This is a genomic window from Streptomyces achromogenes (genome assembly GCF_030816715.1).
GTDB lineage: Bacteria > Actinomycetota > Actinomycetes > Streptomycetales > Streptomycetaceae > Streptomyces > Streptomyces achromogenes_A.
The window spans coordinates 3,891,408-3,949,078 of the sequence record NZ_JAUSYH010000001.1 but is presented as its reverse complement, the minus strand read 5'-3'; the positions used below and the strand labels follow the sequence as shown (position 1 = coordinate 3,949,078).

The window sequence follows — 57,671 nt, the reverse complement described above, 5'->3', positions numbered from 1 at the left end:
TCGGACAGATCAGGACGCCCACCCCGGGGTCGTCGAGGATCGCGTCGATGATCTTCCGGCCGCGTGCGTCGCCGACCGGATGGCCGCCGTTGTCGACCGGGTTGGCCACGTTCAGGTACTCGGGGATCCACTGGTGCAGCTCGGCCTGCTTCGCGGCCGACAGGGCCGGCAGCTCGAGGCCGGCCGCCGTGGCCAGATCGGCAGCGTGGGCGCCGGTGCCGCCCGAGATGGAGTAGATCACCACGCCGGACGCCCGCGGCGGCCGCGCGCGCGCCAACAGGGCCGCCGTGTCCTGGAGTTCGTCCAGGCCGTCGACGCGGATCACACCGTACTGCCGCATCGCCGCGTCGACGACCTCGTCCGCGCCGGTCAGCTTCCCGGTGTGGGTGGCCGCGGTGCGGGAGCCGGTCTCGGTGCGGCCCACCTTGACCGCGACGACCGGCACCCCGCGCCGGGCGGCGCGGTCGGCGGCGAGGAGGAAGGCGCGGCCGTCCTTCAACCCCTCCACGTAGCAGGCGATCGCGCCGACCTCCGGGCGTTCGGCGAAGTAGGAGAGGAAGTCCGCGGTCTCCAGGTCGGCCTCGTTGCCGGTCGGCGCCCAGTGGGAGAGACGGACGCCGAGCTCCTGAAGCGCGAAGACCGGGCGGCCCTGGTGTCCGGACTGGGTGATGAGCGCGATCGACGGTCCGGTGAGATCGTCGCGGAACCGCTCGAAGGCGTTGAGGTTGGTGTTCGGGCCGAGCAGGCGGACGCCGGAACGTTCCACCGCCGCCGCCAGACGCTCCTGCTCGGCGGCGCCCGCCTCGCCCGTCTCCGCGAAGCCGGAGGCGAAGACGACGGCGAACTTCACCTTCGCCCCGGCGAGTTGCTCGATCACCGGCACCGGGTCGGCGACCAGCAGGACCGCCAGGTCGACCTGTTCGGGCAGCTCGGCGACGGAGGGGAAGCAGGGGATGCCGAAGACGGTCGTACGGGCCGGGTGCACGGGATGCAGCCGCGCCCCCACCCGCTCGGCCCAGTCGACCAGTTGCCGCGTGACGCCGGTGTTCGGGCGGCCTTCGGCGTCCGAGGCGCCGACGACCGCGACCGACTCCGGCCGGAAGAACCGGTCCAGGTCGGGGACGTCCGCGTAGAGCGGACGGCCGCTGACGTCGAGGTCGTCCGCCTGGGCCGGCCGGCCGTGGACGGCGGGCCCGGGGTGCTCGCCGCACGCGAGGACCCGGGCCCGGCGGGAGTCGGTGGTGAGGGTGCCGTGGGTTGATCCAAGCATCGGTCCGCCCGCTCCTGTGTGACTGCCATGGGTGACTGTCAAGTAACTGACGCTCTGTCAGGTTACATACCTGACGGACCGTCAGGAATGGTCGTGCACACAGTCGTCCACACACGTCCACACAGTCCTGCCCACCGGAACGGACGGAGACGGCCGGACCGGACCGTCTCCGCCGGGCCGTCGGCGCGCCGCGCGGGGACCCGCTACAGCACTGCCAGCACCTCCTTGGCCACCCGCTCGCCCGACCGCACCGCTCCGTCCATGAACCCCATCCAGTGGACGGAGGTCTCCGTGCCGGCCCAGTGGATGCCGCCGACGGGCCGGCGCAGGGCCGGACCGTACTGGGTCAGCACGCCCGGCGCGCCGATGGAGACGGGCCCGCCGCGGGTGTACGCCTCGTTGTTCCAGCGTTGCAGGACGAAGGAGGTGGGGGAGGCCGCTTTCGCGCCGAAGTACGTCACGTAGTCCTTCAGGACCGCGGCCTTCACCTCGGCCTCGCTCGCCGCGTCCAGCTTGCGGGCCTCGTCGGCCTCGATGAAGCCCATCAGTGCGCCGTACGAGGCGTCCGGCGGGGAGTTGTCGAAGGTCGAGCTGATCACGCCGGTGTCGCTGACCACCTGGCCGTTGAGGCCGTCGGCCCGCCAGAAGGGGGTGTCGTAGATCGCGATGGCCTTGCCCACCGAGGCCATCGGCAGGCGCTGGGTGAGCTGGTCGCGGTCGGCGGGCAGCAGCGGGTCGTACGTGATGCGCGCGGCGAGGGGCGGCGGCACGGCGACGACGACGCGCTTGGCGGTGACGGTGAGGCCGTCGGCCGTGACGACGTACTTGCCGCCGGACCGGCTGATCGTGCGCACCGGCGCGTTCAGCGCCACCCGGTCGCCGAGCGTCGCCGCGAGCTTGACCGGCACCAGTTGGGAGCCGCCGACGAAGCGCCGCTCCTGGGCGCCGTTCGCGGTCTCGGTGAGGCGCTCGAGGGTGCCGGGGGTCGACTCGTTGCCGGCGGCGGCGATGTAGAAGAGCACGAAGAGCAGCGAGAGTTCGCGGGGCTCGGCCGAGAAGATCGAGGTGCAGGCCACGTCCAGCAGGAACTTCGCGGACGGCACGACGGCGTTGGCGCGCAGCCAGCTCTCGAAGGTCTGCCGGTCCCACTCCTCGGCCTTGGCCGCGGTCCAGGGCGCGTCGACCGGGATGGTCTTGGCCATGTCGTCCAGCGAGGCCTGCACGATCGCCGCGTTGGCGAGGCCGGCGGCGTCCACCGGCGGCACCGAGCCGAGCAGGCCGTCCGTGGCGTACGGGGTCTTCTTGCCGTCCTTGTAGAGGAGGTTCTTGCCGGTGTTGTAGGTGGCGAAGGTGGCCACGCCCAGGGAGTCGGCGAGCGCCTTGATGCGGTCCTGGGTCGGGCCGATGAACTCGCCGCCGCCCTCGGTCACCCCGCCGTTGGCCAGGGGCAGGTTGACCACCCGGCCGCCCACGCGGTCGCGGGCCTCCAGGACGACGACCGTGCGGCCGGCGGCCACCAGGTCACGGGCAGCGGTGAGGCCGGCCAGACCGGCGCCGACGATCGCGACGTCGACGTCCCGGGTGGCCGCAACGGCTGCGGTGGCCGCGGTGGCGGGGCCGCCGGCGGTCGCGGTGAGGGCGGTCGCCCCGGCGGCCACGGCGGCGGTGCGGCCGAGCAGGGAGCGGCGGGACATTCTGGCGGTCGGCTGGCTTTCACTTGCCACGTGCGTCCTCCGACGAACTTGGGGAGCGAGAGGGGCTGGAAGGGGTGAACCTGAAAGATGAACAGGTCTCACATTCTGGCTCCGTGAGAGGGCGCACGACAACGCTCTCGCCACATCTTGCACAGGTGTAACGAGCAGGCGAGTAAAGGGAGTTACCGGCGGTTACGAAGGGGGATGCCGACGGTTGCCATGGTTGCGCGGAGTCACCGGCTTCGGCGGTGCACCGCCTTGGCGATCCGCTCCGCGTCGAGCGCCAGTTCGCGGAGCGTCCCGCTGATGGGGGTGGTGTAGCCGGTGAAGAACAGGCCGGGGGCGTCCTTCGGGGTGCGGGGGCCGTGGGCGACGGGTCTGCCCTCGTCGTCGAGCACGCCGAGGTGTCCGACGAGGCCCTCCAGGGCGCGGACGTACCCGGTGGCCGCGACGACGGCGTCCGGGGAGATCCGGGAGCCGTCGGCGAGCACGACCTCCCCGCCGTCCTCGAAGCCCTCCACGGCGGCCACGATCTCCACCCGGCCCTTGCGTACGGCGTCGATCAGGCCGACGTCCTGCACCGGGATCGCGCCCTGCCGGGCCCGGGTGTAGAGACCGGTGTCGGGGCGCGGCAGCCCGTGCGCGGACAGGTCGGGGATGCTCGCCTTCGCCATGAGCCGCGAGATCCGGTCGACGAGGGCGACGGGGAGCCGGCGGATCATGATGCCGCTGTACTGGGCGGCCCACCCGGCGGTCGAGCGGCGCACGATGTGCGGGACCGTGCGCACCGCCAGCCGCACCCGCCCCGCGCCGTTCTCCACCAGGTCGACGGCGATCTCCGCGCCGGTGTTGCCCACGCCGACGACGAGGACGTCCCGGCCGGCGTACTCCTTGCCGCTGCGGTAGTCGGCGGCGTGCGTCAGGTCGCCCGTGAACGCCTCGCGGCCGGGCCACCGGGGCAGGTGCGGGGTGTGGTTGTAGCCGGTGGCGACGACGACCGCCGAGCCGACGAGCTCACGCCCGCCGGTGGCGCGCAGCAGCCAGCCGGTGCCGTCGGGCGTGCGCTCGACGCGGGAGACCTCGACGCCGGTGACGATCTCCAGCTCATGGACCTCGGCGTACTTCTCGAGGTAGCGCACCAGGTCGTCGCGGGCCACCCACCGCCCGAAACGGCGCGGTATCGCCAGCCCCGGCAGGGCCGAGAGCCGCCTGGTGGTGTGCAGATGCAGCCGGTCGTAGTGGCGCCGCCAGGACGCGCCCACCCCGTCGGCCTTCTCCACGACGACGGCCCGTATGCCCTGGGCACGCAGTGCGTACGCGGTGGCGAGTCCGCCGGGGCCGCCGCCGATGACGTAGACGGGGCGGTCGGCCGGGTTCGCGGCAGTGATCGCCTGGGGGGCCGGGCGCGGTGCGGAGTCTTCCATGAGCGCGAGAGTAATCACGTATGCCGTTGATGGGTCTCGGTCAAGACCGGAATTGGTTGCGGATCGATCACGCGTGGGGGAGGTGTGGGTGGGGCTGGTGACGTAGCCCACTTGCTTGTGCGCAGACGGAAAGGAGGAGTGCGATATCGAGGGTCCGGGCCGACGTGTTCTTCGAGCCGACCGAAGCGGTGCTGTGCGCTGACAGCCAGGCCGAGACGCCGGTCGTCCTTTCCCTCACGCATGAGGTGCGGCGCGGACGCGGCGCCCTGCGCGGAGCGCCGGACAACGTCTGGTGCGCTCGGCTTGAGCGTCAAGGCCGGAAAGGCCGATCACCTGCTCTGAGTCGGCTCCCTGTCCCGCCGGGCGTCGTGACGCGGCACGCGCGCGACGTACGGGCCTGGCGTTTGTGGGCTGAGGCGTTCGCCGACGTGGTGATCCACGGCCGTTCATGGGGGCCCACAGCCTCAGGGCGTGGTCCGGCGGGTTCCCGTGGGGTTCCCGGGCGGCGGTGTCTGACGTACCGTCAGATTTATGGATGCTATCTGGCTCGACGGGGCTGAGTGGCTGGCGGTGCTGCGGATCGGGCTCGGGCTGTGGTGGCTGGAGAGCTGGCGGCACAAGGACAAGAAGGCCTGGTTCGAAGACGGCGCCGGCATCGGCTGGGCCGCGGACGTGGCGGCGAAGCACCGCTGGAGCGCCGTCCGCTCCGGGTTCGCCGTGGTGGTGCGGCCGCGCCCGCGCGTCATGGCGTACGTCGTGGTCTACGCGGAACTGGCGCTCGGCCTCGGCCTCATCCTCGGCTTCCTCACCCCGGTCGCCCTGGCCGCGGGCCTGCTGCTCAACCTCGTCTACCTCGTCCTCATGATCCACGACTGGGCCGAGCAGGGGCAGAACTCGATGATGGCGCTGATCTCGGCGGTCGGGCTGGGCGGGATGGCCTGGCAGACGTGGTCCCTGGACAGCGCTCTGGGGTGGTTCTGATGAGCACGCCGGTGCGGTTCGACCTGCCGGAGGCCGACGCCTTCACCCGTACGTACTGGGACGCCGCCGCCGAGGGCCGGCTGCTGATCCGGCGGTGCGGCGCCTGCGCGCGGGCCCACCACTACCCCCGGGAGTTCTGCCCGCACTGCTGGAGCGAGGACGTCACCTGGGAGTACGCGAGCGGCCGGGCCACCCTATACACCTGGTCCGTCGTCCACCGCAACGACCTGCCGCCCTTCGGCGAGCGCACGCCGTACGTCGCGGCGATGGTCGATCTCGCCGAAGGTCCGCGCATGTCGACGGAGCTGGTGGGGGGAGCCGAGCCGCGCGCGGGCATGGCGCTGACGGTCGCCTTCCGGGACGGGGCGCCGGTGTTCCGGGCGGTGTCCGAAGGGGGGCCGCCCCCGCCTTGAAGAGTCGCTCGCGCCGGGCCGGACGGGTGTTCAATGATCGGATGACCGAGATCCGTGAGCCCTCCGCGGCGCCCGCCACGCCCTTCGTGTCACCCGACCCCTCCCGGTCGTCCGCGCTGCCGGCGACGCCCGTCGTCGACGGGCACGGACTTCGGCTCCGGGTGTGGGACCCGGAGTCCGCCGCCGACGTGGACGCCTGGCTGCGCGGGCTCACCGACCCGGAGTTCCTGCGCTGGAACACGCCGTTGCGGAAGGTCTCGGACGCCGCCACCGCACGGGAGTCCCTGGAGAGCAAGACGGCGGACGCCGCCGCCGGACGCGCGATGACGTTCTGCGTCACGGACGCGGCCGACGGGACGATCCTCGGGCAGGTCGGCGTCAGCGCGATCGAACGCGTGCCGAGCCACGCCGGCGTCGGCTACTGGGTCCTGCCGGAGGCGCGCGGCCGGCACGTCGCCACCCGCTCGCTGCTGCTCGCGGCCCGTTGGGCGTTCGCCGAGATCGGGCTGCACCGGCTGGAGCTGGGCCACGCCCTCGGCCACGACGCCTCCTGCCGGATCGCCGAGCGCGGCGGATTCCGGTACGAGGGAACCCTGCGCGGGGCGATGTGGGAGGCCGGCCGCACGGACGCCTTCCGGGACGTCCACGCGCACGGCCGGCTGGCGACCGACCCCGAGCCGGAGTCCCCCTGACGGCACGGTAATTGGCAGGCGGTGTGTGGCCTCCGCGCGCCACGATGGGCCATGCGACCCGACGACTGGCACCTCACCCACGACCCCGACGCGTTCCTCGAGCAGGCCGGCGAGTTCCTGCGCTCCCGCCCCGCCCTGCACACGGTCCCGCTGACCGTCGTCGACAACCTGCGCCGCAGGGGTCCGCACGTGTACGGCACGGCGGACCCCCTCTTCGGTGCGCTGGACACCACCGACGGCGTCCGCGCGGTCTTCTTCCGCACGCCCCCGCACCGGCTGAACCTCACGTCCCTGACGGAGGAGGAGGCCGAATCCCTCGCCGCGCGGCTGGCCGCAGACGGCCACCGTCTCCCCGGGGTGTCCGCCGACCGCGACACCGCCGCCCTCTTCGCGGCGGCCTGGCGGCGACGGGCCGGCGTCGAGTCGCGGCTGGCGGAGCGGCAACGCCTGTACCGGCTGGGTGAGTTGACGTCGCCGGGACCGGTCCCGGCGGGCCGGGCGCGGGTCGCCGCCGCCGGCGACCGCGACCTGCTGATGCGCTGGCACGACGCCTTCCTGGACGACACGGGCGCACGCACCGGCCAGGACGCCGGCGCCTGGGCCGACTCCCGGATCGCCTACGGCGGGATCACCCTCTGGGAGACGCCCGACGGTGCCCCCGTCGCCATGTCCGGCGCCACCCCGGAGGTGGCCGGTCAGGTGCGGGTCGCGCCCGTCTACACGCCGCCCGCACTGCGCGGCCGCGGCTACGCGGGCGCGGCGACCGTCGAGGTGAGCCGCGCCGCGCAGGCCGCCGGCGCGGCGGAGGTGCTCCTCTTCACCGACCTCGCCAACCCGACGAGCAACGGCCTCTACCAGCGCATCGGCTACCGCCCGGTGGCGGACTTCGCGGTGTACGAGTTCGGGTAGGGGGCGTCGAGGGGGGCGAGAACGCGGTCGCCGTCCGCCTGCGCTGAGTGGCTCCTCCCTCGCCCTGCTCCGTTCGGGTGAGGGAGGAGGCAGTGCAGGGTGACCGGGGCCGGACGCGTTTGGTACCTCATCGACACGTCCCGCGCCACCTGCTGGATCACCTTCGCCGGGACCGGGCACCCGCGTGCCACCGACCGTCCCTGGGGGTGGCCTCAGGGCCACAGTCGGTCCCTGGTCCAGGCGTCGCCCGCGCGGCGGTAGCGCAGCCGGGTGTGGCGGCGGGCGGCGTCGCCCTGGAAGAACTCCGCCTCGTCCGGACGCAGCCGGTACAGCGTCCAGGTCGGGGACTTGGCCGTCGGGTGGTCGCGGGCGTGCTCCCATGCGGCCTCCGACGCCGCCGACAGCTCCTCCGCCGAGGCCAGGACGTCGCTCTGCCGTCCGGTCAGGGCGGCGGCCAGCGCGCCGGTCGAGCGGGCGTGCAGATCGGCCTGGGCCTCCTCGGAGGGGGCGGACGTGACCGGGCCGCGGACCCGGACCTGGCGGCCCAGCACCGGCCAGTAGAAGGTGAGGGCCGCGTACGGGCGGGCGGCGAGCTGGCGGCCCTTGCTGCTGGTGGCGTGGGTGGCGAAGGACCAGCCGGCCGCGTCCGCGCCGTGCAGCATGACGATCCGGGCGTCGGGCCGGCCCTCCTCGTCCGACGTCGACAGCGTCATCGTGTGCGGCTCCCGCTCGCCCGCCGCGACCGCCCGCGCGAACCACTGCGTGAAGAGGGAGAGCGGGTCGTCGGGGGCCGACGACGCGTCGAACGGCGGCAGCTCCGTCACCTCCGGGTCCCACACCCGCAGCGTCCTCAGCAGTTCATGAAGATCCTTGGCCATGCACCGAGTATCCGGTCAGTGCCGGGCGAACTGGACCCGGGTCGGCTGCACCGCCTCCGGCCGGACGGCGATCCCCTCCACGGTCAGGCGCTCCCCGTAGATGTCGGTGAGGCGGATCGCGCCGCCGCAGCCGGTGCCGTTCTCGGAGAGGAAGTAGTTGTAGTCGGTGCGCGCCAGCCGGATCCAGGAGCCGCCGCTGCGGACCTCGAGGCGGGCCACCGGGTTGCGGTGGCCGACCGCCTGGATGCCGCACCAGTACTGACTGGAGCCGGTCTTGTAGCGGATCGCGATGGTGTCCGACGTGGCCGGGCTCAGCAGGCTCCACGTGATCGGGATGCGGCCCGTCGAGAGGGGGGCGAGCTTGGCGAAGGCCTGGTGGCTGAGGTCGAGCTGACCGGGCGCGCAGGGCGCCGGGCACTCGTTGGTGATGCGGACCGTGATGGACGCCCCGCCCGCCACGCGGACGGCCACATACGCGCCGCACGCCTTCGACGTCTCGTAGTCGGCGGTGTTCATCGCCGCGGTCATCACGTCGGAGGTCGGGCCGTAGGAGCAGGCGCCGCTGCCGTCGCCGGCGTCGTAGGAGGTGGCGACGCCGTCGTAGGAGGCGCCGGGCCGGATCCGTCCGGCGAGCGGCCCCGCGCCGGAGGCCGACCGGGCGGCGGGCGCGGCGGCCTCGGCCGAAGGCCGCGCGGACCGGGTGGCCGGGGGAGTCTTCGTCCCGCCGGCGGTCGGGCTCGGGCTCGGACTCGGGGATGTGGATGTGGACGGTTTCGGCGAGGCGGACGTCTCCGCCGTCGTCGGCGTCGCGGACCCGCTCACCCGGGCGCCGGCGGCGGGCGCGCCCGCTTCCCGCACGTCGTCGCTGCCGCCGCCGGGGCGGAAGGCCACGACCAGGGACACGACGAGGGCGACGGCGGCCACGGCCACCACGGTGACCACGGGGACGCGGACCGGGCCCCGGCCGGGGCGGCGGGAGCGTCGGTGCGAGGAAGCTGCCACGGGAGAGATCCTTACGGGTTTCGGCGAGCCACGTCCGGAAGACGACCCTCCCGGACCCGGAAACCTCCGAGAACGAAGGCCTCCGACCCCTCAGTGGCCACCGCCCCGGAAAAGGTTGCCGCCCCGGAAGAGATCGCCGTTCCTGGCATGGCCGCCTTCGGCACGGCCGCCTCCGGCGGGGCTGCCGCCTTCGGCGGGGGCATGCGCCCCAGGCGGGGGCACCCGTCCCGGGCGGGGCTGCCGCCCCGGCAGGGGCACCCACCCCCGGCGCGGCCACCGCCCGTGGCGTGGCCGACAACCACGGCATGGCCGTTCGCCCCGGCATGGCCGCCGACCCCGAAAAGCGGTCGTGTCCGGTGTCATCGCCCGCCTCACCCCCTGCCCAGCACCACCGTGCCCGAGGAGCAGAACCAGCCGCCGGTGCCGGAGGCCACGCCCAGGCGGGGCAGGTCGCCGTCCCGGCTGCGCACTTGGCGGGGGCCGGCCTCGCCGCGCAGCTGCCGTACGGCCTCCACCAGCAGGAACAGGCCGCGCATTCCCGGGTGTTGGGCCGACAGGCCGCCTCCGTCCGTGTTGACGGGCAGCGCGCCGCCCTCGACCCGCAGCCGGCCCTTCTCCACGAACGGCCCGCCCTCGCCCTTCGCGCAGAAGCCCAGGTCCTCGAGGGTCACCAGCGTCATGTAGGTGAACGCGTCGTAGATCTCGGCGAAGTCCATCTCGTCCGGGCGCAGTCCGGCGCGGGCGAAGGCCAGCCGGCCCGCGGTGGCCGCCGGGGACACCGTGAAGTCCTCCCACTCGGACATCGAGGCGTGCGAGACGTGCTCCCCGGTCCCCAGGATCCACACCGGCGCCGTGCGGCAGTCCCGCACGTACTCCTCGGCCGCCAGCAGCACCGCCGCGCCCCCGTCGGAGCGGACGCAGCAGTGCAGCTTGGTGAAGGGATCCGCGATCATCGGCCCGGAGAGCACCTCGTCGACCGTGACCGGCGTGCGGAACATCGCCTCCGGGTTCAGCGCCGCGTTCGCCCTCGCCTGCACGGCGACCTCCGCCAACTGCTCGATCGTCGTGCCGTACTCGTGCATGTGGCGGCGGGCGGCCATCGCGTACTTGGCGATCAGGGTGTGCCCGTAGGGCGCCTCGAACTGGAGCGGGCCGCGGGCGCCGAAGGCGAAGGTGCCGGCCCGGCGGCCCGCCCTGACGTCGGCCCGGGGCGTCGCGCCGTACGCCAGCAGGACGGCGTTCGCGTGGCCGGCGGCGATCGCGTCGGCCGCGTGCGCCGCCATCACCTCCCAGGTCGCGCCGCCGACCGAGGTGGAGTCGACCCAGGTGGGGCGCAGGCCCAGGTAGTCGGCCAGCTCGACCGGGGCGAGCGTGCCCAGGCCGGCGGAGGCGAAGCCGTCCACCGTCTCCCGTCCCAGCCCCGAGTCCGCCAGCGCCCGGCGGGCCGCCTGGGCGTGCAGGGCGTGCGGGGTCGCCTCGTCGACCCGGCCGCAGTCGGAGAGCGCGACGCCGACGACGGCCACGTTCCGGGTCCGCACGGTCATGAAGGGCACCTTCCTCTGGGCAACTCGCTGCAGAGCTCCTAATATGACGGACCGTCAGATCTGTAGGAAGGGGCGGCCATGGACCCCGGCTTCACCGCCGAGCAGGACGAGATCCGCCGCACGCTGCGCGAACTGCTCCACAAACGCTGCGGCCCCGCGGAGCTCCGGGCCGCCCTCGACACCCCGGCCGGGCACGACCCCGCGCTGTGGGCCGCCCTCGCCGAACAGCTCGGACTGCCCGGACTCGCGCTCCCGGAGGCGTACGGCGGTGTCGGCTGCCCGCGCACCGACCTCGCCCTCGCCGCCGAGGAGACCGGCCGGGCCCTCGCCCCGAGCCCGCTGCTCGCGACCTCCGTGCTCGTCGCGCCCGTGATCCTCGCCCTCGGCACCGACGCCCAGCCGGCCGGCCTGCTGCCCCGGATCGCCGACGGCACGCTCACCGCCGCGCTCGCCGTGCCCGCGTCCGCCCTCGCCGCGGCCCTCGCGCTGACCGGGCCGGGCGGCGGCGACTGGTCCGGCGGCGGGCGGGCGGGCGGTGTGCAGGCCCGCCGGTCGGGGGACGGCTGGCGGCTGTACGGGGAGGCCGCGCAGGTGCTCGACGGGCACAGCGCCGGCCTGCTGCTCGTCGCCGCGCACGCCGGGGGCTTCGTACGGTCGCGGACCCTGCTGTTCCTGGTGCCGGGGGACGCCGCCGGCGTCGTACGGACGCGGCAGACCGCCCTCGACGCCACCCGGCCGCAGGCCCGGGTGCAACTGCGGGACGTGCCGGCCGAGTTGCTGGGCTCGGAGGAGGCCGACGTGCCCGAAGCCCTTGCCGCCGCAGGGGACTTCGCCGCCGCGTTCCTCGCCTGCGAGGCCGTGGGGACGGCCGGCCGGGCGCTGGAGCGGACCGTCGAGTACCTCGGGCAGCGGGAGCAGTTCGGACGGCCGATCGGCTCCTTCCAGGCGGTGCAGCACCGGCTCGCCGATGTGTACGTGCAGGTCCAGGCGGCCCGCTCCGCCGCGTACTACGCCGCATGGGCGGCCGGCGGGGACGGGGCCGGCGGGGACGGGGGCGGGGCCGGCGCGCGGGAGCGGGTCGGCGGGCTCGCGCTCGCCCAGGCGCTGGAGGCGCTGCGCCGGGCCGCCGCCGAGGGCGTCCAGCTGCACGGCGGCATCGGTTTCACCTGGGAGCACCAGGCACACCTGTACTTCAAGCGGGCCGCCGGGGACGAGCTGCTGTTCGGGCCCGTGCACCGGCTGCGCGCCCACGCGGCCGAGCGGGCCGGACTGTTCGCACGTACGGAGGTAACGGTGTGATCGGCGTCAGAGCGGTGCAGAAAGTGTCCTCGACACGGGCCTTCGCGAAGGTGGCCCCGCACGTCATCCCCGCCCTCGACCGGGCCGTGCACCGCCTCACCCGGGGAAAGGTGCTGCTCAGCGCCCAGCTGTTGCCGGGCGTGATCCTGACGGCCACCGGCGCGCGGAGTGGACGGCCGCGGCGGACGCCCCTCGCCTGCATGCCCGAGGAGGGCGGCGGCAGCTGGATCCTGGTCGGCTCCAACTTCGGCCGCACCGGGCATCCGGCCTGGACCGCCAACCTCCTCGCCCACCCCGACGCCGAGATCAGCTGGAAGGGCACGGACATCCCGGTCACGGCCGTGCTGCTGGCGGGGGAGGAGCGGGCCGCGGTCTGGAAGACGCTGCTGACGTTCTGGCCGCCGTACGCCGCCTACCAGGAGCGGGTGGAGCGCGAGATCCGACTGTTCCGGATCACGCCCCGGCCGTCCGCCTGATCCACGCCCCGGCGGCCGTCCGCCCGATCCGGGCCCCGGCGGCCGTCCTGGCAGGCGGACCGGCGGCAGTCCTGGTCCGTGTGGCGCCCGCGGGGGCGGCTCACAGGGTGGCCAGGCGCTGTGCCAGCAGGAACGCGCCGATCCCGAGCATCGCCGCGCCCGAGGTGCGGGTCACCGCGCGGGCCGCCGCCGGGCGCGCGCCCAGCAGCCTGCGCGCGAGGACGCCCACCGTGAGGTAGACGACCGCGCAGCACGCCATGTGCAGCAGCCCGAGGACGGTCGTCTGCGCGGCCACCGGCAGGCGTCCGGCGCCGGGGCTGAGGAACTGCGGCAGGACCGAGAGATAGAGCAGCAGGCCCTTCGGGTTCAGGCCGCTGATCGTCGTCCCGCGCAGGAACACCCGCGGTCCGGCCTCCGCGAGTTCCTCTCCGGCGCCCGGTGTCCCCGGCTGGCGCAGCACGCTCCAGCCCAGCCACACCAGATAGGCGGCCCCCGCCGCCGTCAGCCCGGTCAGCACCGCGGGCGAGCCCGCGACCAGGACCGCGAGGCCCGCCGCAGCCAGCGCCGTGTGCAGCGCGTAGCCGCTCACCAGGCCGCCGACCGCCGCGCCCACCGAGCGGCCGCGCAGCCCGGCGGAGATCACGTACGCCCAGTCGGCGCCCGGCACGCACACCAGCAGCAGGTCCACGGCGAGGAAAGAGAGGAGGGTTCCCGAGTCCATGGTGGCGACATTAGGCGCGATGCGGCCGAAAGTGTTCCCGATGTTTTCTCGGTTTCTCCGTACTGTGGGGGAAGATCTGCCCCATGGACGACGTGGACCGGAAGATTCTTGCCGAGCTACAGCAGGACGGGCGGCTGACCGTGACCGAGCTGGCCGCGCGGGTGCGGCTGAGCGTCTCGCCGTGTCACCGGCGGTTGCGGGAGCTGGAGCGGTCCGGGGCGATCAGCGGCTACCGGGCGGTGGTGGAGCCGTCCGCCGTGGGGCTGACCTTCGAGGCGCTGGTCTTCGTCTCCATGCGGCAGGAGGACCGGGACACGGTCGCCGAGTTCGAGCGGGCGGTGGGTGAGGTGGAGCACGTCCTGGACGCGCAGCGGCTGTTCGGGGAGCCGGACTACCTGCTGCGGGTGGCCACCGCCGACCTCGCGGCCTTCCAGCGGCTCTACGACGAGCGGCTCGCCACCCTGCCGGGTGTGCAGCGGCTGACGTCGACGCTGGTGATGAAGCACGTGGTGAAGGGCCGGGCGCTGCCCGCCTAGGGACAGCGGGGAAGGGCGTCGCGGAGGGTGGCAGACGTCGGCCGCGGAGTGCGGCGGGCGGCAGCTCACCTGGGTGAACCGCCGCCCGGCAGACAGGACGTGACGTTGTGCGGTGGGGCCCGGCCGGCTACTTCGTCGGCTTCTTGCCGGTGATGCCCAGGTGTACCAACAGCGCCAGGTTCGGCTTGAGTTCAGCCTGCTTGACGCCCCACGTCTGGAAGCCCTTCTGGTGCGAGGCGACCGCCGCGAGCATCGCGACGAGCGCGCCGGCGACCGCGCCCGGGTTCACGTCCTTGTCGACCCTGCCCTTGGACTGGAGTTCGGCGACCGCGTCCGACAGGGAGTTGTTCACCGAGTTGAGGATCTTCATGCGGAGTTTGTAGAAACGCTTGTCGCCTTCGGCCGCGCCGAGGTCGACGACCCTGAGGATCGCGTCGTTCTTCCGCCAGAACTCCAGGAATCCGTCCACGAGTTCCTGGGCCGTCTGCCAGCCCGCCTTGCCGACCCAGGAGCGGCCCTCGACCAGCGCCGTCAACTCGGCTCCCTCGGCGGCCATTTGCTCGGCAATCTCCAGGACGGCGCCCTCGACGTCGGGGAAGTACTGGTAGAACGTCGCGGGCGAAGTGCCTGCCTTCCGGGCGACATCGATGACCTTGACGTCCCGGTAGGGAGAGGAGCTGAGCATCTCGCTGAGGCAGTCGAGCAGCTTCTGCCGCGTCGCCTGCCCGCGTCGACCGGCCACGCGGCCGTCGACGGTACGCACTTGTCCTGTCATGCCGTCAGCTTACCGAGGGGTGATCGGAGCGCGATTCGGCCGACTGCAAATGGGGTGCACGGGGGTGCGGAGGCGGCTGTGCCTGGTCTGCGGCTTGCGTGAAGCGCCGTTAGTTTGGCTGCATGGCCGAAAACAGGGCATCGGTGTACGCAGAGGGCGTCCCCTGCTGGGTGGACGCGCAGCTCCCCGATGTGGACGCGGGCAAGCGGTTCTACGGTGAACTTTTCGGATGGGACTTCGAGGAGGCCTACGGCTCCGCGGTGTGGGCCCGGCTGGACGGCGCCCGGGTCGCCGGGCTCGCCCACAAGACGGACGGGCGGATGCCCACCGTCTGGACGGTCTACTTCGCGACTCCGGACGCGGAGGCGATGGCCCGTCGCATCCAGCGGGCCGGCGGCCAGGTGGTGACGGCGCCGCTCCCGGTCGACGGGGCGGGCGCAGCCGCGCTGGCCGCCGACCCCGAGGGCGCCGTCTTCGGCCTCTGGCAGGCGGCCGGCCACCCCGGATTCGGCGTGCGGCACCGGCCCGGCGCGTTCGCGTGGGCGCAGCTGTACGCCCGTGACACCGAGGCCGCCAACACGTTCTACGGGCACCTCTTCCACGAGGCGCTGTTCGGCCCGCAGGCCGAGCCCGACTTCGGGCGGGCGCCCGTCGGCGACGTCTTCCCGGAGGTCATGCCGCCGCACTTCCTGGTCCATTTCGGCGTGCGGGACTGCGAGGCCGCTCTGGGCGCGGTGAGCCGGCTCGGCGGGCGGGTGCAGGCGGGTCCGTTCACCGCTTCGTACGGAATCGTGGCCGTCGTCACGGACAATCAAGGGGCGTCGTTCGCGCTGTTGCAGCGGTGAGCCGTCTTTTTTGCTCGTATATGAGATGAGACACCCCGTTTGCCCCCGGGTTCGCAACCGGCCGCCCGGCCAGGAAGAATCAGGGTGCGTGCCGCCATGGCGGTGCGGTGGTGAGACGCTGCACGGGGCCGCGCGCACACGTGGGTGGCGCGGTTCGTACGGGGAGGTGGCAGGCAAGTGGTGGATCAGCTGACGCAGCACGATCCTCGGCGGATCGGGCCGTTCGAGGTGCTGGGACGGCTGGGTGCCGGCGGCATGGGGCTGGTCTATCTGGCACGTTCGGCCTCGGGCCGGCGCGTGGCGATCAAGACGGTCCGCACGGAGCTCGCCGAGGACCAGCTCTTCCGCGTGCGCTTCACGCGCGAGGTGGAGGCGGCCCGGGCGGTCTCCGGGTTCTACACGGCCGCGGTCGTGGACGCCGATCCGCGTGCCGCCGTGCCCTGGCTGGCCACCGCGTACGTGCCCGCGCCCTCCCTCGAGGAAATAGTGAACGACTGCGGCCCGATGCCGGCCCAGGCGGTGCGCTGGCTGGCGGCGGGCGTCGCCGAGGCGCTCCAGTCGATCCACGGCGCCGGGCTGGTCCACCGTGACCTGAAACCGTCCAACGTGCTCGTGGTCGAGGACGGTCCCCGGGTGATCGACTTCGGCATCGCGTCCGGCGTCTCGAACACGCGTTTGACGATGACGAACGTGGCCGTCGGCACCCCCGCGTACATGTCGCCCGAGCAGGCCAAGGACTCGCGGAGCGTGACGGGCGCGAGCGACGTCTTCTCGCTCGGCTCGATGCTCGTCTTCGCCGCCACCGGCCATCCGCCCTACCACGGCGCCAACCCGGTCGAGACGGTCTTCATGCTGCTGCGCGAGGGCCCCGACCTGGAAGGCCTGCCCGACGAGCTGCGCCCGCTCATCGAGTCCTGCATGCAGATGGAGGCGACGGCCCGCCCCAACCCGGCCGACCTCCAGGCCCAGCTCGCCCCCCACCTGTTCGGCTCCGGCTCGGACGACAGCGGTACGGCGTCGGCGTGGCTGCCGGAGAAGGCCGTCACCCTCATCGAGACGCGCCGCGGCGGCCGTCCCCCGGTGAAGGCCGCACCCCCGAACCCCCGCGGCGGCCAGGGCGTGGGAATGGCCCGGCCGGTCCCGCCCGTGCCGCCGCCGCCCTCCCACGACCCCGTGGTCCTCTCCCGGCCGGCGCCCGCGCCCGTCGGGGCCCCCGACACCGGCCCCGTCCGGCTGGCGGGCGCGGCGGTGCCGATCGGGCCCGGTCCCCGGGTCGCCGACGTCCGCGCCACGGCCGCCGTGAAGGCGCCGGTGGCCGAGCCCGGCCTGGTCGCCGGCTGGTCCCGCCCGCGCCCCGGCGTCAACGGCGCCGACACCACCGTGCCGGCCCCGCAGACCGCGCCCGCGGAGACCCCGGCGGGCTGGCGGCCCTGGCGGTTCCGCATGTCGAACGACGTGTGGGGCACGCCGTCCGTCGCCGGAGACCTCGTCTACGTCACCTCCTTCGAGGTGCACGCCCTGGACGTGGCGACCGGCCGCCGCCGCTTCAAGACGCGCGACGTGGCCTGGTCGATGGCGGTCGCCGACGGCCGGGTGCACGCCTCCGACGGCCCCACCCTGTTCGCGCTGGACGCCCGCGAGGGCGGTGACCTGTGGCGGCTGTCCACGGACGCCTGGGTGTACTCGCTCAAGGCCGACCGGGGCACGCTCGTCACCGGCACGCGCGGCGGCGGAGTCCAGGCCTGGGAGGCGTCCAGCGGCCACAAGCTCTGGGAGATCACCGGCTGTCAGACCGACTTCGAGTCCCCGGAGGCCGGCCCGGCGCTGCACGACGGCACGGTCTACGTGTGGCAGGACGCCCGGCTCAGAGCCCTGGACGCCCGCACCGGCGAGGAGCGCTGGTCGTACCCGATCGGCGACACCGCCTCCTGCGGCGGCGTCCCGGTCCGCGTCACCCCCGCCCCCGACGGCTACGTCTACCTCTCCGCCGGCACCCGGGTGCTCGCCGTCGACGTGGCGAGCGGCATGGTGCGCTGGCACTTCGAGGCCCCGGCGGTGTTCCTGTCCGCGCCGACGTTCGTGCCCGGGCCGGCGGTCACCGGCGGCGGCGTCTACCTCGCCGACTACCTGGGCACGGTGTACGCGCTCGACGCCACCGACGGCCGCGACCGCTGGCGCATCGCCACCGAGGCCCGGTCCTCCGTCGACCCCGTGCTGGTGGCCGCCGGCCATGTCCACGTCGGCAGCGGCAAGGGCCTCTACACCCTGGACGCGGTGACGGGCACTCCCAAGTGGCGCTTCCAGGCGGGCGGCGACATCGTGGGCGCCCCGGCGGTCGCGGAGGGCCGGATCCACTTCGGCTCCACCGACCATCTGCTGTACACCCTGAAGGCCGACGACGGACGGCTGCGCTGGAAACTGGCGACCGGCGGCGAGATTACCGGCTCCCCGGTGGTCCGCGACGGCGTCGTGTACGCGTGCAGCAAGGACCGTTGCGTGTACGCGCTGGACGCCGAGAAGGGCACCGGCACGGCCCGCACGACCTGACCGCGGCGGCCGGCCCCGACCGCCGTGACCCGGCCCGACCGGGCTGACCGACCCGAGCGGCCGGCCCCACCGGCCCGAGCGGCCCGGCCCGCGCGTCCGGGACGGCCGTCGTGCCGGGGGTACGGAAGGGGTCCGGACGGCGGCCGTCGCTGCGGGGGAGCGGCCCGCCGGTCGCTCTCACCCCGGACGCTACGCCGGAGACTGGCCGGTCGCCATGCTGTGACATGGCCGTGACAGGGTCCCCCTAGGCTGTCGGTCATGGATCGACGGGGGCGCAAACTCAGGTTCACAGCGGTCGCGGTGCTGGTGGTGCTGGCGCTGACCGGCTTCTCCACCAGCCGGGGCCACGGACACGGGCACAGCAGCGGTCACGGCGGTGGCGGCGGATGCAGCAGCTCCAGCCAGGACCACGACAGCTCGTCCTCGTCGTCGAGCGGCGGCACGTCGGGCTCGCGCTACCGCGACTACGACGATGACGACGACGACTACACGGGCGGCACGTCCGGCGGCTCCAGCTCCTCCAGCTCCTCCAGTTCCTCCGCCCCGTCCACGACGCTGCGGGACGCCACCGTGAAGCTGCTGAGCTGCGCCTCGCAGAACCAGCCCTACGCCATGGTCGAGATCACCAACCCGAACGCGACCGGCGGCCGCTTCACCGTGGCGGTCGACTTCCTCGACGCCGGTTCTGACAGGCTGGCGAAGCGCACGGCGCAGCAGTACGTGGCGGGCAACGAGACGACGACGGTGCGGGTGGACCTGTCCGACTCCGCCGCCGCCGAGGTCGACCACTGCGAACCGGAGCCGTACGCACCGGCTGCCTGACGGCTCGACGGCCTGACGGAATGCGGCCTGACGGCCTGACGCCGCTCACCGCACCCGGAACCCCCCGCCCCGCCGGCCGGCGAACAGCTCCGCCTGCCGCTCGGCGGGCAGGTTGCCCAGCGCGATGAGGTACGGCGCCTGCGCGAAGGCCGTCGCGAGGGCCGCCTCCCGCGCCGACCACAGCGCCCGCACGGTGCCCTGGACGCCGCCCGGCGGATACCCGGCGACGACCGCGGCGCAGGCCACGGCGGCCGGCAGCGCACCCCCGGCCTCGGTGAGTTCGGAGACGAGGCCGACCTCGTACGCGCGCCGGGCGGACATCCGTTCCGCGCTGCCCATCAGCATCATCCGGGCGACCTCCCCGTACGGCATCCGCTGCGCGAGCAGCACCGACTCGTACGCGCTGACCATCCCGTAGGCGGTGTGCGGGTCGAAGAACGCGGCGTCGGCGCCCGCGACGACGAACTCGCACTCCCCGAGCAGGTAGTAGGCGCCCCCGCAGGCCATCCCCTCCACCGCGGCGACGACCGGCTTCCACAGGTCGTTCGCCTTGGGGCCGACGGTGAGCAGGGGGTCGTCCTGCATGAAGGGCGAGCCGGGCTGCGGCACGACGGCGTCCCGGTCGATGCCGGTGGAGAACGCCCGGCCGCCGGCCCCGGTGAGGACGACGGCGCGCACGGAGTCGTCGAAGCGCAGTTCGCGCCAGATGCGCCGGAACGCGTCGGCCGTCTCGAGGTCGACCGCGTTGAGCCTTTCCGGCCGGTCGAGGGTGACGACGGCGACGCCGGTCTTCTCGTCGACGTCCAGCCGCACGCTCCCGGGCACGCTCCCGGGCTCACTCACAGGCTCTCTCCCGGGCTCACTCACGGGCGCTCCAGGACCCACTGCGGAAGCCCGTCCGCGCCGAAGACGGCCTGCACCCGGGCGCCGATGCGCACCCGGTCGGGCGGGACGGAGCCGAGCGCCGCCCCGGGCTCGCTCACCAGGTTGCCGACCAGCCGGATCCGGGGCGCGTCGGCCAGTTCGACGAGGAGCACGACGTAGGGGGCGTGCGCGGCGTAGTCGGGCAGCAGGGGCGGATGCGGGACGACGTAGGACCAGATCCGTCCGCGTCCGGAGGTCGCCCGCCACTCGCTCGCGAACGAGTGGCAGTGCGGGCAGCAGGGGCGGGGCGGGAAGCGGGGCTCGTCGCAGTCGGCGCAGGTCTGGACACGCAGTTCGCCTCGGGCGGCGTACTCCCAGAAGGGGGCGCCGTCGGCGTCGGGGACGGGGGTGAGCATCGTGGGTCGACTCCTCGGCGCGTTCAGTTGCGGAGCAGCAGGGCGGACGTCGGGACGCCTTCGCCGGCGGTGACGAGGCAGGTGGCGGCGCCGGGGACCTGGGAGGTGCTGGTGCCGCGCAGTTGCTTGACGCCTTCGTTGATGAGGTTGAATCCGTGGACGTAGGCCTCGCTGAGCCCGCCGCCGCCGGTGTTCAGGGGCAGCCGTCCGCCGGTCTCCAGGGCGCCCCCCTCGGTGAACGCGCCGCCCTCGCCCCGGCCGCAGAATCCGTAGCCCTCCAGGGAGAGCGGGACCAGGGGGGTGAACGCGTCGTAGATCTGGGCGACGTCGACGTCGGAGGGGGTGAAGTCGGCGTGTTTCCACAGGTGTCGGGCGGCCGCCCAGGCGGGCCCGGTGAGCGGGTCGTCGTTCCAGTAGTTGACCATGCCGTGGTGCTGGGCGGGCAGGCCCTGGGCGGCGGAGTGGACGTAGACCGGCGGGCGGCGGCAGTCCCGCGCCCGCTCCCTGCCGACGATCACGCAGGCCAGCGCCCCGTCCGTCTCCAGGCAGTTGTCGTACAGGCAGAGCGGTTCGCTGATCCACCGGGCGGTCATGTACATCTCGCGGGTGAGCGGCCGGTCGTACATGATCGCCGCCGGGTTCCGGTTGGCCCGGTTGCGGCAGGCGAGCGCGACGTTGAAGAGGTGGTCGCGGGTGGCGCCGTACTCGTGGAGGTAGCGGCGGGCCAGCATGGCTATCTCGTCGGCGGGCCGCAGCAGGCCGAAGGGGCGCGTCCACTGGGCCGGGGTGGGCAGCTGGACGGATGTGTTGGTCCACGGGCGCGGCCCGCTGCCCCGCTTGCGCGAGCGCCAGGCGACGCCCACGGTGGCCTGTCCGGCGGCGATGGCGGCGGCGAGGTGCGCGACGGTGGCGCAGGAACCGCCGCCGCCGAAGCCGACCTTGCTGAAGTAGGTCAGGTCCCCGAAGCCGACGGCCTTCGCCAGCTCGACCTCGTCGGTCTCCTCCATGGTGTAGGAGGCGAGGGCGTCGACCTCGCCCGGGTCGATCCCGGCGTCGTCGAGGGCGGCGAGGACGGCCCGGCAGGCGAGGGCCCGCTCCGACTCCGGGAGGTGCTTGGCGAACGCGGTCTGGCCGATGCCGACGATGGCGGTGGCGTCCTTGAGGGTCACGCTGCACGCACCTCCGCGATGCGAAATGGCGGCTGACAGTCCGTCAGGCTACCGCTAATCTGACGGGTAGTCAGCTAATGGCTCGGCTACTGGCAGGGAGGGAGGCCGTGATGCGCGATGACGCGGACGTGATGCGCGATGACGCGGACGTGATGCGCGGAGACGTGGAGTGGGGCAGCATCCCGGGGCTGGTGCGCGCGGCGGCCGAGCGGTACGCGGACGCCGAGGCGGTGGTCGAGGGCCGCACCCGGATCAGCTACGCGGAGCTCGGCGCCCGGGTCGAGCGTGCGGCCGCGGCCTGCCTGGCGAACGGGGTCGAGACGGGCGACCGGGTCGGCATCTGGGCGCCGAACTCGCTGGACTGGATCGTCGCGGCGCTGGGCGCGGTGTCGGCAGGGGCCGTCCTGGTCCCGGTCAACACCCGCTTCAAGGGCGTCGAGGCGGCGGACGTGCTGCGGCGGAGCGGGGCGCGGCTGCTGTTCGTGACGGGAACCTTCCTCGGCACGTCGTACGTGGCTTCGCTGCGGCGGGCGGCGGGCGAGGGGACCGGGAGTGAGGTCGCCGAGGGCGAAGGAGCTCTCGCCGGTCCGGGGCCGCTGCCCGGGCTGCCCGCCCTGCAACAGGTGGTCGTCCTCTCCGACGACGCCCCGGCCGATTTCCGGGCCTGGAAGGACTTCCTGGCGAGCGGGGAGGGGGTCGGGCGGGCGCAGGTGCGGGCGCGGGGGGACGCGGTGCGCGGGGAGGACCCGTCGGACATCGTCTTCACCTCGGGCACGACGGGCCGCCCCAAGGGCGTGGTGATCACGCACGCACAGACCCTGCGGGCGTACGGGATCTGGACCGACCTGGCCGGGCTGCGGCACGGCGACCGCTACCTGATCGTGAACCCGTTCTTCCACACCTTCGGCTACAAGGCCGGCGTGATCGCCTGCCTGATGCGGGGCGCGACGATGATCCCGCAGCCGGTGTTCGACGTGGACACGGTGCTGGCGAACGTGGCCGCGGAGCGGGTGTCGGTGCTGCCGGGGCCGCCGACCCTGCACCAGTCGCTCCTGGACCACGCGTCCCGGGACAGGCACGACCTCTCGGCGCTGCGGCTGGTGGTGACGGGCGCGGCGGTGGTGCCGCTGCGGCTCGTCGAACGGCTGCGGGGCGAACTGGGCGTGGAGACCGTCCTCACCGCGTACGGCCTCTCGGAGGCGAGCGGCGTCGTCACGATGTGCCGCCGCGGTGACGACCCCACGGTCGTCGCCGCCACCTCGGGCCGAGCGATCCCGGGCACCGAGCTACGGGTGGACGCGGCGCCGGGGGAGCCCGGCGAGGTGCTGGTCCGGGGCTTCCACGTGATGCGCGGCTACTACGAGGACCCGGCGGCGACGGCGCAGGCGCTGACCCCCGAGGGCTGGCTGCGCACGGGCGACGTGGGCGTCCTGGACGCGGCGGGCAACCTGCGCATCACCGACCGGATCAAGGACATGTTCATCGTCGGCGGCTTCAACGCCTACCCGGCGGAGATCGAGCAACTCCTCGGCCTGCACCCGGACGTCGCCGACGTCGCCGTGATCGGCGTGCCCGACCCCCGCCTGGGCGAGGTGGGCAGGGCGTACGTGGTGCGGCGGCCGGGCGCGGTGGCCACGTCCGACGACCTGATCGCCTGGTCCCGGCGCGAGATGGCGAACTACAAGGTGCCGAGGTCGGTGGAGTTCGTGAGCGCCCTCCCGCGCAACGCCGGCGGCAAGGTCCTGAAGGGCGAGCTGCGGCGGCTGGGAGGGCGTCGCTCCGGGTAGTGAACGGGCACACATCCCGCCCGGCGGAGTCGATCCTCGCAGGATCTCACCCAGCGGGACGTCGCCGACTCCATGGGGGTTTCGACCCCTCGGATCTCGGCGATCGAGCACGGGGAGATCGATCGCACGGAGGTCGCCTGCGCTCCCCTGTGCGGGCCCCGGGCGGCGAACTCGGGATCGTCGCGGACTTCGGGGACACGCATTACACGGTGGCGTGACCTGCCGCCGCCCGGCTGCGGACGCGCCTCGGCCGCGGCGGCTCCCCCTCCGCGCCGCCGCGGCCGATCCCCGTGCGATGTGGCTCTGTGTCAGGCCTTCTCGTCGGTCGCGTGGAAGTCGGCCGGCTTGTTCAGCGGCTCGGTCGTGGCGTGGAAGTCCTTGGTGGTGATCTCCTCGCCGGCGGCCTCGGCGGCCGGCTTCGACTCGGTGACGACGGCCGGGGCCTCGGCCTTCTCGCTGGTCGCGTGGAAGTCGGCGGGCTTGACGGTGCCTGTGTTGTCGGCCATGAGGTGACTCCTAGGAACGTGAGGCAGGACGGAGCGGAGTGGGGCGGGACCCGCCCGGCAGTTCCCCCGTGGATTGCCGGGCGGGTCCCGCAAGGCCGTTCACCCTAGGCGGTGTCCCGTGGCCTGATGCACAGGACCCCCGCCCACTGGTACGGCCGTCGTACCGAGCCGTCTGCCCCCCGACGCGACGGTCCGGCCCAACTGACAGTGCCGGACGGCGATAAACAAACGATGAACGCCTTTCGGAAAACCGTCGGACGGACGCCCCTCGGACCGTCGGACCAGCCCCCCCGTGGCCGTCGGGCGAGCATTCCCCGAGTCGGTCGGACCCCGCCCGGCACGGCGGTACGGACGCCCCGTGCGGCCCGTCACCCCACCGGCGCCGAGGCCAGCAGTGCGCGGACGTCCGCGGCCTCCGGGGACCGCAACGTCTCGAACACCGACAGGGCCTCCTGCCAGCACACCCTCGCCCGGTCGAGCTGGCCGACGCCGTGCAGGCCGCGGCCGAGGGCCGTGAGCACGTTGGCGCGCCGCCAGTCCCCGCCGATGCCGTGCAGGACGGCGAGGGCCTGTTCGGCGCAGGCCGCGGCGCGGGCCGGGCAGTGGTCGGCGAGGTGCAGCTCGGCGAGCCGGAACAGGGTCATGCCGTGCCACAGTTGCTGCCGGGCGTCCTGGAACATGCCGAGCGCGTCGGTGAGCGCCCGAAGCGCCGGCTTGATCTCGCCGGCGCTGGTCAGGGCCAGTCCCAGTGCGTACTTCCCGTTGGCCAGGCGCAGCGCCATGCCGGTGTCGTCGCGCTCGTAGATGGTGACGCCCTGCCGGGCCAGGGACACGGCGCTCTCGGTGCGGCCGGTCGCCAGGTGGACCCGGGACAGGTTGCACAGGGCGCTGGCCTCGCCCGGGGTGTTCCGGTCGGCGCGGAAGGCGGCCAGCGCCTTCGTGAGGTGCTGCTCGGCCTCGTCGTGCCGCCCGTTGTAGAGGGCGATGATGCCCTGCTGGTTGGGGGCCTGGGCGCAGACCACGGGGTCCTGGGCGGCGAGGCCCAGCGTCAGCGCGGCGCCCGCCTCGCGGTCCGACTCCGTGAACTGACCCGACACACCCAGAATATGACTGTGCATCAGGCGCGCGCGGCCCTCCGCGTAGGGGTCCCGGGACCGCTGGGCGGCCTCGACGACGGCGGTGGCGGCCCGCACGTACTGGCGTGAACTGATCCCCGACTCCCCGAGGTCGACGGCCGCGAGGAGCAGATCGGCCGCGCGCCGCAGCATGCCCGCCGTCCCGGCCTGCTGCACCGCCGCGAGCAGTCCGCTCGCCTCGGTGAACAGCCAGTCCAGCGCCTGGCCCCGGTCGCGGAAGGTCAGCCCCGGGTAGTCGCCGCGGCTGAGGTGGTCCAGCACCCGCTCCCCGGGCCGCTCGATCGCGTAGACGCCCGTCGCGGTCGCCAGATAGAAGTCGAGCAGCCGCGACATCGCCACCTCCCTCCCTCCCTGCACGAAAGGCGTGTGAGGCGCCCCCACGCCGGACGCCTGCTCGTCGCGTTCCGCGCACGCCCGGGCGTACAGCCGGACCAGGTCGTGGTACCGGTAGCGGCCGGGCGCCGCGGACTCCAGCAGGGAGGTGTCCACCAGGGACTCCAGCAGGTCCTCGGCCTCCTCCGGCGGCAGGTCCAGGACCGCCGCGGCGGCCCGCAGGGAGATGTCCGGGCCGTCCGCGAGGCCCAGCAGGCGGAACGCCCGGGCCTGGGCCGGCTCCAGCGCCCCGTAGCCCAGCTCGAACGTCGCCTTCACCGCGAGGTCGCCCGCCTGGAGCTCGTCCAGCCGCCGCCGCTCGTCGGCCAGCTTGGCGGCGAGCACCGAGACGGTCCAGGTGCGGCGGGACGCCAGCCGGGACGCCGCGATGCGGATGGCCAGCGGCAGGAAACCGCAGGCCGCGACCACGTCCAGGGCGGCCTCCCGCTCCGACGCCACCCGCTCCTCGCCCACGATCCGGGTGAACAGGGCCAGCGCCTCGTCCGGGGACATCACGTCCAGGTCGACCAGGTGGGCCCCGGCCAGGTCCACCATCCGCACCCGCGAGGTGACCAGCGCCGCGCAGCCCTCCGTGCCCGGCAGCAGGGGGCGCACCTGTGCGGCGTCCCGCGCGTTGTCCAGCAGCACCAGGATCCGGCGCCCGTCCAGGAGCGAGCGGTACAGCGCCGCCCGTTCCTCCAGGGAGTCCGGGACCGCCGACTCCGCGGTGCCGAGGGCGCGCAGGAAGGCGCCGAGGACGGTCTCCGGCTCCGCCGCCCGCGCCCCCGCCCCCTGCAAATCGACGTACAGCTGCCCGTCGGGGAAGACCGGGCGGGCCCGGTGCGCCACGTGCACCGCGAGGGTCGTCTTGCCCACGCCCCCGATGCCCGCCAGGGCCGACACGGCCATCACCCCGCCGGCTCCGCCGCCGCCGGCCGCCGCCAGCACCTCGCTCAGCTCCGCCACGAAGGCCGCCCGGCCGGTGAAGTCCGGCACGGTCGCCGGGAGTTGCGCGGGACGCACCCGCACCACCGCCGGTTCCGCCGCGGGCGCCGACGGCTCCGCCAGTTCCGGGTCGGCCTGGAGGATACGGCGCTGCAACTCCCGCAGCCCCGCCCGCGGATCCACGCCCAGCTCCTCCGCCAGCAGCCGCCGGGTGTCCGCGTAGACCGCGAGCGCCTCCGCCTGCCGGCCGCTGCGGTACAGCGCCAGCATCAGCAGTTCGCGCAGCCGCTCGCGCAGCGGGTAGGCGGCCGTCAGCGCGGTCAGCTCCGACACGGCCTCGGCGTGGCAGCCCTGCTCCAGGTCCATGTCCAGGCGGGATTCCAGCAGCCCCAGCCGCCACTCCTCCAGACGGACGCGCTGCGCCTCCGCGTAGGGTCCGGGGACGCCGGCCAGCGTCTCGCCGTCCCACAGGCCGAGCGCCCGGTTCAGCGTCTCGCGGGCCCGTCCCAGGTCGCCGGCGGCCCTCGCCTTGTCCGCCTCCGCCGCGAACTCCTGCGCCCGCGCCAGGTCCAGGGCGCCCTCGCCCAGCCCGCGCACGGCGTATCCGCCCGACTCGCTCACCAGGGTGCCCGGGTCCAGCGCCTTGCGCAGCCGTGAGGCGTACGTCCGCACCGCCGCCAGCGCCTGCGAGGGCGGATCCTCGCCCCACAGCGCGTCGATCAGCTCGCCGGCCGTCGCGGTACGGCCCTCGCGCAGCAACAGGGCGGCCAGCAGCGCGCGTTGCTGGGGACCACCGGTGGCCAGCTGTTCCTCGCCGCGCCGGGCGCGCACCGGGCCGAGCACATCGAAGCGCAGCTCGGCCGGCTCCCCGGCCGCGCCGGAGCGCCTCTGCCGCGGCACACGCGGGCCGCCGTGCTCTGCGCGGTCGTCCATCAAGGGCTCCCCTTAGGCATCCGAAGTACCGAGCCCAGTTTGCCCTGTCCATGCCGGAAGCGTCAGTCGCGCGTGACGCCGATCACAGAGTGGCGCACGGGAGTCCACGGACCTCGCACGGCCGCGGCGCGCACATCTGGTCACCGCCGGCCGACGGGTGGCGGTCGCACGCTAGCTGACGCACCGTCAGATCAGCGCTACCGTGCCTTCCATGGACTCCTCACCCGCCGCCTCATCCAACGCCTCGCCCGCCGCCTCACCCGCTGCCACGCCGCTCCCGCGGATCATCTCCGTCGACGACCACACCGTGGAGCCGAGCACCGTCTGGCAGGACCGCCTGCCGAAGAAGTACCTCGACACCGGACCCCGCGTGGTCCGGGCCCCGCTGAAGGAGATGACCTTCCTCGGCGGCCGCTTCAAGCCCGTCATGGGCGAGCCCGGCGACGACGGACCGATCGGCGACTGGTGGGTCTACGAGGACCTGCACCGCCCGCTCACCCGCCTCGACACCGCCGTCGGCTTCAGCCGGGACGAGATCAAGCTGGAGGTCATCACCTACGAGCAGATGCGCCCGGGCTCGTACGACGTCCCCTCCCGGCTCGCCGACATGGACGTCAACCACGTCCAGTCCGCCCTGTGCTTCCCCACCTTCCCGCGCTTCTGCGGCCAGACCTTCACCGAGGCCGCCGACCGTGAGCTGGGCCTGCTGTGCGTGCGCGCCTACAACGACTGGACGGTGGAGGAGTGGTGCGGCCCCGAGGCCGGGGGCCGGCTGATCCCGCTCACCCTCGTCCCGCTGTGGGACGCCGGGCTGGCGGCCGCCGAGGTCCGGCGCAACGCGGCCCGCGGGGTGCGCGCGGTCGCCTTCTCGGAGATACCCCCGCACCTCGGCCTGCCCTCCGTGCACACCGACGACTGGGACCCCTTCCTCGCCGCCTGCGACGAGACCGGCACGGTCGTCGCCATGCACATCGGCTCCAGCAGCCGTATGCCGTCCACGTCCGAGGACGCCCCGCCCGCCGTCGGCTCCACCATCACCTTCGCCAACTGCTGCTTCTCGATGGTCGACTGGCTGATGAGCGGCAAGTTCGAGCGCTTCCCGAACCTGAAGGTGATGTACGCGGAGGGCCAGATCGGCTGGATCCCCTACATCCTGGAGCGCGCCGACGTGGTGTGGGAGGAGAACCGCGGCTGGGGCGGGGTCGCCGACAAGGTCCACCGGCCGCCGTCCGAGCTGTTCGCCGACCACGTCTACGGCTGCTTCTTCGACGACGCCTTCGGGCTGCGCAACCTCGACTCCATCGGCGTCGGCAACGTCCTCTACGAGACCGACTACCCGCACTCCGACTCCACCTGGCCCAAGTCGCGGGAGGTCGGCGAGGCGCAGATGGGTCACCTGCCCCCGGACGTGGTGGAGCGGATCGTGCGGGGCAACGCGATCGAGCTGCTGGGGCTGACCGAGGACGGCCTGTGGAGCCCCCGGTGAGCCTCGCGTACGGCATGCAGCTCCCGGTCCAGTCCCAGTCCACGATGTACGCCGAACCCTGGGAGGCCGACGCCGGACCCGCCGACCTCGTCGAGATCGCCCGCGCCGCCGACCGGGCCGGCTTCGCCTACGTCGCCGCCTGCGACCACGTGGCGATCCCGCGCCGGCTGGCCGAGGCCATGAGCACGGTCTGGTACGACCCCGTGGCCACCCTCGCCCACCTCGCGGCCGTGACGACCCGCGTCCGCCTGCTCAGCCACGTCGCCGTCGTCGGCCTGCGCCACCCCCTCGTCACGGCCAAGCAGTACGCGACCCTCGACCACCTCAGCGGGGGCCGGCTGGTCCTCGGGGTCGGCGCGGGGCACGTACGGGAGGAGTTCGAGGCGCTGGGCGCCGACTTCGAGCGGCGCGGCACGGTCCTGGACGAGACGATCGACGCCCTGCGCGCCGCCCTCGGGCCGGACGAGTTCCCCTCCCACCACGGGAAGACGTACGACTTCGAGGGGCTCGGGCAGCGGCCCCGCCCCGCCCAGGCCCGCGTCCCCGTGTGGGTCGGCGGCTCGTCCCCTGCCGCCGTGCGCCGCGCCGCGCTCAGGGGCGACGGCTGGCTGCCCCAGGGCGATCCGCGGGACCGGCTGCCCGCGCAGATCGAACGGATCCGGCGGCTGCGCGCCGAGGCCGGCGTCGAGGAGCCGTTCACCGTCGGCGCCATCACCGAGCCCCTGTACGTCGGCCCGCCGTCCTGGAACGTCGGCCGCCGCACCCTCACCGGGTCGCCGCAGGCCCTCGCCGAGTCCCTGCGGGCCTACCCGGCGATGGGCGTCGACCAGATCCAGGTCCGGTTCCGCTGCCGGAGCCGCTCCGAACTCATCGACCAGATCACCGCGTTCGGGGCCGAGGTCGCCCCGCACCTGTGAACCCGACGTAAACGGAGGACAACCATGGGCAAGGGCAAGCTGGACGGGCGCGTCGTCATCGTCACCGGAGCCGCGCGCGGCCAGGGCGAACAGGAGGCGCGGCTCTTCACCGAGGAGGGCGCGCGGGTGGTCGTCGCCGACGTCCTCGAGGAGCAGGGCCGGGCGCTCGCCGAGGAGATCGACGCCCTGTACGTCCCGCTCGACGTCGGCAGCGAGGAGGCCTGGCAGTCGGCCGTGCGTGCCGCGCAGCAGGCGTACGGGCACATCGACGGCCTGGTCAACAACGCCGGCATCCTGCGCTTCAACGCGCTCACCGACACCCCGCTCGACGAGTTCATGCAGGTCGTGAAGGTCAACCAGGTCGGCTGCTTCCTCGGCGTCAAGACGGTCGCGCCGGTGATGTCCGACGGGGGCACGATCGTCAACACGGCCTCGTACACCGCGGTGACCGGGATGGCGGCGGTGGGCGCGTACGCGGCGACCAAGCACGCGATCCTCGGGCTCACCCGGGTCGCCGCGCTGGAACTCGCCCCGCGGGGCATCCGGGTCAACGCCGTGTGCCCGGGCGCGGTCGACACCGCGATGTCCAATCCCTCGCTGCTGGACCCGGACGCGGACCGGGAGGAGACCGCGAAGGCCATCGACGGGCTGTACCGCAAGCTCGTGCCGCTGGGCCGGATCGGCCGCCCGGAGGAGGTGGCCCGCCTCGCGCTGTTCCTCACCTCGCAGGACTCCTCCTACATCACCGGCCAGCCGTTCGTGATCGACGGGGGATGGCTCGCGGGCGTCGCCGTCATCTGACTTTACGTCAGCTATTGACCCTCCTTGCGGGTGGTGCGACAGTCGGGCCAGCTGATCTGACGGACCGTCAGAATCAGATCCGTGGACTTCAGAACCGGGGACGGTGAACCTCCTTGGAATTCGGGCTCTTTGTACAGGGATACGTGGGCAAGCGCGCCGAGACCGATCCGCTCGCCGAGCACAAGGCGCTGATGGAGGAGACCGAGTACGTCATCCAGGCGGACAGGTCCGGGTTCAAGTACGCCTGGGCTTCCGAGCACCACTTCCTGGAGGAGTACTCGCACCTCTCCGCCAACGACGTCTTCCTCGGCTACCTCGCCCACGCGACCGACCGCATCCACCTCGGCTCGGGCATCTTCAACCCGCTGGCCCAGGTCAACCACCCGGTGAAGGTCGCCGAGAAGGTCGCCATGCTCGACCATCTCACCGGCAACCGCTTCGAGTTCGGCTCCGGCCGCGGCGCCGGCTCCCACGAGATCCTCGGCTTCCTCCCCGGCATCACCGACATGAACCACACGAAGGAGATCTGGGAGGAGACCGTCGCCGAGTTCCCCAAGATGTGGCTCCAGGACGAGTACGAGGGCTTCCAGGGCAAGCACTGGCAGCTCCCGCCGCGCAAGATCCTGCCGAAGCCGTACGGGAAGTCGCACCCGGCGATGTGGTACGCGGCGGGGTCGCCGCCCTCGTACGCGATGGCCGCCCGCAAGGGCCTCGGAGTGCTGGGCTTCAGCATCCAGAAGGTCTCCGACATGGAATGGGTGCTGGAGCAGTACAAGACGGCCGTCGTGAACGCCGAGCCGATCGGGGACTTCGTCAACGACAACGTGATGGTGACGACGACGGCGATCTGCGCGCCCACCCACGACGAGGCGATCCGGATCGCCGTCGAGGGGGAACTGCACTACCTGCCCTCGCTGGTGTTCCGCTACCACGACACCTTCCCGCGCCCCGAGGGCTTCCCGGTCTGGCCGGAGACCCTGCCGGAGTACAACGCCGAGTTCGTCGAACTGCTCATCGAGGAGGAGCTGCTGATCTGCGGCGACCCCGACGAGGTGACGCGGCAGTGCAAGCGGTGGGAACAGGCGGGCGCGGACCAGCTGTCCTTCGGGCTGCCGGTCGGGGTGCCCAAGGAGGAGACGCTGCAGACGATCCGGCTGATCGGGGAGCACGTGATCCCGAAGATCGACACGGATCCCGTGCACCGCACCACACGGTTCCGGCAGGGCGCGTAGTCGCCGGCGCGGACCGGCAGGGCGCGTACGCGCCGTAGGCGTGCGGGCCGTTCGGCGGCTGCGGATCCGTCGTGGCCGGTCGCGCCCACGCGGCGGGCCGCACATCGATACAGCCCGCGCCCCCTTCGGGGGCGCCATCGCATCGGAGTTTGAGGAGGGGCCCTCGTGCTCGATCACGTCATCAGAGGGGCGACCGTCGTGGACGGGACCGGTGCGCCCGCCTTCACGGCCGACGTCGGCATCCGGGACGGGCGGATCGCCGTCGTCGGCACGGTCACCGAGGATTCCCGTACCGCCGAGGACGCCGCCGGCCTCGTCCTCGCGCCCGGGTTCGTCGATCCGCACACGCACTACGACGCCCAGCTGTTCTGGGACCCGTACGCCACCCCGTCCCTGAACCACGGGGTGACCACGGTCGCGGCCGGGAACTGCGGCTTCACGCTCGCGCCGCTCCACCCGGACCGCCCCGAGGACGCCGACTACACCCGCCGCATGATGTCCAAGGTGGAGGGCATGTCGCTGGTCGCCCTCGAGGAGGGCGCGCCCTGGAACTGGAGCGGCTTCGGGGAGTACCTGGACGCGCTGGAGGGGCGGATCGCCGTCAACGCCGGCTTCATGGTGGGGCACTGCGCGCTGCGCCGGTACGTGATGGGCCCGGACGCGGTGGGCGGGCAGCCCAGCGAGGAGCAGCTGGAGCAGATCGTGCGGCTGCTGCACGACGCCATGGATGCCGGCGCCTGGGGATTCTCCACCACGCAGTCCTCGACCCACTCCGACGGGGACGGGCAGCCCGTCGCCTCCCGTCACGCCCGGCCCGAGGAGCTGCTCGCGCTGTCCCGGGCGGTGGGCGAGCACGAGGGAACCCAGATCGAGGCGATCGTCGCGGGCTGCCTCGACCAGTTCAGCGACGCCGAGATCGATCTCTTCGCGGAGATGAGCGCCGCCGCCGGACGCCCCCTGAACTGGAACGTCCTCACCGTCGACGCGGCCGTCCCGGAGCGGGTGCCCCGGCAGCTCATGGCGAGCGAACGGGCGCGCAAGGCGGGCGGCAGGGTCGTGGCGCTGACCATGCCGATCCTCACGCCGATGAACATGTCCCTGGGCACGTTCTGCGCGCTGAACCTCATCCCGGGATGGGGGCCGGTGCTCGCCCTGCCGGTCCCGCAGCGCGTCGAGCGGCTGCGCGACCCGGCCGTCCGGGCCGAGATGCTGCGGCGGGCGGACTCGAAGGAGGCGGGCGTCTTCCGGCGGCTGACCGACTTCGGGCGGTACGTCATCGGCGACACCTACAGCGAGGCCAACGCGGGACTCACCGGCCGGGTGGTACGCGACGTCGCCGCCGAACGCGGCCTGGACCCCTTCGCCTGCCTGGTCGAGATCTGCGCCGCCGACGGGCTGCGCACCGTCCTGTGGCCGATGCCGACGGACAACGACCCCGCCTCGTGGGCCCTGCGGGCGGAGGTGTGGAACCACGAGGACGTCCTGCTCGGCGGTTCCGACGCGGGCGCCCACCTGGACCGCATGTGCGGGGCGCCCTACACCACCCGCTTCCTCGGCGACTGTCTGCGCGGCCGGAAGCTGGCCGGCCTGGAACAGGCGGTGAAGATGCTGACGGACGACCCGGCGAGGCTGTTCGGGCTGCGGGAGCGGGGCCGGATCCAGGAGGGCTTCCATGCCGACCTCGTCCTGTTCGACCCGGAACGGATCGACGCGGGCAAGGCCACCTTGGTGCACGACCTGCCGGGTGACAGTCCGCGGCTGGACTCCAAGGCCCTCGGGGTGCGGGCGGTGTGGGTGAACGGCGTGGCCGCCATCCGCGACGACGTGGTGACGGGCGCCGTGCCGGGACGGGTGCTGCGCTCGGGGCGGGACACCAGGACGGTGAGCACGAGGTGAGCGCCGCGCGGGAACCGGGCGTCGGCGCAGGGCAGCGACTGTTCGTCGGCGGAGACTGGGTCGAGCCCGACGGCGGACACTACGAGGTCGTCGACCCGGCGACCGAGGGGATCGTCGGCCGCGCGCCGGAGGCTTCGCCGCAGCAGGTGCGCGAGGCCTGCGCGGCGGCCCGCGAGGCCCTCGGACCGTGGTCGCGCACCCCGCCGGAGGAGCGGGCGGCGGTGCTGGCCCGGGCGGCCGACCTCATCCGGGCCCGGCTGCTGCCGTACGCAGGACTCGCGCAGGCGGAGTCCGGCGCCACCACCGCGACGGCCCGCGCGATGCAGGTCGGGGTGGCCGCGGCCCGCTTCCGCCGGTACGCGCGTGTGGAGCCCGCCGAGTGGCCGATCCCCCCGCAGATCAACGAGGCGGGTGGGGGCACCTCCCACGCCCTTCAGGCAGTGGGGGCGGGCAAGGCGGGCGTGATGGGCGCGCTCGCCGTGCGCCAGCCGGTCGGCGTGGTCGCCTGCGTCACCTCGTACAACAACCCGTGGGCGAACCCGGCGGGGAAGGTCGCGCCCGCCCTCGCGATGGGCAACACGGTGGTCGTGAAGCCGGCCCCGCAGGACCCCCTGTCCGTCTACCGGATGGCGGAGGCGCTGGAGGAGGCGGGCGTCCCGCGCGGCGTCGTCAACGTCGTCTCCGGACGGGCGGTCGCGGTCGGCGAGACGGCGGTGTCCTCGCCGGACGTCGACATGGTGAGCTTCACCGGCTCGACGGCCGTCGGACAGCGCATCGCCGAGGCGTGCGGCCGGGACATGCGGCGTCAGCTCATGGAACTGGGCGGCAAGGGCGCCGCGGTCGTCCTCGACGACGCGGATCTCGCGTCGGCGGTGGCCGGCATCGGCACCACGTTCTCCTTCTACAGTGGCCAGATCTGCACGGCCCCGACGCGGGTGCTGGCGCAGCGCGGGGTGTACGACCGGCTGGTGGAGCAACTGGCTTTGTACGCACGCCGGTTGAAGGTCGGCGATCCGAGGGAGGCGGACACGGTCGTCGGCCCGGTGATCTCGGCCGCGCACCGGGACCGGGTGGAGTCGTACGTCGAACTGGGGCGCAAGGAGGGCGCGGTGGTCGTCGCGGGCGGCGAACGCCCGCCGTCGGAGCGCGGGTTCTACGTCGCCCCGACCGTCCTCGCCGACTGCACGAACGACATGCGGGCGGTGCGGGAGGAGATCTTCGGTCCCGTCGTGACGGTCGTGCCCTTCGACGACGAGGAGGAGGGCGTCGCCCTCGCCAACGACAGCGACTACGGCCTCATCGACTACGTCTGGTCGGCGGACGTGGCCCGTGCCTTCCGTGTCGCCCGCCGGCTGCGGGCGGGCGGCGTCGGCGTCAACACCGTGGGCCGCAACATGGAGGCCCCGTTCGGCGGGTTCAAGAAGAGTGGCGTGGGTCGCGACGTCGGCTCGTACGCGTTGCACGCGTACAGCGAGGTGCAGTCCATCGTCTGGCCGGGCTGAGCCGCCGGCCCGCCGGACGGGTGCCGACCGGTGCGCGTCTGCGCGCGTAACCGGGGAGGATTCAAAGGGAGTTGAGATTCCTTCTGTGGGGTTCGATGATGTACGAACAAGGCATCGAATGCCGACGGGGACTGCCGGTTTCCGGCAGTGCATCAGGTGGCGCACGGGGGTGAAGATCCTCGCAGCGACCGCCACATCACGGAGGAACACACTCATGCGACAGCATCGCGTTGCCCTGCTCGTCACGGCCACAGCCCTGGGCCCGGCCCTGCTCTTCGCCTCCCCGGCGTTCGCCGCCGGCGCGGCGGCGACCGCGACGACGGCGACCGCTGCGGCGGCGGCCGACACGCCCGTGGACGAGATGTCGCTGGACGACCTCCGCGTCGCGGTCGCGCGCATCCTCGGGGACAAGACCTCCGGCAAGGCCGTCGTACGGGAGGCCAACAGGGCTCTGGACGCCGGCACGGCGGACGCCCTGCGCGCGTTCCTGAAGTCCGGGTTCCGGCTCGCGCGGGCCGAGGACGACCGGGTGGCGATCGTGCGCATCCTGGGGGACAAGGCCTCCGGCAAGGCGGTGGTCCGTGAGGCCACCAGGGCTCTGGACGTCAACACCCCGGAGGCGCTGCGCGCGTTCCTGGAGACCGGCTTCCGGCTCGCGCGGGCCGAGGACGACCGGGTGGCGATCGTGCGCATCCTGGGGGACAAGACCTCCGGCAAGGCGGTGGTCCGTGAGGCCACCAGGGCTCTGGACGTCAACACCCCGGAGGCCCTGCGCGCGTTCCTGGAGACCGGTTTCCGGCTGGCGCGGGCCGAGGACGACCGGGTCGCCGTCGCGCGCATCCTGGCCGACCCGGCCATCAGCAAGGCCCTGCGCGCCGCGGCCGAGAAAGCCATCAACGGCACGCCGGAGGAACTGCGGTACTTCCTGGAGGTCGGCCAGTACGAGGTCAAGCGCTGACGTTCGGGGCTTGAGGCCCGCACGCCCGAGGCTCCCCGAGCCTCGGGCGTGTTCTGTCGGCGCGTCCGGAGCGCGGTAATGCCGACCAGTCGGTATGGACAGTTGCCGTGCCGCCCGGTACAGATGGGGATCGCACCCGCACACCCGGGGGTCGCCACCCCGCGACGACGCCGTCGACAGAGCCGCACGCAGCGAAAGGCCCGCCCATGCGCATCGCCGTCACGATCTTCCTCACCGACGAGACGATCACCCCCGTCCGCCTCGCCCGTGAGCTGGAGCAGCGCGGGTTCGCCGGGCTCTATCTGCCCGAGCACACGCACATCCCCGTCGAGCGCACCACCCCCTACCCCGCCGGCGGCGACCTGCCCCGCGAGTACGGCCGCACCCTCGATCCCTTCGTCGCGCTCGGGCAGGCGGCGGCGGTGACGGAGACGCTGGGTCTGGGCACCGGCATCACGCTCGTCGCCCAGCACGACCCGATCGACCTGGCCAAGCAGATCGCGACCGTCGACCATCTCTCCGGCGGCCGGTTCACGCTGGGCCTCGGCTACGGCTGGAACGTCGAGGAGGCCGCCGACCATGGGGTGCAGTGGCGGACGCGGCGCGAGCTGGTCCGGGACCGGATGCGGCTGATGCAGGCGCTGTGGGCGGACGAGCCGACGGCGTACGAGGGCGAGTACGGGAGCGTGCGGGCCAGCTCCGCGTACCCCAAGCCCGTGCAGAAGCCGCGCGGACCGGTCGCCGGCCCCCGCACGCTCGTCGGCGGGGCCGCCGGGCCGAAGCTGTTCTCGCACATCTGCGAGTACGCCGACGGCTGGCTGCCGATCGGCGGCCGCGGCCTCTCCGAGTCGCTGCCCGTCCTGCGGACCGCCTGGGCGGACGCCGGCCGCGACCCGTCCGCCCTCCAGGTCGTGCCGTACGCCGTCCACCCCTCCCCGGGCAAGCTCGCCCACTACGCGGAGCTCGGCATCGACGAGGTCGTCGTCCAGCTCCCGCCCGCCGGCGAGGCGGAGGTGCTCGGCCTGCTCGACGGGTACAGCACGTACCTCACCGACGACGCCAGTGGCACCGTGCGATGACCTCACGCGAAGGACGGACCGGGCGTCCCGTCGGCTGTGATCAGCCCGAACGTATGCTCAAAGGATGACGACTCCCGAGAGCTCCGGTACCGGCCCCGGCCCCATCCCGGGCACGAATCCCGGCCCCACCGAGAACTCCCTGCGTCGCGCCCTCAAACGCGCCCGGGACGGCGTCGCCCTCGACGTCGCAGAGGCGGCCGTCCTGCTCCAGGCGCGCGGCGAGGCCCTCGACGACCTCGCCGCGTCGGCCGCCCGGGTGCGGGACGCCGGCCTGGAGGCGGCCGGCCGGCCCGGGGTCATCACGTACTCGAAGAGCGTCTTCATCCCCCTGACCCGGCTGTGCCGGGACAAGTGCCACTACTGCACGTTCGTCACCGTCCCGGGCAAGCTCCGCCGCGCCGGGCACGGCATGTTCATGTCCCCCGACGAGGTGCTCGACATCGCCCGCAGGGGCGCGGCCCTCGGCTGCAAGGAAGCCCTCATCACCCTCGGCGACAAGCCGGAGGAGCGGTGGCCCGAGGCCCGGGAATGGCTCGACGCGCACGGCTACGACGACACCATCGCCTACGTCCGGGCCGTCTCCATCCGGATCCTGGAGGAGACGGGGCTGCTCCCGCACCTCAACCCGGGCGTGATGTCCTGGACCGACTTCCAGCGGCTCAAGCCCGTCGCGCCCTCCATGGGCATGATGCTGGAGACCACCGCGACCCGGCTGTGGTCCGAGCCCGGCGGCCCGCACCACGGCAGCCCGGACAAGGAACCCGCCGTCCGCCTGCGCGTGCTGGAGGACGCGGGCCGATCCTCCGTCCCCTTCACGTCCGGGATCCTGATCGGCATCGGCGAGACGTACGAGGAGCGGGCCGAGTCGCTGTTCGCGCTGCGCAAGGTCTCCCGCGCCTACCACGGCATCCAGGAACTGATCATCCAGAACTTCCGCGCCAAGCCGGACACCGCCATGCGCGGCATGCCGGACGCGGAACTCGACGAGCTGGTCGCCACGGTGGCCGTGGCCCGGCACATCATGGGCCCGTCCGCCTGCCTCCAGGCCCCGCCCAACCTCGTCGACAGCGAGTACGGGCGGCTGATCGGCGCGGGCATCGACGACTGGGGCGGGGTCTCCCCGCTCACCATCGACCACGTCAACCCCGAGCGGCCCTGGCCGCAGATCGAGGAGCTGGCCGCGAAGTCCGCCGCGGCCGGCTTCACCCTGCGCGAACGCCTCTGCGCCTACCCGGAGTTCGTGCGGCGCGGCGAGCCCTGGCTGGACCCGCGGCTGCTCCCGCACGTGCGCGCGCTGGCCGACCCGCAGACCGGGCTCGCGCTGCCGGACGCCGTCGTCGAGGGGCGGCCGTGGCAGGAGCCGGAGGAGGCGTTCGTGGCGTCGGGGCGTACGGACCTGCACGCCTCGATCGACACCGAGGGCCGCACCTCCGACCGCCGCGACGACTTCGACGAGGTGTACGGCGACTGGGGCGCGCTGCGCGAGGCCGCCGCCCCCGGCATGGCCCCGCAGCGCATCGACACCGACGTGCGCCTGGCCCTGCGCACGGCCGCCGACGACCCGACGAAGCTCACCGACGACGAGGCGCTCGCCCTGCTGCACGCGGACGGCCCGGCCCTGGACGCCGTCTGCCGCATCGCGGACGACGTCCGCCGCTCGGCGGTCGGCGACGACGTCACCTACATCGTCACGCGGAACATCAACTTCACCAACGTCTGCTACACCGGCTGCCGTTTCTGCGCGTTCGCGCAGCGCCGCACCGACGCCGACGCGTACACGCTCTCCCTCGACCAGGTCGCCGACCGCGCCCAGCAGGCCTGGGAGCTGGGCGCGGTGGAGGTCTGCATGCAGGGCGGCATCCACCCGGACCTGCCCGGCACGGCGTACTTCGACATCGCGAAGGCGGTCAAGTCCCGCGTCCCCGGCATGCATGTGCACGCGTTCTCGCCGATGGAGGTGGTCAACGGCGCGACCCGCACCGGTCTGTCGGTCCGCGAGTGGCTGACGGCGGCGAAGGAGGCGGGCCTCGACTCGATCCCCGGCACCGCGGCGGAGATCCTCGACGACGAGGTCCGCTGGGTCCTGACCAAGGGCAAGCTGCCGGCGGCGACCTGGATCGAGGTCGTCACGACGGCCCACGAGCTCGGCATCCGGTCCTCGTCCACGATGATGTACGGCCATGTCGACCAGCCCCGGCACTGGCTCGGGCACCTGCGCACCCTGGCCGGGATCCAGCAACGCACCGGCGGGTTCACGGAGTTCGTCACGCTGCCGTTCATCCACACCAACGCGCCGGTGTACCTGGCGGGCATCTCCCGTCCCGGCCCGACCGTGCGGGACAACCGGGCGGTCACCGCGATGGCCCGGCTGCTGCTGCACCCGCACATCCCCAACATCCAGACCAGCTGGGTGAAGCTGGGCACGGAGGGCGCGGCGGAGATGCTGCGCTCGGGGGCGAACGACCTGGGCGGCACGCTGATGGAGGAGACGATCTCGCGGATGGCGGGCTCGTCCTACGGGTCGTACAAGTCCGTCAAGGACCTGATCGCCGTCGCCGAGGCGGCGGGCCGTCCGGCGAAGCCGCGCACGACGCTGTACGGCGAGGTGTCCGAGGAGCGGCAGCGGGCCGCGGCGGCGTCGGACGGGCACCTGCCGGAACTGCTGCCCGTGCTCGACTGAGGGACGGTCCTACAGGATCCCCACAGTACGATGATCGGAACCCCTCGTGGTCGGGGGGTCCCGTAGCTGAGGAGATGCGTGCCCGTGCCTGCCCGACGGCTTCCCTCCTGGGCCTGGGTCACCGGCCTGACCGCCGGTGCGATCGCCGCGGTCGTCGTGCTGACGGCACAGGCCGAGAACGGTCCGCACCCGACGGCGTCGGCGGCGAAGAGGCCGAACGCCTCGGCGTCCGCGTCCGCGAAACCGCCGGCCTCGCCGAAGCCGTCCGCCTCGCCGCAGGCGGCCGGGGTGCCCGCGGAGTCGGGCGCGGGCCGCCGGGTCGTCTACTCCCTGGGGCAGCACCGCGTCTGGCTCGTCGACGCCGACGACACGGCCCGGCGCAGCTTCACGGTCTGGCCCGGGACGGTGAACCCGGCCGTCGGCAGCTACACGGTGTCGCTCCGCAAGGACGCCCTCAAGGGATCCGACGGCGTGCAGATCGAGCACGTCATGTACTTCTCCGTCGCCTCGGGCGTCAACATCGCCTTCTCCAACGCCGTCGACGGCTCCTCCCCGCCCCCGGCCGCCGCCGGCGCGCGGACAGGCGGCATCCGGATGGCCAAGGCGGACGGGACGGCGCTGTGGGCGTTCGGCGAGACGGGGACGAAGGTCAGGGTCGTCGAGTAGGACGGGTCCCGCAGCCCACGGTCACCCGCGGCGCCGGACGTGCCCCAGCCCGCACACCCGCTCACCCGCCCACGCACCCACTCACCCGCCCACGCACTCGTGCGCGGTCGACCGCCGGCAGTTCTCAGCCTCTCCACCCGTCAGCCGTCACACCGGCCGGGAACCGGGCGGCGTTCGATTACAGTGACGGACGTCGTACGTACGGACGGTGGCCGGGAGGACTTGGTGGGTGCGACTGCCGGGCCCGTCTGGGGCCGCGCCGAACAACAGGACTTCCGCAGCAGGGTGCGCGGCACGCTGCTGGGCGCGGCCGTCGGCGACGCGCTCGGCGCTCCCGTCGACGGGCTGGGTCTCGAGGAGATCCGGCAGGGACTCGGGCCCGAGGGCGTGGTGGACCTGGTGTCCGCCTACGGGCGGCGCGGCGCGGTCACCCACCTCACCCAGCTGACCCTCTTCACCGTGGACGGCCTGATCCGCGCCCAGGTGCGGCGGGACACCGGCGCGTGGCATCCGCCGACCGATCTGCACCGCGCGTATCTGCGATGGGCGGCCACCCAGCGCGACTGGGGGCCCGACCTGCGGCGCAAGGACGACGGCTGGCTCGCCCGCGAGGAGTGGCTGTACGCCCGCCGTGATCCGACCCGCACCCTGCTGCTCGGGCTGGGGGACGACGTGATGGGCACCCTCGAATCGCCCAAGAGCCCCGGCGCGGCCGGTCCGGAGGTGGTGCCGCGCTCGGTGCCGTTCGGACTGCTCGTCGGCTGGGAGCCGCAGCTCGTCGTGCAGCTCGCCGTCGAATGCGCGGCGCAGACCCATGGCCACCCCACGGCGTATCTCGCGGCGGGCGCGTACGCCGTCACCGTGCACGGGCTGGCGCGCGGCGAGAGTCTGGACGGCGCGGTGCAGCAGGCGCTCGCGCTGCTGGCGGCGCGGCCGGGGCACGAGCCGGTGTCGGAGGCGCTGCAACGCGCGCTGGGCGCCGTGCGGCAGGGGCTGCCGGGTCCGGCGCGGGTGGAGGAGCTGGCGGGGGCGGGGACCGCGGAGGCGGTGCTGGCCGGCGCGGTCTACTGCGCGCTGGTCGCCGAGGACGTCCGGCACGGGCTGCGGCTCGCCGTGAACCACGGCGCCCCCTCCGGCCCGACCGCGGCGCTCGCCGGCGGTCTGCTCGGCGCCCTGCACGGCGAGACGGCCCTCCCGCCGGCCTGGCTGGCCGAGCTGGAGGGCCGTCCCACGATGCTGGAACTCGCCGACGACTTCGCCATGGAGATGACCCAGGGCCCCGCCCTGCACGGCCCCGCGGGGGCGTCACCGGGATGGCTGGCGAGGTACCCGAGGGGCGGGCCGGGCTGAGGGTTCCTCAGGCGCCCCCGGAAGAGGCGCTGCCGGACGGGCTGATGAGTGTGCCGTCGGCCGTGTCCCGCGGCTCCGATTCCGGGGCCGCCGCCGCTGCGGCCGAGCCCCCTGCTCCGTCCCCGTCCGTGTTGATGGTCTCGATGATCGCGAGGCGCTCCGGGGTGTCCTCGGGCTTGACGAACCCGATGACGATGTAGAGGACCAGCGACACGGCCAGCGGGATCGACACCTGGTACTGGAGCGGCACGCCGCCGTCGACGTTCCAGTTGATCGGGTAGTTGACCAGCCAGAAGGCCAGCAGACCCATCGACCAGCTGCCCAGCGCCGCCGTCGGACCGGAGCGGCGGAACGGGCGCAGCAGACCCAGCATCATCGGGATCGCCATGGGGCCCATCAGACCGGCGACCCACTTGATGACGACGGTGATGATGTCCTTGAAGGCGGGGGAGTTGACCTGGGTGGCCGCCGCCATGGACAGACCGAGGAACACGACGGTCGTGACGCGTGCCGCGATCAGCCCCGACCGCTGGTTCCACTCCCGTGCCCTGGCCCAGATGACGGGCGCGCAGTCCCGGGTGAAGACCGCGGCGATGGCGTTGGCGTCGGAGGAGCACATCGCCATCGTGTGGGAGAAGAAGCCGACGATGACGAGCCCCAGCAGGCCGTGCGGCAGCAGCTGTTCGGTCATCAGGGCGTAGGAGTCGGAGCCGTCCGGCTTGTTCGACGTCACCAGCAGCGGGGACATCCACATCGGGAAGAACAGCACCAGCGGCCACACCAGCCACAGCACGGCCGACAGCCGCGCGGAGCGCTCGGCATCCTTCGGGCCGGACGTGGCCATGTACCGCTGGGCCTGGTTGAGCATGCCGCCGTTGTACTCGAAGAGCTTGATGAAGAGGAACGCGAGCAGGAACACCGTGCCGTACTGGGCGACCAGCGGCTTGTCGTGGCCCTGGAGCGCCGGCTGGTCCCAGGCGTCCAGGAACCCGATGCCCTTGTCGTTCAGCTTCAGCACGACGGCGACGAACATCGCGATGCCGGCCAGCAACTGGATGACGAACTGGCCGAGTTCGGTCAGCGCGTCCGCCCACAGGCCGCCGATGGTGCAGTAGACGGCGGTGATCGCGCCGGTGATGAGGATGCCCTGGTTGAGGGAGATGCCGGTGAAGACGGACAACAGGGTGGCGATGGCGGCCCACTTGGCGCCCACGTCCACGATCTTCAGCAGCATCCCGGACCAGGCGAGCGCCTGCTGGGTCTTCAGGTCGTAGCGGTTCTTCAGGTACTCCAGCGGGGAAGCCACATGGAGCCGGGACCGCAGCCGGTTGATGCGCGGCGCGAACAGCTTCGAACCGATCGCGATGCCCAGCGCGATGGGGAAGGACCAGGTGACGAAGGAGGTGACGCCGTAGGTGTAGGCGATGCCCGCGTACCCGGTGAACATCACCGCGCTGTAGCCCGACATGTGGTGCGAGATGCCGGACAGCCACCAGGGCATCTTGCCGCCGGCGGTGAAGAAGTCGCTCACGTCGTCGACGCGTTTGTGCGACCAGACGCCGATCGCGACCATCACGCCGAAATAGCCGATGAGCACGGCCCAGTCGAGACCGTTCATGTGCGCCCTCCCAGGGATCAGCCCGGCGCTCATCGTGGGTGCTGGCGCGTGGACACGACAAGTAACCGTGTGGTCAAAGGGAGGTAAAAGAATTCGGTATGTTGTCCTGCGTTCATCCATATGAACTCAGTGCATCAGCTCCCCGGCGTTGACCAGCAACGACTGTCCGGTGATCGCCCGCGCCCGGTCCGACGCCAGGAACACCGCCGCATCCGCCACATCCCCGTCCGTGGCGAGCTCCGGCAACGCCATCCGTCCCGTGAGCCTCCCCAGCACCTCCTCCTCGGGCACCCCGTCGGTCTGCGCGGTGAACCGCACGTACGCCTGCACCGGCGGCCCCCACATCCACCCCGGCAGCACGGTGTTGACCCGGATGCGGTGCGGCCCGAGCTCCCGCGCCAGCGAGTACATCGCGCTCGTCAGCGCCCCCTTGGAGGCCGCGTACGCCGCCTGTCGCACCTGTGAGGGCGCCGCCACGGCCGACTGCGTCCCGATGAACACGACCGACCCGCCCCGCTCCTTCAGCGCGGGCAGACAGGCCCGCGTCATCCGCAGCGTGCCCAGCAGGTTGACGTCCAGCACCGACTGCCACGTCGCGAAGTCGGCGTCCTCGACCCCGCCGAAGTACGAGTCCCAGGCCGCCACGTTCACCACCGCGTCGATCCCCCCGAACCGTTCCCGCGCCAGGCCCGCCAGCGCCTCGCAGCTCCGCTCGTCGGTGATGTCGGCGGCCCGGTACGCGGTGCGCGCCCCGGTCGGATCGATCTCGGCCGCGCTCTTCGCGAGGTTCGCCTCGGTCCGCGCCCCGAGCACGGCGTTCCCGCCGTCCCGCACGACCGCGGCGGCCACCTGGTGACCGAGCCCGGCGCCGACCCCCGACACGACGACGGTCCTGCCCTGGAGCGATGACATGGGGCCTCCCTGCCTCTGGCGCTCTATCTGACGGAGCGTCAGAGTATGGGCCAGTCACCGAGGATGGGGAAGAGCATGAGCGAGGAGACCCACAGCGACACGCACACCGACACGCACACCGACACGCACACCGACACGCATGGCGAGACGCACGGCGGTGCGGCCGGCGGCACGCGCAGCGACACGTACGCCGAGCTGGCCGCCGTCGGCCCCTACGGGGTGCGCCCGGGCCACGCCCTGATCACCATGGTCGAACCGCATCCCGGCCACGAGTACGCCTACAACCGCTGGTACGAGGACGACCACTACTACGCCGGCGCGATGGCCATGCCCTGGATGTACGCAGGCCGCAGATGGGTGGCGACCCGCGACCTGCAACTGCTGCGGTACCCGGAGAAGTCGGCGGTCGCCCAACCCGTCACCGCCGGCTGCTACCTGTCCACCTACTGGATCACCGACGGACGCCACGGCGACCACATGAAGTGGACGGTCGCCATCAACAAGCGCCTCAACCGGGACGCCCGCGTCTACCACGACCGCACCCACGTGTTCACCGCGTTCCAGGACCACGCGACGACGGTCTACCGGGACGGCGCGGCGGGCCCGAGGGACTTCCACGCCCTCGACCACCCCTACGCGGGCCTCGTCGTCGAGGTGATCGACGCCGACTCGGCGCAGCAGCGCGCCGAACTCCTGCACTGGCTGCGCGCCCGCCACCTCCCCCGGCGGCTGGCCGGCTCCCCGGCCGCCATGGTCACCGTCTTCCGCCCCACGCCGCTCCCCGGCGACCGCATGACCTACGTCAAGCAGGTCGAGGGCGTCGACACCCGGCTGACCCTCCTGTGGTTCCTGGAGGCGGCCCCCGGCGACTGCTGGGACCCGTACTTCACCGGCCTGGAGGAGGCGGTCGCGGAGTCCGGCCTGGGGCGCGTGGAGCTGGTCGCGCCGTTCATCCCGACGGTGCCGGGCACCGACCGGTACGTGGACCGGCTGCGGTGATCACCGCTGGTCCTTCAGCTCGTCCGGGCACGGCGTCCCCCGGGGCAGCTGGTAGGGCGCGGCCAGCCGGTAGGTGCCGGCCTTCGGCGCGAGCAGCACCGTCCACTTGTCGCCGTCCGCGTCCTCCGCCGTCTCGAACAGGCACCCGTTGACGTTGTCGAACGTCTTCGGCTCGCCGTCGGAGCGGTCCTTGGACTCCTGCGTCTCCTGCGGCGGCTTCAGGCTCTTGCCCTGCTCGTCCACCACGCTCAGCCACGGCGAGTACGGGATCCGGATCAGGATCCGCCCCGCCTTCTTCACGTCGATCGTCATCTCGCCCTGCTCGGCCCGCTGCACCACCGCGTTCGGCTCGGCGAGCGGGGCGGGATCGACGACCTTGAACAGCTGCCAGTTGGCGTCGCCCCAGATCTGCTCCAGGTACGGCAGCCCCCGCTGCACCAGCTCCCGCTCCCGCTCGCCGCCGTCCCCGTCCAGCGCCTCCTTGGGGACCACGACGAAGTGCACCGCCCACCGCTGCAGCCAGTCGTGGTAGTTCGCGGAGTTGAGGGTGTCGTCGTAGAAGAGCGGGTTGCGCTCCATGTCGGCCTGGCGGTTCCAGCCGCGGGCGAGGTTGACGTACGGCGCGAGCGCGGACGCCTCGCGGTGCGAACGGGCCGGGACGACCTCCACCCGGCCCTTCTCCGCGCCGACCCCTTGCAGCTCGTTGACGAGCGGCGCCAGCTCGCGTGCCCAGGAGGCCGCCGGGGTCGTCCGCACGACGTCGTCGACCGACTTGAAGCCGATCCAGCCCACGAACGTCAGCGACGACAGGACGATCACGTACCACTTGCGGCTGCGCGGCACGGCGAACGGCAGCGCCGCCATCAGCACCACACCCGTGAACATCATCGCGAGCCGGGTGATGTTGGACCCGATCTGCGAGCTGATCAGCCACACCATCAGCACCCCGAGCCCGTACACGGCCGCCGTGATCCGCACGGTCTTCCAGTCGCGCGGGACGACGGCGTAGACCGCCACCGCGGACAGCAGTGGCAGACAGGCCGAGCCGAAGGACATCGGCTGGGTGCCGGAGAACGGGAACAGCCAGGCGGACAGGGCGACGACCACCGTCGGCGCGAGCCCGAGCGCCCACGCGCCCGGCCGCCGCTTCTGCAGGAACATCGCGACGGCGACTATGCCCACGAACAGCCCGGCCACCGGCGAGCCCATGGTGGCCAGCGCGGCGAGCGGCGCCGCGCACAGCGCCTTCGCCCACCGTTTGTAGCGCCAGCGGTGCGGCCAGCAGAACACGACGGCGACCGCGCCCAGCGCGAACATGTTGCCCAGGCCGAACGTCACCCGGCCCGACGCGGCGTTGCACAGCAGCGCGAAGATCCCCGCGAGCGCGGGCCACACCGGATTCTTCACCGGCCGGCAGCGCAGCAGGATCAGGGTGAGCAGCCCCGCCGAGATCGTCCCGGCGATCATCATGGTCGTCCGGACGCCGAGCAGGGACATCAGATACGGCGACACCATGCTGTACGACACCGGGTGCATGCCGCCGTACCAGGCGAGGTTGTACGCGGAGTCGGGGTGCCGGCCCACGAACTCGGCCCAGGCGTCCTGCGCCGCGAGGTCGCCGCCGCTGTTCGCGAACGTGAAGAACCAGACGAGGTGCAGGACGCCGGACAGCGCCGTCATGGAGAGCACGAGATGGCGGCCGAGAGGCCCGCCGAGGCGCGCACCGACCCGGTCGAGGGCGCCGCGCACCCGGGACGTCCCGCGCGCGGACTCCGTCCGGTCCTCCCGCGCGCCGTCCGGGACCCGGTCCTGCCCGAGGTCTACCACCGCGCCGCCCGCCGGGTCACGGTCGTGCTCGCCCGACTGGGGTGCGGGCACCCTGGTGCGCGAGCCGGCGTCCCGGTCCGGACCGGCGTCGTCGGCGCGTGTCGGCTCCGCAGTGGCCACCTGAAGGCACTCCCCGTGTCCCGTCTTCTGTTCTCGGCCGCGTACCGTTCGCGTCCGCTTCACGGCTACGCCCTTGCGGCCGGCGGCCTGTCCCGTTTCGCGACGCTAGCACGCACCCCGCCGGGCGGCTGCCCGACGGGGTGCGGAAGGCGTGCGGACGGGCGTCGCGGGTCAGCCGACGCGCGTCAGCTTGTCCGAGAAGCCCGGCTCGGCCAGGTCCGTCTGCAGGGCGACCGGCACCTTCACCGCGCTGCTGGAGCCGTCGCCGACGGTGAGCGTGCCCACCTGGGTGCCGGCCTTGGCCGTGTGCGGCACCTCACCGGAGGTGAACGACAGCTTCACCGTCAAACCGGCCCAGCCGGCCGCCGAGACGTCCTGGGTGATGACGACGGGCGTGTGGCCGCCGAGCTTGTCGTCCACGTACCCGACGACGTCGCCCTTCTTCAGGATCTTCGCCGAGGTGAGCGCGTCCTCGGCGGCGAGCAGCGCCGCCTGGCTGACCACGTTGGCCGTCTTGAGGATCTCGCGCTTGTGCTGGCCGAGGATCGCGCCGACGAGGGTCACCGACTTCCCGTCGACCTTCTTGCGGGAGGCGAACAGCAGGTTGCCGCCGGCCGCGCTGGTGCTGCCGGTCTTGATGCCGATCGCGCCGATCCTGAACGGCAGCTCGTTGTAGTTGGGCCAGTTCTTGCCGGACGGGTCGTCCCAGCTGGCCGCGCTCGAGATGGCGACCAGGGCCGGGACCTCCACGAACGCGCGGCCGAGCTTCACCTGGTCCTCAGCCGTGGAGACGGTGGTCTCCTTCAGGCCCGAGGGGTCGGTGTACGTCGTGTTCGTCATGCCAAGCTCCTTGGCGGTGGCGTTCATCTTCTTCACGAACGCCTCCACCGAACCCGCGTCCCAGCGCGCGAGCAGCCGCGCGATGTTGTTGGCGGAGGGGATGATGACGGCCGACAGGGCCTGCTTCTCGGTGAGCTTGTCGCCGGCCTTGACGGTGTTGAGGGTCGACTCGCCGAGGGTGACGTCGTAGCCGCCCTCCTTCTCGGCCGTCGCGTCGACCTCGATCTCCGGGCCTTCCTCCCCGGCCTTCATCGGGTGGTCCTTGAGGATGATGTACGCGGTCATGGTCTTGGCGACCGAGCCGATGGCCACGGGCGTCTGCTTGCCGAAGGCGCCCATCGTGCCGACGCCGTCGGCGTCGATCCAGCCCTGCCCCTCGTTCGGCCAGGGCAGCTGCGTCCTGCCGCCCTCGAAGGTGTACGAGCTCTTCGCGGTCAGCGTGAGCGCGGTCGCCGGCAGCGGCCGCACAGCCTGCACGATCGCAAACACGACGACCAGCAGGAGGACCAGCGGCGTCCAGATCTTGAGCCGCCGTCCGAGGGTGCGCAGCGGGGTCGGCGGGGGCGGCGGGGTGTTCGTCAGCTCGGCCAGCAGGTCCAGCGGCGGCTTCGGCGGCAGCGGCTGCTGCGTGGTCCGCTCGGGGCCGACCTGCGGGACGAACGCGGTGACGTCGGCGGGCGTCTGCGCGGCGGGCTTCGGCGGGCGGGGCTCGTCGAGCGGCTTGAGCGCGACGAACTTGCTCGTCCGCTCGGCCGGCGCCGCGGGCTTCTCGTCCGACCTGTCGGTCTTCCCGGCGGTGTCGGTCTTCCCGGACTTCCCGGCGGTGTCGGCCGTGTCGGTCGCCTCGGATGCGTCGGCGGCGTCGGCCTTCTCCCCGCCCGGCCGGGGCTTGACGTCGCCGAGCTTCAGCATGGTGGTCGGCTGGTCGACGGCGGGCTTGGGCCGGCGGGTCTTGAAGACGGCGGTGGGCTGGTCGACGGGGGAGCGGTCGGCCTTGGCGTCCTGGGGCCCGTCGTCCTCGGGCTCGGCGTCGGTCTTCCCCGGCTTCTCGGGCTCGCCCGCGTGCGACGCCCACTTCGGCGCGCGCTTGGCGGCCGGTCCGGCGCCGGACCCGGCCTCGTCCTCCGCCGCGGCGGGCGCGGCCGACTCGTTCGCGTTCTCGGGCCGCGTGTCCTCGGGCTCGTCGGTGGCATCGAGGTCGTCGGCGCCCGGTCGCTCGTCGGCCTTCGCGGCGGCGCTCCCCGCACGCACGTCGACCTCCGGGGCGTCGTCCGAGCGGGCATCCGCGTCGGCGTCCGGGGCGTCGTCCGAGCGGGCATCCGCGTCGGCGTCCGGGGCGTCGTCCGAGACGGCATCCGTGGTCGCGTCCGCGGGTTCGTCCGCGGGTTCGTCCGCTTCCTCGCGGGCCGAGTCGGCCGTGGGGGCGTCCTCGGGGCTCTTCCCGTCCGCCGTGGCGACCCACTGGGCGACGGCCGCCCGCAGACGGTCCTCGCCGCCCTCGGGAGCCTCACCGGGGGCCCCGGAGACGCCTCCGGTCCCGTCGTCGCCCTCAGGGGCGTCCCCGGCGCCGTCGTCGGCGCTCTCCTCGGCCGCTGCGGCCGTCCCGGCGTCCTTCGCGTCCCCGGAGTCGCCCGACGCCGCTTCCGGGGTCTCGTCGGCAGCCTCCGGCTCCGCTTCGGGCTCCGCCTCCGCTTCGGGCTCCCCGGCCGGCTCGGTCTCCGCGGACCCGGTCCCGGGGGCCTCGGAAGCGTCGGTCCCGGAGGCGTCGGAGGCGTCGGTGTCAGAGACTTCGGCGTCGGTCTCCGCCGCCCCGGGTTCCTCGGCCTCCTCGGTCTTCAGATCCCGTACCGAGAACACCCGCGTCGCCGTGTCCACGCCGCCGCGGGCCGGCGAGGGCTCGCTGTCCCGCGCCACCGCGACCCGCGGATCGCGGATCTCGCGAGATTCCCGTGCCTCGGGAACCGTGCCCGCGCTCCCCGACGTCGGTTCTGCCGACGACTCGCGCTGCTTCGACCTGTCGGGGGACTCGCCCGCCACCGATGCCTCCTCGTGTGCCGCACGCCGTCAGCGCGCCTGCCGAACCGTGAACAGCCCGCCCCGGACCCGCCTCACGGCGTTGTCCGAACCATGTACCAGTGTCCTGTGTAGAGCGCTTGGCTCCTGCGGTAGACGAGAACGACATACCTACTGGTTCCACTACAAACAGGTCACGCACCCTCGACAGATGAATGTGAGAGGGGTCACCCTGTCATTCATCCACGCGGGGAGGCATGGATGGGCAGGAGCCGCAGAACGATTCCGGAAGAGCTTCTTCTGCTGGCGTTGGACCCGACCACGGGTACCACCGCACAGCCGCAGTCGCTCGACCTTGGTCTGGCCGGAGCACAGCTAGTGGAGCTGGCGCTGGCCGGGCGGATAGCCCCTGACGGGGATCGTATCGCCGTGGTGTCCCCACGGCCGACTGGAGACCCAACGCTGGACTGCGCGTTGGAGTTGCTGCGAAGGCGTGGCGCTCCCGTACGGGCTGTCCACTGGATCGGCGGGCCGCGTCTCGGGCTACGCCAGATCTACCTCTCGCATCTGGAGCGGTGCGGCATGGTGCATGCCGTGGCGGGCCAGATGTGCGGAGTGCTGCCGACGACTCGCTACCAGGCGACGGACACCGACATCAGCCGGGAGATCAAGGCCCGGCTGGACTCCGCGATCCGCACCGGCGTGCCGCCGGACCCGCGGACCGCGGCGCTCGCCGCACTGGCGCACGCGGTCGGCCTCGGCAAGCACCTGTACCCGGGCAACGAGGGACGTTCGTCCCGCTCCCGGTTGCGGGACCTGATCAGGCACGACCCCATGGGCGGCCTCGTGGCGCACGCCGTGATGGACGTCCAGAACGGCGCGGCGGCACAGCCGCGCCGCAACCAGGCGCCCCCCGGCCGGCAGGCCGGACCGGGAGCCAGGCCCGCTCCGGAACCCGCCCGTGGTGTTCCGGCGCAGCCGCACCGCAACCCCATGGCGCGTGTGGTGGCCCTCTGAGCCGTCAGACCTGAGACCCGTTCGGGAGCCGACGCGGCCCGCGCGGGGCGGTGCATCTGCCGCCCCGCGCGGACGTGTGTCGGGAACCCGTCGGGAGCCCTCCGGGAGCCCGTCGGAAACCTTTCGGGGGCCCGTCCGAACTGGCGCGCAGCAGCCGCATATCCACCGTTTTCCAGCGGTGGAAAGCGCCTTGGTGGCAGTCTGCTGAACAGCAGATACGCAAAGTGTTTGAGACAGACACGCAGCCGGAGGTGCACGTCCCGTGGCGTCCAATGTCAATCCCACCGTCAGACGACGCCGGTTGGGCCAGGAGCTGCGCCGGCTCCGTGAGCTCAAGGGCATGACCGCCGAAGAGGTCGCCGAGCGTCTGCTGGTGTCCCAGTCGAAGATCAGCCGGCTGGAGAACGGCCGGCGCAGCATCAGCCAGCGCGACGTCCGTGACCTGTGCGGGGTCTACGAGGTCGAGGACCAGCGGATGGTCGACTCGCTGATGGAGATGGCCAAGGACTCCCGCCAGCAGGGCTGGTGGCACGCCTTCGGCGACGTCCCGTACAGCGTCTACATCGGTCTGGAGACGGACGCGGCGAGCCTGCGCGTGTACGACCCGCAGGTGGTGCCCGGGCTGCTGCAGACCCGTCAGTACGCGGAGGCGCTGATCTCGGGCGCGCTGCCGGAGACCGCGCAGACGGAGATCGACAAGCGGGTGCAGGTGCGCGTGCGGCGGCAGGAACGGGTCTCGTCGGGCGAGAACCCGCTGCGGCTGTGGAGCGTCATGGACGAGTCGGCGCTCCGGCGCGTCGTCGGCGGCCGCGAGTTGATGCGGGACCAGCTGGAACACCTCGTCGAGCAGTCCCAGTTGCCGCATGTCACGGTCCAGGTGATCCCGTTCGAGATGGGTGCGCATCCGGGCCTCAACGGCCAGTACGCCATCCTCGAGTTCCCCGACACGGCCGACTCCAGCGTCGTCTACATCGAGGGCGTCACCAGCGACCTCTATCTGGAGAAGCCGAACGACGTGCAGAAGTACAGCGTGATGTACGAGCACCTGCGCGCGCAGGCGCTGAACGTGGAGCAGTCCCGCCAGTTCATCGCCGACATCGCCAAGGGCTATGTGCGGTGAGGTCCGGCGGGAAGTGGCGCATGATACGCGCTAACCCCACCGGTGTGGAAGTTTCCACTGGAATATGTCATCCGGTCGAGTGAATAGTCGCTTCGTCAGTCGATGTTGGCGAGTAGCGTCGATCACGCCATCAAGCAACAAGGTTGGCGTGAAGACAGCAACTCAACAACTGCACTCCGGAGCAAAAATGGCAATTCGTCAGGGCAGCGCGCACACGTGGACCAAGTCCTCCTACTCCACGGGCAACGGTGCGTGCGTCGAGGTCAAGTCGCCGGCCGTACAGGCCCTGTTCGTCCGCGACTCCAAGGTCCAGGACGGCCCGACCCTGGTCTTCCCCGCCGACGCGTGGAGCGACTTCGTGGCGTCGGTCAAGGCGTAGGGCGGAGGACTTCCTGACCCTCAGCCGGATACCGGACACAACTGCGGAAGAACCACCCACGGGCCCTCTCGTCCAGATCGCCGTCCTAGCCGAGGGGGCCCGCCGCATGCCCGGGCGGTCCGGCCGCCCGCCCGCTCAGCCCAGGCGGCTCTCGATCGCCGCGACCACCTCGGGGGCCTCCGGCTCGGTCTGCGGGGAGAACCGGGCGACGACGGAGCCGTCCCGGCCGATCAGGAACTTCTCGAAGTTCCAGCGGACGTCGCCGGTGTGGCCCTCGCCGTCCGCGAACCCGACGAGACGCTCGTACAGCGGGTGCCGGCCGTCACCGTTGACCTCGACCTTCTCGGTCAGCGGGAAGCTCACGCCGTAGGTGGCCGAGCAGAACTCCGCGATCTCCTCGGCGCTGCCGGGCTCCTGCCCGAGGAACTGGTTGCAGGGCACGCCGAGGACGGTGAAGCCCTGCCCGGCGTACCGCTCCTGGAGCCGCTCCAGGCCGCTGTACTGCGGAGTCAGACCGCACTTGGAAGCCACGTTCACCACCAGCACGACCTGGCCCGTGTACTGCGAGAGCTCCGCGGAGCCGCCCGTGAGCGCGTCGATCTGGACGTCGAGGGGAGTGGTACCGGCATCAGTAGTCATGCTTCGGATGCTAACTCCGGGCACCGCCGTCGCCTTCGGCCGCCTCCGCCATGGTGTCTCCCTAAGCTGCCGGCGCCGGGCAGCCCCGTCGCGTCCGGCCGCCTCCCCAAAGGTGTCTCCCGCCGCCGCTAGCTCCGGGCAGCGCCCCCGGCTCCGGCCGCCTTCGCCAGGGTGTCTCCCGCAGCCGTCCGCGAGTACAGCACCGAACGGCCCGCGCGCCGCCGCTGCACCAGGCCGGCGTCCAGCAGCACGCGCAGGTGGCGGCCCACCGAGCCGAGGCCCTGGCCGGTCAGGGCGACCAGCTGGGTGGTGCTCAGCGGGCCGGCGAGCAGCACCAGCACCGCGGCGCGGCCCGGACCCAGCAGCGCGCCGAGCGCGGCCGGTGCCGACCGGGCGCGGCCATGGCGGTCCTCGGCGAGCACGCCGGTGCACGGGTAGACGACGGCGTACCGCTCCCGCCCCTCCCACGACACCCAGCCGGCCTTCGGTGTGACCGGCACGAACAGCAGCTCGGCCCCGGAGATCTCGCGGGGCGGATACTCGTGCGGGTTCACCTGGAAGCGGCTCTCGCCGAGCCAGCGCGTCCCCGGCCGCAAGGAATCCAGCACGGTCGCCCAGCCGCCCCGGCTGACCTGCGCCGTCCGCGCGACGACGTCCGCCTCCAGGACGCGCCGGCGGCGCTCCCAGTCCGGCCGTACGTCCGTCTCCCACACGTGTTCCAGCAGCGCGGCCGCCCGCTCCGGCAGGTCGTCCCGGCCCAGGGCGGCGGGCAGCGGCCCGGCCAGCGACGTCCGCAGATGCGCCCGGGCGTCCGCCGGATCCGCCGACCGCACCCGGGCCACGCCCTCCTCGAAGCTCTCGCCGTCCCTCGGCGTGGGCGTCAGGAAGTCGGCGATCCAGCTTCTCCCGAGCCCCGCCCGCACCAGCAGCGCCGTCACCGGGTCGGCGGCCAGCACGGCCCGGTAGCCGGGGAGGTGGGCGCGCAGCCACTCCCGCTCACCGGGATGGTGCCCCACGCCCGCGTGCAGCAGCTTCAGACTCGCGAAGGTCTCGGTGAGCGGCGAGATCACGAACCGGCTGCCCGCCAGGGTGTCCGCGTTCACCTGCCACCAGCCCACGCGACCCCTCCGTCCCGGACGACCTTGCGCACGATCTCGCGCATGACGTTTCGCACGACCGCGAAACAATAACCGGCCGGCTGGACGCCGTCCGAGACTCCGCGCATGCCCCGATACCGACCGCTGTTGCGCACCCCCGAGTTCACTCCCCTCTTCCTCTCCTCCGCCGCGCACACCGCCGCCTCGACGGTGGGCGGGCTGGCCCTCGGCACGCTGGTCTACCGGGCCACCGACTCGCCGCTGCTGTCGGCGATGAGCATGTTCGGTCCCTCGCTCGCCCAGGTGCTGGGCGCGACCCTGCTCCTCTCCGGTTCCGACCGGCTGCCCCCGAGGGCGACGCTGGCAGGGATCTCGCTCGGGTTCGCCGTCACCACCGGCGTCCTGGCAGCCCCGGGCCTGCCCGTCTTCGGCGTCCTCGCCGTCGTCCTGCTGCAGGGGCTGATCGCCTCGCTCGGCGGCGGGGTCCGCTGGGGACTGCTGAACGAGATCCTCACCAAGGACGGCTATCTGCCCGGGCGTTCGCTGTTCAACATCCTGCACGGGCTGATGCAGATCACCGGATACGCGGCCGGCGGCGTGCTGGTGGCGGCGCTCTCCGCACCCCGGACCCTGCTGCTCGCCGCCCTGCTGTACGCCGTCGCCGCCGCGGTCGCCCGGCTGGGGCTGACCGCCCGCCCGCCGCGCGCCGCCGGACGCCCCTCCGCCGCCGCGACCCGGCGCACCAACGCCGTCCTGTGGTCCTCCCGCCCCCGCCGCCTCACCTACCTGGGGCTGTGGCTGCCCAACGGCCTGGTCGTCGGCTGCGAGGCCCTGTTCGTGCCGTACGCCCCGGGCGCGGCGGGCACGCTGTTCGCCTGCGCCGCGCTGGGAATGCTGGTCGGCGACGTGACGATCGGCAGGCTGGTCCCGGCGGCGGCGCGCACCCGGCTGGCGACCCCGCTGCTGCTCCTGCTGGCCGCGCCCTACGCCCTGTTCGCCCTGCATCCGGCTCTGCCGCTGGCCGCCGCCTGCGCCGCCCTCGCCTCCGTCGGCTTCGGCGCGAGCCTGGTCCAGCAGGAAAGGCTGATGGCGCTCACCCCGCCCGAACTCAGCGGTCACGCCCTGGGGCTGCACTCGTCCGGGATGCTCACCATGCAGGGCGTGGGCGCGGCCCTTGCGGGCACGGCGGCCCAACTCACCTCGCCGGCCACGGCGATGACGGCGATGGCCCTGGCGTCGGTCGCGGTGACCCTGGCGCTGCACTGCGCGGGGCGAGCCGGCGAACGGCTCACGGCGCGCACGGGTCCGGTCGGGTGAGGCCGCCTCAGCCGTGGGCGTGGGTGTGGGCGACGGCGTGGCCCTTGCCGCGGGCGATCATCCACTTGTTCACCGGCGTCGTGATCAGGAAGGCCGCCACGAAGCCGCCGAGAAGGGCCGCCCAGAACAGCCCGTCCGACAGCTGGGCGTCCATCGCTCCCGGTGTGAAGGCGACGATCGCGTTGTCGACCAGCTCCATCACGGCGATCGAGACGGTGTCGGCGGCCAGCGCCACCCTGACGGCGGCCCGGAGGTCCAGGCCCGCCCGGCGCACCGAGAGCAGAGTGAGGGAGTAGCCGAAGAGGAACGCGAGGAGGATCGCGACGACCATGGTCGGCACGTTGCCCCAGCCGAGGGCGGTGCCGATGACCATGCCGAGGATCTCGCCGACGGCGCACCCGGTCAGGCAGTGCAGCGTCGCCGTCACGGCCATGGCCCAGGAGGCATGGCCGCGGGGTCGCGAGTGGTGCCCGGGCCGGCCGGCTTGTACGTGCCCGCCGGCCTGTTCGTGCCCGCCGGAGTGGTCGTGGCGGTGGGTCCGGTCGTGCTCGGGGGGCTCGTCGTGGTCGTCGTCATCGTCGTGAGACATGCCTCCTGTATACCCCTGGGGGGTATCAAGGGCAAGCAGTGCGCGTGGGGGTGACTCCTGTCGCGGTGCTCGGCGTCCCTGCGGCGGCCCGCCTGCCCCGTGTCATGCGCGAGGTGTTCCCGGCGTGACAGCGGGCTTTCCGGCGCGAGGGCGGGGCCTTCCGGCGGGACGGCGGGGCCTTCCGGCGGGACGGCGTCGCCAGGGCCGCGGTCGCGCGGCGGCGTGACAGGCCCACTGCTGGTCAGGCGGGAGCGTGACCCCGGAATCCCGTCCTCCGCCAGTTCTCGGGGCGCCCGAAAGCGATTTTAAACACCTTAGGAGAACGTTTTCGTTCGCCCCGTTGACACCTTGCGCACCCCCTTTTAGTGTCGCGCCAGCATTCTGACCAGGTGACGAAATTTCGAACGGTTGAGAGGCAAGTGCCCTGCGCACCACCGGAGTCAGCACACTCGTGACCGGAAACCGGTGGCACAGCCTGAGGTGTTTACAGGTGCGTACCGGCAAACCGGTGAGTGGAGCGGGCGAAATCCGCGTGCGCGGCCACGCGAGGGCCCCTTTCGGTGATCTGCGGACCACCGGGGCGTCCGAAATCCGCCCCGGGCGACCCCCTGGGCGGTCCGCCCCCCGCGCCCCCCTCTCCGTTCGTGCTCCTCGTGCTCCTCGCGCTCCTCGCGCCTCTCATGCCCTTCGGCCGGTTCCTGCGAGATCCGCCGGCCGTCCACGGCTGTCGGATCCGGCGCACCACGATCCCCGACGACCTCGGCGGCCGCGTGCGCCCACGAGGACGCCGAGCACCTCGCCCGCGCCGCACCGTGCCACCCGAAGCAGTTCCGCCCGCCGTCGAGCCGGGCCGGGCGCGCGCCGGGCGCCCGCCCGTGCGGCGCCCCCGCCCTGCAACCCGCTCCCGCACACCCAGCGGGAGCGGGAGCGGGTGCGGGAGCGGGTGCGGGTGCGGCGCGTCCGGCCCGCGCGCGACCCGCTCGCCGAGGCCTCCTCGGCGGCCCGCCGACCCACCGCATTCCTCCCCACCGACGGCTGACACTCCGTCACTCACCCCCCTCAACGACGAGAAACTAGGAACGATCGCCATGCGCAACCGAAGAGCCTTCCTCGCCGCCATGACGGGAGTCGCCTCCCTCTCCCTCTCCCTGTCCGCCTGCGGCGAGACCAGCAGCAGCGGGGACAAGACCAAGGGCGGCACCATCGGCATCGCGATGCCGACCCAGGCCTCCGAGCGCTGGCTGACCGACGGCAAGAGCGTCGTCAAGGACCTGAAGGGCTACGGCTACCAGACCCAGCTGGTCTACGGGCAGGACAACCCGAAGACGCAGGTCTCCCAGATCCAGGCCCTGATCAAGCAGGGCGTGGACGCCCTGATCATCGCGGCCATCGACAACAAGTCGCTGAACGGCGTGCTCGAGGAGGCCGCCGCCGCGAAAATACCGGTGATCTCCTACGACCGGCTCATCCTCGGCACCGCCAACGTCGACTACTACGTCTCCTTCGACAACGAGCAGGTCGGCCGGCTGCAGGCGCTTTACATCATCGACAAGCTCGGCCTGGAGGACGGAAAGGGACCGTTCAACATCGAGATTTTCGCCGGTTCTCCCGACGACAACAACACCCAGTACTTCTTCGAGGGCGCGATGCACCTTCTGCAG

General features: G+C 72.9%; 47 protein-coding genes and 1 pseudogene (2 of these 48 cut by a window edge). 28 read left to right on the top strand and 20 right to left on the bottom strand.

Annotated features, from left to right (window positions below; genetic code table 11):
- From QF032_RS17605 to QF032_RS17595, 3 genes and pseudogenes are all read right to left on the bottom strand, one after another.
- A pseudogene (locus tag QF032_RS17605) lies at positions 1 to 1,270 on the bottom strand (acetate--CoA ligase family protein) (it extends 957 nt beyond the left edge of the window).
- A gap of 203 nt (positions 1,271 to 1,473) precedes the next feature.
- The gene (locus QF032_RS17600) at positions 1,474 to 2,964 is read right to left on the bottom strand and encodes a flavin monoamine oxidase family protein (protein WP_307060297.1); all 1,491 of its coding nucleotides are present in this window, start codon (positions 2,962 to 2,964) and stop codon (positions 1,474 to 1,476) included.
- A gap of 233 nt (positions 2,965 to 3,197) precedes the next feature.
- Entirely contained in the window at positions 3,198 to 4,388 is a 1,191-nt protein-coding gene (locus QF032_RS17595) for a flavin-containing monooxygenase (RefSeq protein WP_307056506.1), read from the bottom strand.
- Positions 4,389 to 4,919: 531 nt separating this feature from the next.
- Between QF032_RS17595 and QF032_RS17590 the strand changes: the two genes are divergently transcribed.
- Genes QF032_RS17590 through QF032_RS17575 form a run of 4 tightly spaced genes read left to right on the top strand, consistent with a single transcriptional unit; the run spans position 4,920 to position 7,383 of the window.
- The gene (locus QF032_RS17590; protein ID WP_307056504.1) at positions 4,920 to 5,369 is read left to right on the top strand and encodes a DoxX family membrane protein; all 450 of its coding nucleotides are present in this window, start codon (positions 4,920 to 4,922) and stop codon (positions 5,367 to 5,369) included.
- On the top strand, positions 5,369 to 5,782 hold the full coding sequence (locus QF032_RS17585; RefSeq protein ID WP_307056501.1) for a Zn-ribbon domain-containing OB-fold protein: 414 nt from the start codon (positions 5,369 to 5,371) through the stop codon (positions 5,780 to 5,782). The genes QF032_RS17590 and QF032_RS17585 overlap by 1 nt, the downstream gene beginning before the upstream one ends.
- Positions 5,783 to 5,823: 41 nt before the next feature.
- Positions 5,824 to 6,474 carry a GNAT family N-acetyltransferase gene (locus tag QF032_RS17580; RefSeq protein WP_307056499.1) on the top strand — a complete coding sequence of 217 codons (651 nt, stop codon included), beginning with the start codon at positions 5,824 to 5,826 and terminating at the stop codon, positions 6,472 to 6,474.
- A gap of 51 nt (positions 6,475 to 6,525) precedes the next feature.
- Positions 6,526 to 7,383 (top strand): GNAT family N-acetyltransferase, encoded by an 858-nt coding sequence (locus QF032_RS17575; RefSeq protein ID WP_307056497.1) that lies wholly within the window; start codon positions 6,526 to 6,528, stop codon positions 7,381 to 7,383.
- 212 nt (positions 7,384 to 7,595) lie between these two features.
- Here the strand turns inward: QF032_RS17575 and QF032_RS17570 are convergent, their stop codons facing one another.
- The 3 genes from QF032_RS17570 to QF032_RS17560 all read right to left on the bottom strand — a co-directional run bounded on the left by QF032_RS17570 (position 7,596) and on the right by QF032_RS17560 (position 10,807).
- A complete protein-coding gene (locus tag QF032_RS17570) occupies positions 7,596 to 8,261 on the bottom strand; it encodes a pyridoxine/pyridoxamine 5'-phosphate oxidase (RefSeq protein WP_307056495.1) in 666 nt (221 codons plus the stop codon).
- A gap of 15 nt (positions 8,262 to 8,276) precedes the next feature.
- A complete protein-coding gene (locus QF032_RS17565) occupies positions 8,277 to 9,263 on the bottom strand; it encodes an expansin EXLX1 family cellulose-binding protein (protein WP_307043831.1) in 987 nt (328 codons plus the stop codon).
- Positions 9,264 to 9,634: 371 nt separating this feature from the next.
- On the bottom strand, positions 9,635 to 10,807 hold the full coding sequence (locus tag QF032_RS17560; RefSeq protein WP_307043829.1) for a thiolase C-terminal domain-containing protein: 1,173 nt from the start codon (positions 10,805 to 10,807) through the stop codon (positions 9,635 to 9,637).
- Positions 10,808 to 10,885: 78 nt separating this feature from the next.
- Here QF032_RS17560 and QF032_RS17555 point away from each other — a divergent pair, with 78 nt between their 5' ends.
- Both QF032_RS17555 and QF032_RS17550 read left to right on the top strand, forming a co-directional pair.
- A complete protein-coding gene (locus tag QF032_RS17555) occupies positions 10,886 to 12,106 on the top strand; it encodes an acyl-CoA dehydrogenase family protein (RefSeq protein ID WP_307056493.1) in 1,221 nt (406 codons plus the stop codon).
- Entirely contained in the window at positions 12,103 to 12,582 is a 480-nt protein-coding gene (locus QF032_RS17550) for a nitroreductase/quinone reductase family protein (RefSeq protein ID WP_307043824.1), read from the top strand. The genes QF032_RS17555 and QF032_RS17550 overlap by 4 nt, the downstream gene beginning before the upstream one ends.
- Before the next feature lie 100 nt (positions 12,583 to 12,682).
- On the opposite strand, the gene QF032_RS17545 is transcribed toward QF032_RS17550, so the two are convergent.
- Positions 12,683 to 13,303: a LysE family translocator gene (locus QF032_RS17545; RefSeq protein ID WP_307056491.1), complete on the bottom strand. Its 621-nt coding sequence runs from the start codon at positions 13,301 to 13,303 to the stop codon at positions 12,683 to 12,685.
- 83 nt (positions 13,304 to 13,386) lie between these two features.
- Between QF032_RS17545 and QF032_RS17540 the strand changes: the two genes are divergently transcribed.
- Positions 13,387 to 13,839, top strand: coding sequence for an Lrp/AsnC family transcriptional regulator (locus QF032_RS17540; protein ID WP_057578957.1), 453 nt, complete (start codon positions 13,387 to 13,389; stop codon positions 13,837 to 13,839).
- 127 nt (positions 13,840 to 13,966) lie between these two features.
- Here the strand turns inward: QF032_RS17540 and QF032_RS17535 are convergent, their stop codons facing one another.
- Positions 13,967 to 14,602: a TetR family transcriptional regulator gene (locus QF032_RS17535; RefSeq protein ID WP_306956052.1), complete on the bottom strand. Its 636-nt coding sequence runs from the start codon at positions 14,600 to 14,602 to the stop codon at positions 13,967 to 13,969.
- Between the two features lie 134 nt (positions 14,603 to 14,736).
- On the opposite strand from QF032_RS17535, the gene QF032_RS17530 reads away from it, so the two are divergent.
- The 3 genes from QF032_RS17530 (at position 14,737) to QF032_RS17520 (ending at position 18,828) form a co-directional block, all read left to right on the top strand.
- Complete coding sequence (locus QF032_RS17530; protein ID WP_307043820.1) at positions 14,737 to 15,459, top strand: VOC family protein; 723 nt, start codon at positions 14,737 to 14,739, stop codon at positions 15,457 to 15,459.
- Positions 15,460 to 15,636: 177 nt separating this feature from the next.
- On the top strand, positions 15,637 to 18,006 hold the full coding sequence (locus tag QF032_RS17525; protein WP_307043817.1) for an outer membrane protein assembly factor BamB family protein: 2,370 nt from the start codon (positions 15,637 to 15,639) through the stop codon (positions 18,004 to 18,006).
- A 258-nt stretch (positions 18,007 to 18,264) separates the two neighbouring features.
- Positions 18,265 to 18,828, top strand: coding sequence for a hypothetical protein (locus QF032_RS17520; RefSeq protein WP_307056489.1), 564 nt, complete (start codon positions 18,265 to 18,267; stop codon positions 18,826 to 18,828).
- Positions 18,829 to 18,873: 45 nt separating this feature from the next.
- Here QF032_RS17520 and QF032_RS17515 read toward each other — a convergent pair whose 3' ends face one another.
- The 3 genes from QF032_RS17515 to QF032_RS17505 are packed head-to-tail and all read right to left on the bottom strand — an operon-like array spanning position 18,874 to position 21,277.
- Positions 18,874 to 19,671 carry an enoyl-CoA hydratase/isomerase family protein gene (locus QF032_RS17515; RefSeq protein ID WP_307043813.1) on the bottom strand — a complete coding sequence of 266 codons (798 nt, stop codon included), beginning with the start codon at positions 19,669 to 19,671 and terminating at the stop codon, positions 18,874 to 18,876.
- Between the two features lie 20 nt (positions 19,672 to 19,691).
- Positions 19,692 to 20,108, bottom strand: a complete 417-nt coding sequence (locus tag QF032_RS17510; protein ID WP_307043811.1) for a Zn-ribbon domain-containing OB-fold protein — start codon at positions 20,106 to 20,108, stop codon at positions 19,692 to 19,694.
- A gap of 23 nt (positions 20,109 to 20,131) precedes the next feature.
- A complete protein-coding gene (locus QF032_RS17505) occupies positions 20,132 to 21,277 on the bottom strand; it encodes a lipid-transfer protein (RefSeq protein WP_307056488.1) in 1,146 nt (381 codons plus the stop codon).
- Positions 21,278 to 21,429: 152 nt separating this feature from the next.
- Here QF032_RS17505 and QF032_RS17500 point away from each other — a divergent pair, with 152 nt between their 5' ends.
- Positions 21,430 to 23,064 (top strand): fatty acid--CoA ligase family protein, encoded by a 1,635-nt coding sequence (locus QF032_RS17500; RefSeq protein WP_307060295.1) that lies wholly within the window; start codon positions 21,430 to 21,432, stop codon positions 23,062 to 23,064.
- Positions 23,065 to 23,372: 308 nt separating this feature from the next.
- Here QF032_RS17500 and QF032_RS17495 read toward each other — a convergent pair whose 3' ends face one another.
- On the bottom strand, positions 23,373 to 23,570 hold the full coding sequence (locus QF032_RS17495; RefSeq protein WP_306951338.1) for a hypothetical protein: 198 nt from the start codon (positions 23,568 to 23,570) through the stop codon (positions 23,373 to 23,375).
- Positions 23,571 to 23,938: 368 nt separating this feature from the next.
- Positions 23,939 to 26,956, bottom strand: coding sequence for an AfsR/SARP family transcriptional regulator (locus QF032_RS17490; protein ID WP_307043809.1), 3,018 nt, complete (start codon positions 26,954 to 26,956; stop codon positions 23,939 to 23,941).
- A 211-nt stretch (positions 26,957 to 27,167) separates the two neighbouring features.
- On the opposite strand from QF032_RS17490, the gene QF032_RS17485 reads away from it, so the two are divergent.
- From QF032_RS17485 to QF032_RS17435, 11 genes are all read left to right on the top strand, one after another.
- Positions 27,168 to 28,442, top strand: coding sequence for an amidohydrolase family protein (locus QF032_RS17485; protein ID WP_307043807.1), 1,275 nt, complete (start codon positions 27,168 to 27,170; stop codon positions 28,440 to 28,442).
- A 14-nt stretch (positions 28,443 to 28,456) separates the two neighbouring features.
- Entirely contained in the window at positions 28,457 to 29,359 is a 903-nt protein-coding gene (locus QF032_RS17480; protein ID WP_307060293.1) for an LLM class F420-dependent oxidoreductase, read from the top strand.
- 24 nt (positions 29,360 to 29,383) lie between these two features.
- Positions 29,384 to 30,160: an SDR family NAD(P)-dependent oxidoreductase gene (locus tag QF032_RS17475; RefSeq protein WP_307043805.1), complete on the top strand. Its 777-nt coding sequence runs from the start codon at positions 29,384 to 29,386 to the stop codon at positions 30,158 to 30,160.
- Positions 30,161 to 30,273: 113 nt separating this feature from the next.
- Positions 30,274 to 31,392: an LLM class flavin-dependent oxidoreductase gene (locus QF032_RS17470; RefSeq protein ID WP_373430353.1), complete on the top strand. Its 1,119-nt coding sequence runs from the start codon at positions 30,274 to 30,276 to the stop codon at positions 31,390 to 31,392.
- 165 nt (positions 31,393 to 31,557) lie between these two features.
- Entirely contained in the window at positions 31,558 to 33,288 is a 1,731-nt protein-coding gene (locus tag QF032_RS17465; RefSeq protein ID WP_307056486.1) for an N-acyl-D-amino-acid deacylase family protein, read from the top strand.
- Positions 33,285 to 34,790 carry an aldehyde dehydrogenase family protein gene (locus tag QF032_RS17460; RefSeq protein WP_307056484.1) on the top strand — a complete coding sequence of 502 codons (1,506 nt, stop codon included), beginning with the start codon at positions 33,285 to 33,287 and terminating at the stop codon, positions 34,788 to 34,790. The genes QF032_RS17465 and QF032_RS17460 overlap by 4 nt, the downstream gene beginning before the upstream one ends.
- A gap of 214 nt (positions 34,791 to 35,004) precedes the next feature.
- A complete protein-coding gene (locus QF032_RS17455) occupies positions 35,005 to 35,748 on the top strand; it encodes an ALF repeat-containing protein (protein WP_307056482.1) in 744 nt (247 codons plus the stop codon).
- Between the two features lie 206 nt (positions 35,749 to 35,954).
- Positions 35,955 to 36,827 (top strand): LLM class F420-dependent oxidoreductase, encoded by an 873-nt coding sequence (locus QF032_RS17450; RefSeq protein WP_307043795.1) that lies wholly within the window; start codon positions 35,955 to 35,957, stop codon positions 36,825 to 36,827.
- Between the two features lie 64 nt (positions 36,828 to 36,891).
- Positions 36,892 to 39,507 carry a bifunctional FO biosynthesis protein CofGH gene (locus tag QF032_RS17445; RefSeq protein WP_307056480.1) on the top strand — a complete coding sequence of 872 codons (2,616 nt, stop codon included), beginning with the start codon at positions 36,892 to 36,894 and terminating at the stop codon, positions 39,505 to 39,507.
- A 78-nt stretch (positions 39,508 to 39,585) separates the two neighbouring features.
- Positions 39,586 to 40,173 (top strand): hypothetical protein, encoded by a 588-nt coding sequence (locus QF032_RS17440; protein ID WP_307043791.1) that lies wholly within the window; start codon positions 39,586 to 39,588, stop codon positions 40,171 to 40,173.
- A gap of 225 nt (positions 40,174 to 40,398) precedes the next feature.
- On the top strand, positions 40,399 to 41,523 hold the full coding sequence (locus tag QF032_RS17435; protein WP_307043789.1) for an ADP-ribosylglycohydrolase family protein: 1,125 nt from the start codon (positions 40,399 to 40,401) through the stop codon (positions 41,521 to 41,523).
- Between the two features lie 7 nt (positions 41,524 to 41,530).
- Here the strand turns inward: QF032_RS17435 and QF032_RS17430 are convergent, their stop codons facing one another.
- Together QF032_RS17430 and QF032_RS17425 are read right to left on the bottom strand one after the other, a co-directional pair.
- Complete coding sequence (locus QF032_RS17430) at positions 41,531 to 43,141, bottom strand: sodium:solute symporter family protein (RefSeq protein WP_307043787.1); 1,611 nt, start codon at positions 43,139 to 43,141, stop codon at positions 41,531 to 41,533.
- A gap of 126 nt (positions 43,142 to 43,267) precedes the next feature.
- Entirely contained in the window at positions 43,268 to 44,053 is a 786-nt protein-coding gene (locus tag QF032_RS17425) for an SDR family oxidoreductase (protein WP_307043785.1), read from the bottom strand.
- A 75-nt stretch (positions 44,054 to 44,128) separates the two neighbouring features.
- Between QF032_RS17425 and QF032_RS17420 the strand changes: the two genes are divergently transcribed.
- Positions 44,129 to 45,052, top strand: a complete 924-nt coding sequence (locus tag QF032_RS17420) for a hypothetical protein (protein ID WP_307043784.1) — start codon at positions 44,129 to 44,131, stop codon at positions 45,050 to 45,052.
- Here QF032_RS17420 and QF032_RS17415 read toward each other — a convergent pair whose 3' ends face one another.
- Together QF032_RS17415 and QF032_RS17410 are read right to left on the bottom strand one after the other, a co-directional pair.
- Positions 45,053 to 46,999: an MFS transporter gene (locus QF032_RS17415; RefSeq protein ID WP_307043782.1), complete on the bottom strand. Its 1,947-nt coding sequence runs from the start codon at positions 46,997 to 46,999 to the stop codon at positions 45,053 to 45,055. It lies immediately after the preceding gene.
- Positions 47,000 to 47,170: 171 nt separating this feature from the next.
- Positions 47,171 to 49,876: a D-alanyl-D-alanine carboxypeptidase gene (locus QF032_RS17410; protein ID WP_307056478.1), complete on the bottom strand. Its 2,706-nt coding sequence runs from the start codon at positions 49,874 to 49,876 to the stop codon at positions 47,171 to 47,173.
- A gap of 237 nt (positions 49,877 to 50,113) precedes the next feature.
- Between QF032_RS17410 and QF032_RS17405 the strand changes: the two genes are divergently transcribed.
- The 3 genes from QF032_RS17405 (at position 50,114) to QF032_RS17395 (ending at position 52,368) form a co-directional block, all read left to right on the top strand.
- The gene (locus QF032_RS17405; RefSeq protein ID WP_057578912.1) at positions 50,114 to 50,869 is read left to right on the top strand and encodes a GOLPH3/VPS74 family protein; all 756 of its coding nucleotides are present in this window, start codon (positions 50,114 to 50,116) and stop codon (positions 50,867 to 50,869) included.
- 262 nt (positions 50,870 to 51,131) lie between these two features.
- Entirely contained in the window at positions 51,132 to 51,989 is an 858-nt protein-coding gene (locus QF032_RS17400) for a helix-turn-helix domain-containing protein (RefSeq protein ID WP_306951376.1), read from the top strand.
- A gap of 187 nt (positions 51,990 to 52,176) precedes the next feature.
- Positions 52,177 to 52,368 (top strand): DUF397 domain-containing protein, encoded by a 192-nt coding sequence (locus QF032_RS17395; protein WP_306951378.1) that lies wholly within the window; start codon positions 52,177 to 52,179, stop codon positions 52,366 to 52,368.
- A gap of 135 nt (positions 52,369 to 52,503) precedes the next feature.
- Here the strand turns inward: QF032_RS17395 and QF032_RS17390 are convergent, their stop codons facing one another.
- Together QF032_RS17390 and QF032_RS17385 are read right to left on the bottom strand one after the other, a co-directional pair.
- Positions 52,504 to 53,007 carry a glutathione peroxidase gene (locus tag QF032_RS17390; RefSeq protein WP_307056476.1) on the bottom strand — a complete coding sequence of 168 codons (504 nt, stop codon included), beginning with the start codon at positions 53,005 to 53,007 and terminating at the stop codon, positions 52,504 to 52,506.
- Positions 53,008 to 53,135: 128 nt separating this feature from the next.
- Positions 53,136 to 54,125 (bottom strand): ArsR/SmtB family transcription factor, encoded by a 990-nt coding sequence (locus QF032_RS17385; protein WP_307056474.1) that lies wholly within the window; start codon positions 54,123 to 54,125, stop codon positions 53,136 to 53,138.
- 105 nt (positions 54,126 to 54,230) lie between these two features.
- Here QF032_RS17385 and QF032_RS17380 point away from each other — a divergent pair, with 105 nt between their 5' ends.
- A complete protein-coding gene (locus QF032_RS17380) occupies positions 54,231 to 55,421 on the top strand; it encodes an MFS transporter (RefSeq protein ID WP_307056473.1) in 1,191 nt (396 codons plus the stop codon).
- Between the two features lie 7 nt (positions 55,422 to 55,428).
- Here the strand turns inward: QF032_RS17380 and QF032_RS17375 are convergent, their stop codons facing one another.
- Positions 55,429 to 56,010, bottom strand: a complete 582-nt coding sequence (locus QF032_RS17375) for a DUF4396 domain-containing protein (protein ID WP_307056470.1) — start codon at positions 56,008 to 56,010, stop codon at positions 55,429 to 55,431.
- A 1,088-nt stretch (positions 56,011 to 57,098) separates the two neighbouring features.
- Between QF032_RS17375 and chvE the strand changes: the two genes are divergently transcribed.
- Positions 57,099 to 57,671 carry the 5' portion of a multiple monosaccharide ABC transporter substrate-binding protein gene (chvE, locus tag QF032_RS17370; protein WP_307043771.1) on the top strand. Its footprint extends 519 nt past the window's final position, so the window shows 573 of its 1,092 coding nt (coding positions 1-573); it begins with the start codon at positions 57,099 to 57,101; its stop codon lies beyond the right edge, outside the window.

Coding starts and splice junctions, on each gene's coding strand:
- QF032_RS17600 (WP_307060297.1), bottom strand. CDS start 2,964: ATGTCCCGCCGCTCCCTGCTCGGCCGCACCGCCGCCGTGGCCGCCGGG.
- QF032_RS17595 (WP_307056506.1), bottom strand. CDS start 4,388: ATGGAAGACTCCGCACCGCGCCCGGCCCCCCAGGCGATCACTGCCGCG.
- QF032_RS17590 (WP_307056504.1), top strand. CDS start 4,920: ATGGATGCTATCTGGCTCGACGGGGCTGAGTGGCTGGCGGTGCTGCGG.
- QF032_RS17585 (WP_307056501.1), top strand. CDS start 5,369: ATGAGCACGCCGGTGCGGTTCGACCTGCCGGAGGCCGACGCCTTCACC.
- QF032_RS17580 (WP_307056499.1), top strand. CDS start 5,824: ATGACCGAGATCCGTGAGCCCTCCGCGGCGCCCGCCACGCCCTTCGTG.
- QF032_RS17575 (WP_307056497.1), top strand. CDS start 6,526: ATGCGACCCGACGACTGGCACCTCACCCACGACCCCGACGCGTTCCTC.
- QF032_RS17570 (WP_307056495.1), bottom strand. CDS start 8,261: ATGGCCAAGGATCTTCATGAACTGCTGAGGACGCTGCGGGTGTGGGAC.
- QF032_RS17560 (WP_307043829.1), bottom strand. CDS start 10,807: ATGACCGTGCGGACCCGGAACGTGGCCGTCGTCGGCGTCGCGCTCTCC.
- QF032_RS17555 (WP_307056493.1), top strand. CDS start 10,886: ATGGACCCCGGCTTCACCGCCGAGCAGGACGAGATCCGCCGCACGCTG.
- QF032_RS17545 (WP_307056491.1), bottom strand. CDS start 13,303: ATGGACTCGGGAACCCTCCTCTCTTTCCTCGCCGTGGACCTGCTGCTG.
- QF032_RS17540 (WP_057578957.1), top strand. CDS start 13,387: ATGGACGACGTGGACCGGAAGATTCTTGCCGAGCTACAGCAGGACGGG.
- QF032_RS17530 (WP_307043820.1), top strand. CDS start 14,737: ATGGCCGAAAACAGGGCATCGGTGTACGCAGAGGGCGTCCCCTGCTGG.
- QF032_RS17520 (WP_307056489.1), top strand. CDS start 18,265: ATGGATCGACGGGGGCGCAAACTCAGGTTCACAGCGGTCGCGGTGCTG.
- QF032_RS17510 (WP_307043811.1), bottom strand. CDS start 20,108: ATGCTCACCCCCGTCCCCGACGCCGACGGCGCCCCCTTCTGGGAGTAC.
- QF032_RS17500 (WP_307060295.1), top strand. CDS start 21,430: ATGCGCGGAGACGTGGAGTGGGGCAGCATCCCGGGGCTGGTGCGCGCG.
- QF032_RS17495 (WP_306951338.1), bottom strand. CDS start 23,570: ATGGCCGACAACACAGGCACCGTCAAGCCCGCCGACTTCCACGCGACC.
- QF032_RS17490 (WP_307043809.1), bottom strand. CDS start 26,956: ATGGACGACCGCGCAGAGCACGGCGGCCCGCGTGTGCCGCGGCAGAGG.
- QF032_RS17485 (WP_307043807.1), top strand. CDS start 27,168: ATGGACTCCTCACCCGCCGCCTCATCCAACGCCTCGCCCGCCGCCTCA.
- QF032_RS17480 (WP_307060293.1), top strand. CDS start 28,457: ATGCAGCTCCCGGTCCAGTCCCAGTCCACGATGTACGCCGAACCCTGG.
- QF032_RS17475 (WP_307043805.1), top strand. CDS start 29,384: ATGGGCAAGGGCAAGCTGGACGGGCGCGTCGTCATCGTCACCGGAGCC.
- QF032_RS17455 (WP_307056482.1), top strand. CDS start 35,005: ATGCGACAGCATCGCGTTGCCCTGCTCGTCACGGCCACAGCCCTGGGC.
- QF032_RS17450 (WP_307043795.1), top strand. CDS start 35,955: ATGCGCATCGCCGTCACGATCTTCCTCACCGACGAGACGATCACCCCC.
- QF032_RS17445 (WP_307056480.1), top strand. CDS start 36,892: ATGACGACTCCCGAGAGCTCCGGTACCGGCCCCGGCCCCATCCCGGGC.
- QF032_RS17430 (WP_307043787.1), bottom strand. CDS start 43,141: ATGAACGGTCTCGACTGGGCCGTGCTCATCGGCTATTTCGGCGTGATG.
- QF032_RS17425 (WP_307043785.1), bottom strand. CDS start 44,053: ATGTCATCGCTCCAGGGCAGGACCGTCGTCGTGTCGGGGGTCGGCGCC.
- QF032_RS17420 (WP_307043784.1), top strand. CDS start 44,129: ATGAGCGAGGAGACCCACAGCGACACGCACACCGACACGCACACCGAC.
- QF032_RS17405 (WP_057578912.1), top strand. CDS start 50,114: ATGGGCAGGAGCCGCAGAACGATTCCGGAAGAGCTTCTTCTGCTGGCG.
- QF032_RS17395 (WP_306951378.1), top strand. CDS start 52,177: ATGGCAATTCGTCAGGGCAGCGCGCACACGTGGACCAAGTCCTCCTAC.
- QF032_RS17390 (WP_307056476.1), bottom strand. CDS start 53,007: ATGACTACTGATGCCGGTACCACTCCCCTCGACGTCCAGATCGACGCG.
- QF032_RS17380 (WP_307056473.1), top strand. CDS start 54,231: ATGCCCCGATACCGACCGCTGTTGCGCACCCCCGAGTTCACTCCCCTC.
- QF032_RS17375 (WP_307056470.1), bottom strand. CDS start 56,010: ATGTCTCACGACGATGACGACGACCACGACGAGCCCCCCGAGCACGAC.